38 protein-coding genes and 1 pseudogene (2 of these 39 only partly in view) are annotated in these 57671 nt (G+C 71.9%); 28 read left to right on the top strand and 11 right to left on the bottom strand.

Annotated elements, in window-relative coordinates:
* The 5 genes from NQZ70_RS16365 to NQZ70_RS16345 form a co-directional block, all read left to right on the top strand.
* Positions 1-146: the 3' portion of a hypothetical protein gene (locus NQZ70_RS16365; RefSeq protein WP_129575038.1), read on the top strand. The gene continues 418 nt to the left of window position 1, outside the view; only the last 146 of its 564 coding nucleotides appear in the window; its start codon lies off the left edge, out of view; its stop codon occupies positions 144-146.
* Between the two features lie 23 nt (positions 147-169).
* Positions 170-2278 (top strand): hypothetical protein, encoded by a 2109-nt coding sequence (locus NQZ70_RS16360; protein ID WP_129575037.1) that lies wholly within the window; start codon positions 170-172, stop codon positions 2276-2278.
* Between the two features lie 270 nt (positions 2279-2548).
* Positions 2549-4183: an FAD-dependent oxidoreductase gene (locus NQZ70_RS16355; protein WP_129575036.1), complete on the top strand. Its 1635-nt coding sequence runs from the start codon at positions 2549-2551 to the stop codon at positions 4181-4183.
* Positions 4180-4515 carry a ferredoxin family protein gene (locus NQZ70_RS16350; protein WP_129575035.1) on the top strand — a complete coding sequence of 112 codons (336 nt, stop codon included), beginning with the start codon at positions 4180-4182 and terminating at the stop codon, positions 4513-4515. Before NQZ70_RS16355 ends, NQZ70_RS16350 begins: the two co-directional genes overlap by 4 nt.
* Positions 4516-4733: 218 nt before the next feature.
* Positions 4734-6497 carry an ABC transporter ATP-binding protein gene (locus tag NQZ70_RS16345; protein ID WP_408022432.1) on the top strand — a complete coding sequence of 588 codons (1764 nt, stop codon included), beginning with the start codon at positions 4734-4736 and terminating at the stop codon, positions 6495-6497.
* A gap of 45 nt (positions 6498-6542) precedes the next feature.
* On the opposite strand, the gene NQZ70_RS16340 is transcribed toward NQZ70_RS16345, so the two are convergent.
* Positions 6543-7568, bottom strand: coding sequence for a phosphatase PAP2 family protein (locus tag NQZ70_RS16340; protein WP_129575033.1), 1026 nt, complete (start codon positions 7566-7568; stop codon positions 6543-6545).
* Positions 7569-8823: 1255 nt separating this feature from the next.
* On the opposite strand from NQZ70_RS16340, the gene NQZ70_RS16335 reads away from it, so the two are divergent.
* Positions 8824-9225, top strand: a complete 402-nt coding sequence (locus tag NQZ70_RS16335) for a KGG domain-containing protein (RefSeq protein ID WP_129575032.1) — start codon at positions 8824-8826, stop codon at positions 9223-9225.
* 124 nt (positions 9226-9349) lie between these two features.
* On the opposite strand, the gene NQZ70_RS16330 is transcribed toward NQZ70_RS16335, so the two are convergent.
* Positions 9350-11248: a PE-PGRS family protein gene (locus NQZ70_RS16330; protein ID WP_237245350.1), complete on the bottom strand. Its 1899-nt coding sequence runs from the start codon at positions 11246-11248 to the stop codon at positions 9350-9352.
* A gap of 508 nt (positions 11249-11756) precedes the next feature.
* On the opposite strand from NQZ70_RS16330, the gene NQZ70_RS16325 reads away from it, so the two are divergent.
* The 7 genes from NQZ70_RS16325 to NQZ70_RS16295 all read left to right on the top strand — a co-directional run bounded on the left by NQZ70_RS16325 (position 11757) and on the right by NQZ70_RS16295 (position 22319).
* Positions 11757-13058 (top strand): endonuclease/exonuclease/phosphatase family protein, encoded by a 1302-nt coding sequence (locus NQZ70_RS16325; protein WP_272828490.1) that lies wholly within the window; start codon positions 11757-11759, stop codon positions 13056-13058.
* 145 nt (positions 13059-13203) lie between these two features.
* Complete coding sequence (locus tag NQZ70_RS16320) at positions 13204-14856, top strand: FAD-dependent oxidoreductase (RefSeq protein ID WP_129575029.1); 1653 nt, start codon at positions 13204-13206, stop codon at positions 14854-14856.
* A gap of 215 nt (positions 14857-15071) precedes the next feature.
* The gene (locus NQZ70_RS16315; RefSeq protein WP_129575028.1) at positions 15072-16109 is read left to right on the top strand and encodes a hypothetical protein; all 1038 of its coding nucleotides are present in this window, start codon (positions 15072-15074) and stop codon (positions 16107-16109) included.
* Positions 16110-16126: 17 nt separating this feature from the next.
* Positions 16127-17566: a hypothetical protein gene (locus tag NQZ70_RS16310; RefSeq protein ID WP_129581386.1), complete on the top strand. Its 1440-nt coding sequence runs from the start codon at positions 16127-16129 to the stop codon at positions 17564-17566.
* A gap of 31 nt (positions 17567-17597) precedes the next feature.
* Positions 17598-19151: a thrombospondin type 3 repeat-containing protein gene (locus NQZ70_RS16305; RefSeq protein ID WP_129575027.1), complete on the top strand. Its 1554-nt coding sequence runs from the start codon at positions 17598-17600 to the stop codon at positions 19149-19151.
* A 476-nt stretch (positions 19152-19627) separates the two neighbouring features.
* Positions 19628-20725, top strand: a complete 1098-nt coding sequence (locus tag NQZ70_RS16300; protein WP_165373992.1) for a hypothetical protein — start codon at positions 19628-19630, stop codon at positions 20723-20725.
* A 247-nt stretch (positions 20726-20972) separates the two neighbouring features.
* Complete coding sequence (locus NQZ70_RS16295) at positions 20973-22319, top strand: carboxypeptidase-like regulatory domain-containing protein (RefSeq protein WP_237245349.1); 1347 nt, start codon at positions 20973-20975, stop codon at positions 22317-22319.
* Here the strand turns inward: NQZ70_RS16295 and NQZ70_RS16290 are convergent.
* Both NQZ70_RS16290 and NQZ70_RS16285 read right to left on the bottom strand, forming a co-directional pair.
* Positions 22243-26652 (bottom strand): hypothetical protein, encoded by a 4410-nt coding sequence (locus tag NQZ70_RS16290; RefSeq protein WP_272828485.1) that lies wholly within the window; start codon positions 26650-26652, stop codon positions 22243-22245. The genes NQZ70_RS16295 and NQZ70_RS16290 overlap by 77 nt on opposite strands.
* 303 nt (positions 26653-26955) lie before the next feature.
* Positions 26956-27582, bottom strand: a complete 627-nt coding sequence (locus tag NQZ70_RS16285) for a TetR-like C-terminal domain-containing protein (protein WP_165373991.1) — start codon at positions 27580-27582, stop codon at positions 26956-26958.
* A 76-nt stretch (positions 27583-27658) separates the two neighbouring features.
* Here NQZ70_RS16285 and NQZ70_RS16280 point away from each other — a divergent pair, with 76 nt between their 5' ends.
* The 8 genes and pseudogenes from NQZ70_RS16280 to NQZ70_RS16255 all read left to right on the top strand — a co-directional run bounded on the left by NQZ70_RS16280 (position 27659) and on the right by NQZ70_RS16255 (position 38660).
* The gene (locus NQZ70_RS16280) at positions 27659-28135 is read left to right on the top strand and encodes a hypothetical protein (protein WP_272828483.1); all 477 of its coding nucleotides are present in this window, start codon (positions 27659-27661) and stop codon (positions 28133-28135) included.
* Positions 28132-28731 (top strand): SMP-30/gluconolactonase/LRE family protein, encoded by a 600-nt coding sequence (locus NQZ70_RS16275; protein ID WP_129575023.1) that lies wholly within the window; start codon positions 28132-28134, stop codon positions 28729-28731. The genes NQZ70_RS16280 and NQZ70_RS16275 overlap by 4 nt, the downstream gene beginning before the upstream one ends.
* Entirely contained in the window at positions 28728-29600 is an 873-nt protein-coding gene (locus NQZ70_RS16270) for a hypothetical protein (RefSeq protein ID WP_129575022.1), read from the top strand. The genes NQZ70_RS16275 and NQZ70_RS16270 overlap by 4 nt, the downstream gene beginning before the upstream one ends.
* A 288-nt stretch (positions 29601-29888) precedes the next feature.
* Positions 29889-30182 (top strand): annotated as a pseudogene (locus NQZ70_RS53375) (carotenoid oxygenase family protein); the annotation flags it as partial.
* On the top strand, positions 30166-30951 hold the full coding sequence (locus NQZ70_RS53370) for a carotenoid oxygenase family protein (protein ID WP_408022419.1): 786 nt from the start codon (positions 30166-30168) through the stop codon (positions 30949-30951). The pseudogene NQZ70_RS53375 and the gene NQZ70_RS53370, both read left to right, overlap by 17 nt.
* Before the next feature lie 302 nt (positions 30952-31253).
* Complete coding sequence (locus NQZ70_RS53365; RefSeq protein WP_129581384.1) at positions 31254-32177, top strand: transposase; 924 nt, start codon at positions 31254-31256, stop codon at positions 32175-32177.
* 764 nt (positions 32178-32941) lie between these two features.
* Complete coding sequence (mfd, locus tag NQZ70_RS16260) at positions 32942-36748, top strand: transcription-repair coupling factor (protein WP_165373989.1); 3807 nt, start codon at positions 32942-32944, stop codon at positions 36746-36748.
* Positions 36749-36890: 142 nt separating this feature from the next.
* Positions 36891-38660, top strand: a complete 1770-nt coding sequence (locus tag NQZ70_RS16255; protein ID WP_129575020.1) for a metallophosphoesterase — start codon at positions 36891-36893, stop codon at positions 38658-38660.
* A gap of 82 nt (positions 38661-38742) precedes the next feature.
* Here NQZ70_RS16255 and NQZ70_RS16250 read toward each other — a convergent pair whose 3' ends face one another.
* Complete coding sequence (locus tag NQZ70_RS16250; RefSeq protein ID WP_129575019.1) at positions 38743-39009, bottom strand: hypothetical protein; 267 nt, start codon at positions 39007-39009, stop codon at positions 38743-38745.
* 300 nt (positions 39010-39309) lie between these two features.
* Here NQZ70_RS16250 and NQZ70_RS16245 point away from each other — a divergent pair, with 300 nt between their 5' ends.
* Together NQZ70_RS16245 and NQZ70_RS16240 are read left to right on the top strand one after the other, a co-directional pair.
* Positions 39310-39753, top strand: coding sequence for a PA2169 family four-helix-bundle protein (locus tag NQZ70_RS16245; protein WP_129575018.1), 444 nt, complete (start codon positions 39310-39312; stop codon positions 39751-39753).
* Positions 39754-39820: 67 nt separating this feature from the next.
* Complete coding sequence (locus NQZ70_RS16240; RefSeq protein WP_129575017.1) at positions 39821-40795, top strand: hypothetical protein; 975 nt, start codon at positions 39821-39823, stop codon at positions 40793-40795.
* A gap of 134 nt (positions 40796-40929) precedes the next feature.
* Here NQZ70_RS16240 and NQZ70_RS16235 read toward each other — a convergent pair whose 3' ends face one another.
* Positions 40930-41658 (bottom strand): hypothetical protein, encoded by a 729-nt coding sequence (locus NQZ70_RS16235; protein ID WP_129575016.1) that lies wholly within the window; start codon positions 41656-41658, stop codon positions 40930-40932.
* Positions 41659-42265: 607 nt separating this feature from the next.
* On the opposite strand from NQZ70_RS16235, the gene NQZ70_RS16230 reads away from it, so the two are divergent.
* The 3 genes from NQZ70_RS16230 (at position 42266) to NQZ70_RS16220 (ending at position 44872) form a co-directional block, all read left to right on the top strand.
* A complete protein-coding gene (locus NQZ70_RS16230; protein WP_129575015.1) occupies positions 42266-43684 on the top strand; it encodes a sigma 54-interacting transcriptional regulator in 1419 nt (472 codons plus the stop codon).
* A 435-nt stretch (positions 43685-44119) separates the two neighbouring features.
* A complete protein-coding gene (locus NQZ70_RS16225) occupies positions 44120-44437 on the top strand; it encodes a hypothetical protein (protein WP_129575014.1) in 318 nt (105 codons plus the stop codon).
* A 78-nt stretch (positions 44438-44515) separates the two neighbouring features.
* Complete coding sequence (locus NQZ70_RS16220) at positions 44516-44872, top strand: hypothetical protein (protein WP_129575013.1); 357 nt, start codon at positions 44516-44518, stop codon at positions 44870-44872.
* A gap of 155 nt (positions 44873-45027) precedes the next feature.
* On the opposite strand, the gene NQZ70_RS16215 is transcribed toward NQZ70_RS16220, so the two are convergent.
* Positions 45028-49836 (bottom strand): protein kinase domain-containing protein, encoded by a 4809-nt coding sequence (locus tag NQZ70_RS16215; RefSeq protein ID WP_129575012.1) that lies wholly within the window; start codon positions 49834-49836, stop codon positions 45028-45030.
* A 309-nt stretch (positions 49837-50145) separates the two neighbouring features.
* Entirely contained in the window at positions 50146-50958 is an 813-nt protein-coding gene (locus NQZ70_RS16210; RefSeq protein WP_129575011.1) for a PEGA domain-containing protein, read from the bottom strand.
* Between the two features lie 524 nt (positions 50959-51482).
* Here NQZ70_RS16210 and NQZ70_RS16205 point away from each other — a divergent pair.
* The gene (locus NQZ70_RS16205; RefSeq protein WP_129575010.1) at positions 51483-53033 is read left to right on the top strand and encodes a serine/threonine-protein kinase; all 1551 of its coding nucleotides are present in this window, start codon (positions 51483-51485) and stop codon (positions 53031-53033) included.
* Between the two features lie 194 nt (positions 53034-53227).
* On the opposite strand, the gene NQZ70_RS16200 is transcribed toward NQZ70_RS16205, so the two are convergent.
* The 3 genes from NQZ70_RS16200 to NQZ70_RS16190 form a co-directional block, all read right to left on the bottom strand.
* On the bottom strand, positions 53228-53692 hold the full coding sequence (locus tag NQZ70_RS16200) for a single-stranded DNA-binding protein (protein ID WP_237245348.1): 465 nt from the start codon (positions 53690-53692) through the stop codon (positions 53228-53230).
* 260 nt (positions 53693-53952) lie between these two features.
* On the bottom strand, positions 53953-54981 hold the full coding sequence (recA, locus tag NQZ70_RS16195) for a recombinase RecA (RefSeq protein ID WP_129575008.1): 1029 nt from the start codon (positions 54979-54981) through the stop codon (positions 53953-53955).
* A 156-nt stretch (positions 54982-55137) separates the two neighbouring features.
* Positions 55138-56742, bottom strand: a complete 1605-nt coding sequence (locus NQZ70_RS16190; protein WP_129575007.1) for a YifB family Mg chelatase-like AAA ATPase — start codon at positions 56740-56742, stop codon at positions 55138-55140.
* Positions 56743-57267: 525 nt separating this feature from the next.
* Here NQZ70_RS16190 and NQZ70_RS16185 point away from each other — a divergent pair.
* Positions 57268-57671, top strand: the 5' portion of a protein-coding gene (locus NQZ70_RS16185; RefSeq protein WP_237245346.1) for a hypothetical protein. Its footprint extends 64 nt past the window's final position; only the first 404 of its 468 coding nucleotides appear in the window; its start codon is at positions 57268-57270; its stop codon lies off the right edge, out of view.

Genomic DNA, 57671 nt, shown 5'->3' with positions numbered 1-57671 from the left:
GAGAGGGGGAGAAGAACAACTCCGGCGTGGCGATGTACGTGTGTGTCGACGACAACCCGGCCGCGGCGGCGGCCGTCCTCGGCGCCGCGGCGGCGCCGGCCGCCAACGCGGCGGGGGTCGCGGGCTGGGGGGATGCGGGCCGCTGACCGTCGCCAACGCGGCCGCCACGATGCTCGAGGGCACCCTGCGGGTGACGGGTGTGGAGGCCGCGCTCAAGAACGCCGAGATGAAGGCGGCCATCGCCGCGGTCGCGCGCGCGGCCGCGGCGCAGGCCCAGGCGCTGGGCGCCGGCGCGACGGCGATCGCGATCGCCGCCGCTGCGGCCACCAGGACGGCGGAGTTCGCGTCCAAGAAGACCCGGGGGAAGCGGGCCGTCAAGCTCGCCAGGGTGCGGCACCTCGCGGCCAATCCGGCGCGGGACGCGATCGTGGCCGCCGCGATCGCGGCGGACGCCTCCGTGGCTGCCGGGGCCCCGGTCGCGGCGACCGCGACCGCGGCCACGGCGGCCGCCGCGGTGCCCGCCGACGCGATCACGGTGCATACGGCGGCCAGCTTCGTCGTGACCAACCACGCGAGGGGCGCGGTCGCCCTCACGGGCATGGCGCAGTGGGAGCTCGACGCCGTCTCGGCCGCCGTGATCGCCGCCGCGGCGGGCGTGCCGGCGGTCGGGATCACCCGCGCCGCGGCGCCGCTCGTCTTCGAGACGGTCACCGACGCCGTCGCCATCGAGGACAACGCCCTGACCCCGATCGTCGCCGCAGCCGTGCTGGCCGCCCCCCTCCTGGCGCGTCCAGCCCTCCGGCCCGTCCTCGATCATGCCGTCTCCCACGGAGCGGCGGAGAAGTACGTGCTGCTCACCGGCGACGCGGATTTCAGCAACGTCCGCTCGCAAGCGCTCAACCCGCCGCCGCTCGTCGTCGCGCTCACGGCGGTTCACCACGGAGCGATCACCGAGCTGGGCGGGAACCACGAGCACATCCCGTGGGCCCCCGGCTCGGACGCCGTCAAGGCGGCGACCGCGGCCATCCAGTGCACGGCCGACGGCGGCAGCGTGGTCGCCGTGGCCCTCGCCGCCGCCGTGGCCCTCGACCCCGCGGCGGTGGCCGCCGGTCCCACGGCTGCCCAGATCTCCCTGGCCGCCCGGAGCGCGGTGGCAGGCAACAACACCGCGCAGGTCACCACCGCGCTGGGCAACGCCGCCCTCGGCCCGCTCGCGACCTCGGCTTGCAACGCCGTTGCCACGGCGCAGCTCCGCGCCGGACAGGCGGCGGCCACCATGAGGAGCGCGGTGGCCGCCGGCGCGGTCGTCGCAGGCTCGGAGGCCGCCATGGCCGGCGCGTGCGTCGCCGCCGTGCAGGCGCAGGTGGCCGGGGCGGGCGGCTCGGCGGCCGAGCGCCGGCTCGCCGTGGCGGCGGCCGCGCTGCTGGGAACGTACCTCGGACCGACGCTGCCGGCGAGCCTCTGCGGCGCAACGGCGTTCGCGGCCGCGCAGGCGGCGCTCGCGGCTCCGCTCGGTCCGGCGGCGCTCGCGGGTCTGATCGCGCCGCTCCCCGACCAGAAGCTCGCCACGCTCGTGCCGGTGCTCCCTCCGGCCGTCACCGCGGCGACCGCACCGGCCGCGACCCTGGACGCCGAGCTCGCCGCGGCCATCGTGGTCGGCGGCGCGGTCGGCGGGACCGGCAGCATGGAGGACGCCGTCCTCGCGATGCTGCGGGAGTGGAACAGCACCACCGGCGCCGCGGTCGCGGGCGCGCTCCGGAAGATCATGATCGCCGCGCCGGGCGGCGTCGCGAACCCGCTCTCGGCGGGGGCCGCGCCGCTCGGGGTGCCCGGCGCCGCCTGGACGGCGAGGAACTGGGCAGCGAGCGCAGGCGCCGCGAGCGGGGCCGCCGAGGCGCTGAACGTGAGCGCGCCCCTCGTCGACGCGGCCGTGAACGCGGCCCGGTCCGGCGCCGCTGTCCCCAATTTCGGCGCCATGCCCGCCAGCGGGAAGATCGCCTATTCCTACGGTGTCGCGCGCGCCGACGGACACCACTACTACCTCGCGGCGCCCGGCGCAAAAGGGCATCCCCACCCGGCCGCCGTGGCCCTCTACGAGTCCCACGGCTGGACCGAGCGGCGCAACACCGCGCAGCTCGCGCACGCGTCCCAGCAGCCCGACGCCGCGAGCCCCCACGGCCACGTCGCCCTCGGCTGGGATCAAGGGATCCCCGGCCCGCTGGCCGCCCCGCTCCAAGCGGGGTGTCCGAACTGCCAGCCTCATGCCTTCCTGGTCTGAACGACCGTCGGCGCCCTTCCCGAGGACCCCGGCCCGACCTTCCCGAGCGCGGTCCGCTGGCGAGGGGGCGCGCCGAGCGGTCGCCCATCTCGCGAGCGCAACGCGGCCGCGCCGCGAGGCGCTGGCGACACCGATCCCGCCCTGCGCGCGCCGCAGCAGCCGATCACCACCCGGCTGCTGCTGAGGCAGCAGCGGAGCCCCCCGCCGCACGTCCGCGCCGGCCACAGCGCTGGCCCGATCGATGCTTGGGCCCGCCGCCGCGGATCCCCGATGAGCACCCCTGCGACGCCGTCCCCACCCCGCGCCTCCGAGATCGACGACGTCGCCGACGTCCTGGTGATCGGCGGCGGCCCCGCCGGCGCGTGGGCCGCGCTCGGGGCCGTCGCGAGCGGCGCGCGCAGCGTGGCGCTCGTCGACAAGGGATATTGCGGCACCTCCGGCGCCACGGCCCCCGCGAACACCGGCGCCTGGTACGTGACGCCCGAGGGCGACGCGCGCGAGCGCGCCATCGAGGCGAGGTTCGCGCGGAGCGGCGGGCTCGCGCACCGCGACTGGATGGCGCGCGTCCTCGACGCGACCTGGGAGCAGATCAACCTCCTCGCCGCGTGGGGCTATCCCTTTCCGCTGGACGACAGCGGCCTTCAATACCGCGCCAACCTGCGGGGCCCCGATTACATGTACTTCCTGCGCCGCCAGCTCCGGCGCGCGGGCGTCCGCATCCTCGACCACGCCCCTGCCCTCGAGCTCCTCGTCAGCGACGGCGCGGTCGCCGGCGCGGCCGGCCACGCCCGCCAGCAGGACGCGGCGTGGCGCATCCGCGCCGGGGCCGTGGTCCTCGCGAGCGGCGGCTGCGCGTTCCTGAGCAAGGCGCTCGGCTGCGACGTCAACACGGGAGACGGCACCCTGATGGCCGCCGAGGTCGGCGCCGAGCTCTCCGGGATGGAGTTCTCGGCGCAATACGGGATCAGCCCCGCCTACGCCTCGGTCACCAAGGGGCTGCCCTATTTCTGGGCGACCTTCACCACCGAGTCGGGCGAGGTCATCGACAGCCGGGGCAATCGCATGCTCGCGCTGGCTAGGGCGCTCCGCCACGGGCCGGTGTACGCGGTGCTCGACCGCGCCGGCCCCGAGATCCAGCGCTGGCTGCGCGACGGACAGCCGAACTGCTTCTTGCCCCACGACCGGCTCGGGATCGACCCGTTCAAGCAGCGGTTCCCCGTCACCCTCCGCTCGGAGGGCACGGTGCGCGGCAGCGGCGGCATCCGCATCGTCGACGACGCGTGCGCGACGGGCGTCCCGGGGCTCTACGCCGCGGGCGACGCGGCCTCGCGCGAGCTCATCGTCGGCGCTTCGAGCGGCGGCGGGAGCCCCAACGCGGCCTGGGCCATCTCGAGCGGCACCTGGGCGGGCCGCGCCGCGGCCCAGTTCGCGCAGCGCCTCGGCGACCGCGCCGCCGCGAGGGCCGTGCGCCCTGCCGGGACCGTCGGCCTCCGGCCCGGCGGGGCGGCGGGCGGGCCCTCCGCCAAAGAGATCATCGACGTCGTCCAGCAGGAGGTGCTGCCGCTCGACAAGAACCTCTTCCGCCGCGGCGATCGGCTGGCGGCCTCGGTCGAGCGGCTCGAGGGCGCGTGGCGCGACGCCGAGGCGCACCTCCACGCCGCCGGCGCCGCCCGGGTCCGGGCGCGCGAGGCCGCCGCGCTGCTGGCCACCGCGCGGTTCTGCTACGGGAGCGCCCTCGCGCGCGCCGAGTCCCGGGGGCTGCACCAGCGCACCGACCTGCCGCACACCGACCCGGACCAGGCCCATTGCCTCGCGACCGGCGGGCTCTCGTCCATCTGGGTCGAGCCTCGCCGGCCCCCGCATGGGTCCGGCCCGCCCGCCCCCGACCAAGGAGACCTCGCATGATCGAGCTCTTGAGCGACGCCCGCTGCATCGACTGCAACCTCTGCGTCAAGGTCTGCCCCACGAACGTCTTCGAGGCCCGGCCGGGCGAGGCGCCCGTCATCGCGCGCCAGGAAGACTGCCAGACCTGCTTCATGTGCGAGCTCTACTGCCCGACCGACGCGCTCTATGTGAGCCCGCTCGCCGAGGGCCGCGATCCCGTCGCCGAGGAGCGGCTCGCGCAGGACGGCCGCCTCGGGAGCTACGCGCATCACCTCGGGTGGCGCGCCGCGCGGCCCGGCGGTACGGATCGCGACCCCACGTTCCGGTTCCGCGCCGTGACGGCCGGGCAGTGAACACAGCGTGACGCTCCCCGCGCCGGCGCCCTCCCCTGCGGGGCGAGCGCCGCCGGGAGAGCAGACCGTCGGCCCATGAGGGCGCGCGAGGCGCCCAGGACAATGCGGTGGAATCCAAGACCTCTCTGCAGCGCGCGCCCGGCGCTCCGGCGCTCCCGGACACGCCCTTTCGGTTCATCCTCCACTTCATCCGCCGTTACCGCGCCTGGTATCTGGCGATGTTCGTGTTCGAGTCGGCCCACGCCTCGTTCGGGATCATGATCCCTTATGCCATCGGGCAGGTGATCAAGGGCGTGACGCAGGCGCCGGACGGCGACCGGGCCGCGATGAGCGGCCAGCTGCGCAGCCCGCTGACGCTGTTCGTCGCGCTCATCGCCGGCGAGTTCCTGTTCAGCCGCGTCGCGGGCCTCTGCCAGATCCTCGTCGGGCCGTGGCAGCGCCAGAACGTGACCCGCAACCTCTACGCCTACCTCCAGCACCACTCCCACCGGTACTTCAGCAACAACTTCGCCGGGGCGCTCGCCCACCGCATCAGCGAGACGTCGATGGGCGTCTCGCAGACGCTGTGGGCCATCCTGTTCGACTTCTGGCCGATCGCCATCGTCTTCTCCGTCTCGATCGGCCTGCTCTACCGCGCTCACCCGGAGCTCGCGGCGTTCGTCTCGGCGTGGGCGGTGCTGTTCGTCGGCATCTCCTACTGGCTCGCGACCCGCTGCCAGCCGCACGCGGTGCGGGCCGCGGCCGCGCGGAGCGAGACGACGGGCAAGCTCGTCGACTCGGTCACGAACCTCACGAGCGCGCGGCTCTTCGCCCGGCTCGGCTTCGAGCGCGAGTACCTCGACGAGCAGCTCGTCAGGGAGCTCCGGGCGGTGCGCCGGTCGAACTGGTACTCCGAGCGCGTGCGCTGGTTCCAGTTCGCGTCGGCCGCGCTGCTCAAGGTGGGGACGCTCTACTACGCGCTCTCGCTCTGGCAGCGCGGCGCCATCGGCGTCGCCGAGTTCGTGATGGCGACCAGCCTGTCGCTCCTCATCATCAACGAGGCGCGCAACCTGAGCCGCCGCTTCCTCGAGTTCTTCGAGTTCGTCGGCAACGTCGCGAACGGGGTGAACACAATCGTCCGCTCCCATGAGCTCGTCGACCAGCCCGGGGCCGTCGCGCCGCGGATCGAGCGCGGCCGGATCGAGCTCCGGAACGTCACCTTCGGCTACACGCCGGATCACCCGATCTTCGAGGGGCTCAGCGTGACGATCCCGCGCGGCCAGCGGGTCGGGCTCGTCGGCTTCTCCGGCTCCGGCAAATCGACCTTCGTCAACATCATCTTGCGCCTCTACGACATCGACTCCGGTCAGATCCTGATCGACGGCGTGGACATCCGCGACATGACGCAGGACGCGCTGCACGCGCAGCTCAGCCTGATCCCGCAGGACCCGAGCCTCTTCCACCGGACGCTCCTCGACAACATCCGCTACGGGCGCCTCACCGCGACCGACGAGGAGGTCGTCGAGGCGGCGCGCAAGGCGCGCGCGCACGAGTTCATCGCGCAGATGAAGGACCAGTATCGCTCCATGGTCGGCGAGCGCGGCGTCAAGCTCTCGGGCGGCCAGCGCCAGCGCATCGCCATCGCGCGGGTCATCCTGAAGGACGCGCCGATCCTCATCCTCGACGAGGCGACGTCGAGCCTCGACTCGATCACCGAGAAGGCCATCCAGGACACGCTCGACGGGGTCATGAAGGGCAAGACGGTGCTCGTCGTGGCGCATCGCCTCTCGACCATCGTCCACCTCGATCGCATCCTCGTGTTCGAGGACGGCCGGATCATCGAGGACGGCACCCACGCCGAGCTGCTGGCGCGGAACGGGGCCTACAAGCGGCTCTGGAGCAAGCAGTCGGACGGCTTCCTGCCCGACGGGGCCGCCGAGGAGCGCCGGGGCGCCCCGAGGGCCCAGGCGGCCCCGGCGCAGAGCGCGGTCTCGGTCACGTGAGGCGCGGCGCGCGGGCGGCTCAGGCGGGCGGCGGAGGCGCCGCGGCTACCGGAAGCTCCACGGCTGCGGCTGGTCCAGGCGGGCGCGGAGGCCCTCCTCCCAGCGGACGAGCCGCGGCGTGAGCCACGCCGCCCCCGTGGCCAGCGCGACGCCGGCGACCACGTCGACCGCGTAGTGCCAGCGGAGGAGCATGGTGGAGATGATGATGTTGAAGGAGAAGAACGCGGCCACCACGGCCAGCCAGAAGAGGCGCCGGTCCGTGCGCGCGCGGTGGAACGTGTAGAGGGCGAACCAGAGCGGCGCGGCCGTGTGCAGGGAGGGAAAGACGTCCTTCATGGCGCCGCCGGCCTGCACGATGCTGCTCACGCACCCCCAGAAGAAGCCGCCGTCGAGCGGCCCCTGATAGAGGTGCTTCAGCGCCTGGACCGGGCCGTACGCGGGGACCGCCATGTAGCCGAGCTGGCCAACGCAGTAGACGATCGACGTGCCGACCGCGTACTCGGTCGTGCCGCGGCCGGGGCGGGCCACCCAGACCGCCAGCACCATCGAGGTGAAGCAGATGAAGAAGTAGCTGAAGTAGAAGAAGGAGAACCACTCGACGACGGGGCGCGAGTTGAAGCGCTCCATCCAGAGCGCCGGCTCGAACCGGAAGAGGAGGTGGTCGAGATGGAGGAGCTCCGCGTCGAGGCTGTCGCTCCGGACCGTCGGCAGGATGGTCCGGAGCGAGAGGTAGTTGAGGAGGAAGGTGCCGACGAGCGAGAGCCGGTAAACCACGCTCCGCAGCAGGCGAGGCACGAACGTCGCGCGGCGCACGAACACGCAGAGGGACACGAGCGCGGCGATGGCGGCCAGATTGCGGTGCACGCACTGCGCTTGCACCTCGGTCGGCGGCGCGCCGAGCAGGCAGATCGTCGTCACGACGAGGTAGCCGATGAGGATCGCGTCCTGGAGGGCGAACACGGCGACAAAGCCGCGCAGCGCGTCCTTCAGGAGCGCGCCGGAGCGCTCGATGTCGACCAGGCCGCGGGAGCCGGCGACTTTATCACAGTCCGTTGTCAGCCTCTCTTGCATACGGGAATGTTCCAGGGATGGCGTGATGCGCGCATGGGTCGCCTACGTCGGTTGCGTCCGTTGCGTCAGATCGCTCTGTATCACGTGTGGCGTCGCCGTGACATCCGTGACGAGCGCGCACCTGGGGAGCAACTCGGAGGCCACGCGGACGTCGAGTTTTTGACGGGCTGCTCCGCGTTGCGCGACAGCCGCGGGCGCCGCGCCGCGCGCCGGAGCGACGCGCTCCGGGCGCAGCCGCCGCCGCGCCGCGGGCCGCGCGCGCAGTCGCACGCGCAGGGCGCCGCTCCGCGCGTGCGAACGCGGCGACGCAGCGGCGCAGCTCCTACGCGTCCCACCGTGCGCTTTCGCTTTCTGATGCGCACTGCCGAGCTCCGGAGCGCGCAGAATCTGCGCGACCGCAGCTCCGCAGGATCTGCGCGCTTGCCGTACCCACCGCGCCTGTCGGAGGCCGGTGGTGCGGTGATGACGATCGCGAGCAGCGCAATGTCAACCTGCCGACGGCGCGCCCGGGCCGATCGTCAAGGCCCACACGCGCTGGCCGCAGCGCCGGCAGTCCTCACGGCGGCGCGGCGCCGTGACGGCGGCGCGGTGCGGTGTCGCTCGGTGGAGCGTGGCGGCAGGTAAGGCACGGTGAGGCGACGCAGATGATTTTCCTGACTTCCCACCTTCTCGTCTTCTTCTGCGGCCTCTCCGGGCGAACGGCGGCGCACCGCCCGCCGCGCGGCGCCGACGTGAGCGCCTGGCCGTGCTCGTCAGCGCGACGGCGAGCGCTGAGGGCCAGACGAAACGCGCTGAGCTCGTGAGCTCGGGCGCGTCCGCTCGCCGCGGATCTCGGCGGCGCGCGGCCGCGGACGAGGCGCGATGGCCCGCGCGCCCACGGCCGGTGGGGCAGTCTGCCGCGAGGCGGATCCCCTTCTGAAAGCCTGGATCGGCCAGGCTGAGCAGCGCGCGTCGCGAGCTGAGCGGCGCAGAAGCCCGCGATCTGCGTCGCGACGCGTTTGCGCCGGGCGCGCACCGTTGTCGTTCGCCCTGGTCGAGACGCGCCCGGGACCACCGCGAGCTCGCGCCGCGATCCCGGGGCGCTCTCGCTGGATTCGCGCTGGAGAAGCCCAGTTTCCATGGGTTCTTCTCCATGGCATCCACGTTGCAGTCACCCCTCCTGCCGACATCGTTCAGCGAAGATCGGGCGGGGTGCCGCACCAGCGTTGTCCCGCGCCGGCGCCGAGCGATGCGCCAGACACCAAGGAGACCTATCATGGCACAGCAACAAGGGCAGAGCAGCAGTCGTGGTTTCGCGGCCATGGACCAGAAGCAGCAGCGCGCGATCGCGAGCATGGGTGGCAAGGCCGCGCACGAGAAGGGCACAGCCCACGAGTTCAGCTCCGAGGAGGCCCGCGCCGCGGGCCGCAAGGGCGGCGCGGCCGTGAGCCGGAACCGCGAGCACATGGCCGCGATCGGCCGCAAGGGCGGCGCGGCCGTGAGCCAGAACCGCGGGCACATGGCCCAGATCGGCCGCAAGGGCGGCGAGGCGCGCGGCGACGGCTCGAGCGGCGCCAGCGCCGCGCAGGCCGAGGGCGAGCAGGGCGGCAGCCACGAGCAGGGCGGCAGCCACGAGCAGCACGTCAACGCCGGCCAGCAGAGCCACGAGGCCCACTGATCGGCGCTGCTGCCGGCGGCCGCCGGCGAGCGGGTACGCGCGGCAGCTGGACGCGCCAGCTGCTCGCGCGCACCGCCCGGGCGCCGCGGAGCTCGACGAAGCCCCGCGCGTCCGTTCGGGGACGTCAGGGCGACAGGGTGACGAGGAAGACGTCGCCGTTGTTGCGATCGCGCGCGGGCGCGCTGTGCTCGAGGGCGGGGAGGACTCCGCCGAGCTCGAGGCGCTCGCCGAAGAAGAGGCCGGCCACCGCCGTGTTTCCGCCGCCGGTGACCGCCTGCGCGGTGGCGTACGAGAAGAACTGATCCCGGTAGACATCGGACCAGAGCTCCTCGGAGAAATCCGGGCTGAGCTTCGCGACGAACGCGTCGCCCGACGAGGGCGCGCCGACCGAGACGGGCTCTCCGCCGAGCGAGAGCGAGCGCGTGAAGTAGCCGCTCAGCACGTGGTTGCCCCAGGGATCCTGCGAGAAGCCCCAGACGAACTCGTCGCCGTCGGACACGAACGCGCGCGCGGCGAGCGGCTCCCCCGCATCGGCGTCGAGCCGGGCGACGTAGAGGTCGTATCCCGCCGCCTCGGTGTGCTCGACGTCGATGGAGCCGACCTGGAACGGCGCCCGGTGGTTGCCGAGGACCACGGGATGGCCGTCGACGCCGACGCTGACGTACTTCGCGTACTGCTCGCCGGCGGCGCCCAGCGGGCGCGCCCAGACCAGGCTGCCCGACGCCAGATCGAACCGGGCGACGAGCCCGTCGATGCTGTAGATCGGCTCGCCGCCGCCCCCGGCGCCCCCGGCGCCCGACGTCACGCCGCTGACGGCGCTCTCCAGGAGCCGGTCGTCGATCGCGAGCCTGCCGCCGAACGCGCCGGCCACGTAGAGGGCCGAGCCGCTGGCCGCGAGGCTGGCGAGGCGCTGCCAGCTCTCGAGGGACCCGAACCGCTTGCTCCAGAGGTGGCCGCCGGCGGCGTCGAGCTTCGCGACGACGGCGTTGTCGCTGCCGGTGCCCGTGAGCTCGGCCCCGGGATCCTCGCTGAAGTTGATGGCGCCGTCGGCGACGCCGAGGACCACGATGTCGTCCTCCGCGGTGACGGCCACGGCCGAGGCGTACTGGTCGAGCGCGTCGCCGAAGCGCTTGCTGAAGAGGTGGTTGCCGTCGGGGTCGAGCTTGGCGACGAAGATGTCCCGCTCGCCGGCGCTCACGAGCGCCGTGCTCGGGTCCGCGCCGAAGTTGAGGGTCCCCTCGAACTCGCCGGCGATAACGATGTTGCCGCTCGAATCCGTGGCCACGGCGATCGCGTACTGATCGGACGTGTCGCCGAAGCGCTTGCTCCAGACGTGGCCCCCGGCCGGGTCGAGCTTCACCACGAAGATGTCGTGTTGGCCCGCGCTCACGAGGCGGTCGGCGTCGCCGCCGAAGTTGATCGCGGTCTGGAAGCCGCCGACCAGGACGACGTTCTCGTCCTGATCCGCCGCGATCGCCTCGACGCGCTCGCCCCTCTCCTCGCCGGCGCTGGCGCCCCAGAGCGCGTCTCCGAGGAACTCGGGAGGTTCGCCGCCGCCGCTGCCGCCTTCGCCGCTGCCGCCCGCGCCGCCGAAGCCGCCGACGCCGCCCGGCCCGCCGATGCCGCCCGCGCCCCCGTCGCCCCCGAAGCCGCCTTGCCCGCCGGCGCCGCCGGATCCGCCAAAGCCGCCGGCGCCGCCTTGCCCGCCCGCGCCGCCTTGCCCGCCGGCGCCGCCTTGCCCGCCCGCGCCGCCTTGCCCGCCCGCGCCGCCCGCGCCGCCTTGCCCGCCCGCGCCGCCTTGCCCGCCCGCGCCGCCCTCGCCGCCGAAGCCGCCGCTTCCGCCCGCGCCACCGTCGCCGCCGCTTCCGCCCGCGCCGCCCTCGCCGCCGATGCCGCCTTGCCCGCCGACACCGCCTTCGCCGCCGCCGCTCGATGAAGCGGTGGTGCCGTCGCCAGGCTCCGAGTCGCAGCCGTCGCAGCCCAGGGGGAGCCCCATGCTCGTCAGCAGAGCAATCTGGGCCACTCTCGTCACGAAGCGCTCTCTCATCATTCCTCCATGTCTCGACGAAGAACCCTCGCCGCGGGGCGTTCGGTGGAGCCAAGGATGGTCCGGTACCCATCGCTGTGGGGTGTCGAACGTCCTATCCGCTGTGTCGTGAAGCTGGAGTACGCGTGCCCGCCGTTCGAATCAACAGCTGTCTCGGCGAAATCCGGGGCGACAACCTGCTACTCCCGGTTCCGCCTCCACGGCACATCCCGAATCCACAGCGCGCCCCTCACGAGCGCGCCCGCGCGTCGTTCCCTCACAGCGACGCGCGCCGGCGCTCGACGCGCGCGCGCCCCACGCGTCGCTCCCCACAGCGACGCGCGCCGGCGCTCGACGCGCGCGCGCCCCGCCCGGTGCAGCTTTGTCCCATTGTGGCGGAATGCCTCACCGCGCGCACGCGCGAAGGCGTCGCGTCCTCGGCCGAAGCGTGCCGTGCGGGGCGGCGGGCGGCCGCGGTACGCGATCTGCATCGTCCAGCAGCCTGATGCAGACGGCTTGGCTTCGGAGCGCGACGATCCTCGGTGCGCTCGCGCTCTCCGCGTGCAGCGGCGACAAGAGCCGCGCGCGGGAGAGCGCCGGCGCGCCCGAGGGCGGCGTCGCGCCGCCGGCCGCCGCGCCTCAGGCGGGCGCGCCGGAGGACACGGCGCGCGGCAGCGCCGGGCCGAAGCAGGCATCGCCGTTTCGCGTGGCCACCTACAACGGCGGGCTCGCGATGGGCGTGCTCAAATACGTCGACGAGCGGGCGGAGCCGCTCATCCGCGCGCTCGCCGAGCAGCCCGTGGACCTGCTCTGCGTGCAGGAGTTCTGGCTCGAGGAGCACTGGCAGCAGCTCGTCTCCGCCACGTCCAGCGCCCTGCCGAATACCTTCCGGCTGCCCGCGGGCCACGAGGACGGCGGCTGCACGCAGCAGGAGACCGACCCGCTCGTCGCGTGCGCCGCGGAGAGCTGCGCCGGCCTGACCCAGCACGCCTTGCTCCCGTGCCTCCTCCAGAGCTGCTCGGCGAGGCTCACCAGCCTGTCGCCCGACTGCTTCAACTGCCTCTCCGCGAACCCGCGGCAGGGCCCTGACGAGCTTGCTCGAGCGTGCCTTCGCGCGCGCCCGAACAGCGCCGCCGGCGCGCGTCCCCCCGCGCGCGCCGGCGGCGCGACGGCCGTGGAGGCCTACGCCGGGGCCTCCGGCACCGCCATCCTGACGAACGCCGAGATCCTCGAGCGCGACGCGCTGGTGCTCCCGTCCGCGATCGATCGGCGCGCCGTGCTCTATGCCCGGATCTCGCCCCCTTCCCTCGGCGAGCTCCACGTCTTCTGCACCCACCTCACGGCGAGCCTGGAGGGCGTCCCGCACCCCCGCAACACGGCGTGGCAAAAGGACCAGTCCGCGCAGATCGACGCGCTCCTCGATTACATCGATCGCAAGACGGGCGGCCGCGGCGCGACCGCGCTCCTCGGCGATCTCAACACCGGCCCTGCCAAGGCGCCCTCGATCTCGGCGCGCCTGCCCGCCCATTACGACCGGCTGCTCGCGCGCGGCTTCGTGAACCCCTACGCGTCCCAGGAGGACGCGAAGTGCACGTATTGCTTCGACAACCCCCTCGACGGGGGGAAGGGCACCCGCGGGCTGCTCATCGATCACGTGCTGCTCCGCGGCTTCGAGGGCGACGCGCACGGGGCCCAGATCATGCGATCGAGCCTCACGATCGAGGCGGGCAAGAAGAAGAAGAAGGTGAAGAGCGGCTTCTCCGACCATTACGGGCTGCTCGTCACCCTGTCGAGGCGCGACACATGACGCGCCCGGGCGCCCTTCTTCACCAGGCCCCCGGGGGCAGGGCGACACCGCGCCTCGCGCGAGGCGGGCGAGACGATCGATTGACGACGGATGACCGAGACCGAGCGCCGGGATGCAGCCCTCGGCGTCCACACGAGGAGCGTTTATGACGGAGCGAGCCTACGATAAGAACACCGTCTGGACCCACGCCGTCCTTCCTCCCATGGCCCCCCTCGCGACCGATCACACGGCGGACGTGTGCGTGGTGGGCGCAGGGATCGCCGGGCTGACGACGGCGTATCTCCTCGCCAAGGCGGGCAAGCGCGTCATCGTCCTCGACAACGGCGCGGTCGGCGGGGGCGAGTCGGGCTTCACCACCGCGCACATCACCCACGCGCTCGACCGGCGCTGGGCCTCGCTCGCGAAGCTCCACAACGTGAGCCACCTGCGCCTCGCCGCGCGCAGCCACACGGCGGCCATCGACACGATCGAGCGCATCGTCAAGGAAGAGGAGATCGACTGCGACTTCCGGCGCGTCCACGGCTATCTCTTCGCGGCCCCGGGGTCGCCCCCGATGACGCTCCGCGACGAGATCCAGGCCGCGCACCGCGCCGGGCTGGGCTCGGTCCATTACGTCGACCGGGCGCCGCTCGTCGATTTCGACACGGGGCCCGCGGTCTGTTTCCCCGACCAGGCGCAATTTCACATTCGCAGGTACCTCGCGGGGCTATCGCGGGCGATCGAGCGCGACGGCGGCAAGCTCTACACGCTGGCGCACGTGGTCGACGTCGACGAGGACGCGGCGCCGCACCAGGTCGTCGTCAAGACCGCGCGGGGCCTCCAGGTGGTCGCGAGCGAGGCCGTGCTCGCCACGAACTCCCCGTTCATCCCGCGCATCAGCGTGCACATGAAGCAGGCCGGATACCGGACCTACGCCATCGGCCTGCGCGTGCCCCGGGACGCTGTCGCGCCGGGCCTCTACTGGGACACGGCCGATCCGTTCCATTACGTCCGCGTGGCGAACGTCGACGGCGCGGACGGCCCGGACCAGGTGCTCATCGTGGGCGGAGAGGACCACAAGGCGGGCCAGGCCAGCGACGCAGACCAGCGGTACGCGCGCCTCGAGGCGTGGGCGAGAGAGCGCTTCGCGGAGGCCGGCGAGGTGCTGCACCGCTGGTCCGGCGAGGTGATGGAGACGGTCGACGGGCTCGCGTACATCGGCCGCGTCAAGCGGGGCTCGAGGATCCTGATCTCCACGGGCGACTGCGGCAACGGCATGACGCACGGGACCATCGCCGGGCTCCTGATCTCGGATCTGGTGCAGGGCCGGGAGAACCGGATGGCGTCGCTCTTCGATCCCGCGCGCGTCAACCTGAGCGCGGCCGCCGTCTCGGAGTACGTGAAGGAGAACGTCAATGTCGCCTGCCAGTACGCCTCGTGGCTCGGCAAGGGCGATGTCGGCGACGTGGCGCAGATCGCGCCGGGCAGCGGCGCGGTCGCGCGCAGGGGTCTCAAGAAGCTCGCCGTCTACCGCGATCCGCAGGGGCAGATCCACGAGATGTCGGCCATGTGCACCCATCTCGGCGGCATCGTGGCGTGGAACCCGGCGGAGCGCAGCTGGGACTGCCGCTGTCACGGCGCCCGGTACGACGCCATGGGCCGCGTCCTCCGGGGGCCGGCGACGGCCGATCTCGCGCCGGCCGCGCCGAGCGAGGCGCCCGCCGGCGCCGGAGAATCGGTGACGCCGAAGGGCGCGCCCGAGGTCGTCGCCGTCCCGGTGTCGGCCGTGAACCTGCCCCAGAGTCGCCCGGCCACCTGATCGGCGGGCGCCGCGAGCGCGCGAGATGCCATGAGCGCCATGCGCGCTCCACGGCGGATCGAGCGCTCCACGACGGCTCGAGCATGCCATCGCCGCGTGAGCGCCATGATCGCTTGCGCGCGACGCGCCGCGTGAGGGCGCAGTTGACCCCCGCGCGAGCCGCGTGCGATCATGGCCGGGTGGTCCGGGAGGGTTCCCGGCGGCTTGGTGATGAGATGAACTTCCTGCGCCCTCGTGCCCCCCGCGCCGCGGGCATCGCCTTGGCCGTCCTCGCGGTCGCCGTGGCGCTCCCGGCGCGGGCCGAGCCCTCGGCGGCCGATCGACAGACCGCGCGGACGCTCCTCATCGAGGGGCGCAAGAAGCGCGACGCGGGGGACGTGGCGGCCGCCCGCGCGGATTTCCAGGCCGCCCACGCGCTCGTCCGCGCCCCCACGACGGGGCTCGATCTGGCGCGCGCCGACGAGGCGCTCGGCCACCTGCTCGAGGCCCGGGAGACGGCGTACGAGGTCGTCCACCTGCCGCTCGGGAAGGACGAGCCTGCGGCGTTCACGCAGGCGCGGGCGGCGGCCGCGGCGCTCGTCGAGCAGCTCGACGCGCGCATCCCGTCGCTCGTGCTGCGCGTCGAGGGCGCATCGCTGGACGAGATCGAGGCGCGGGTGGACGGCCAGCCGATCCCCCGCGCGGCGCTCCCCTACCCCCGCAAGCTCAACCCCGGTCGCCACGAGGTGGTGGTGACGGCGCCCGGCTTCCAGACCGAGCGGCGCGAGGTCGCGCTCAAGGAGGCGGAGCGCGCGCCGGTGGAGGTCCGCGTCGCCCTCGTCCCGGGGCGCGGGCCCGCGGCCACGGCCGGCGGCGCAGGTCACCCGCCGCCCGAGAGCGCGCCCGCCGAGGCTCGCGCGCCCGTGCCGCTGTGGGCGTGGGCGGCGGGCGGCGTGGGGCTCGCGGCGCTCGCGGGGAGCGTGGCGTTCGCGGTCGACCACGCGGCCGCGCGCGATCGGGTCGAGCAGGACTGCCCCGGGTCCGTGTGCGATCGTCGCGCGTACGACCTCGAGAGCATGGAGGCGCTCCGGGCGCGCTGGAACCGGAGCCTCGGGCTGTCGGTGACGCTCGGCGCGATCGGCCTCGCCGGCGTCGGCGCGGCGCTCGGCGGCATCCTCCTGCGGCCCAGGACGGGTGACGAGCGGGCGGCGGGGTCGCTCGTGCCGCTCGTGACCCCGACGGCGCGGGGCGTGGTGTGGCAGGGGGCGTTCTGATGATGGCGCAGAATTTCATGGCAGCTTCGGCCGCGGTGGTGCTCGGCTGCGCGGCGCTCGGCGGCGCGGCGCTCGGCTGCGCGCCGGAGCTCAGCCTCTCGGCCGCGACGACGGGCTCGGGCGGCGCCGGGGGCGCGGGCGGCGAGGGCGGCGGCGCGCCGCCGGCGGGCGGCGAGGTGCAGTGGGCGCGCGCGCTCGGGGGCGACGGGGAGCAGGCCGGGGCGAGCGTGGCCGTCGCGGACGACCGCAGCGCGGCGCTCCTCGGCCGGCTCACGGCGGCGGAGGGCGTGGCCCTCGACGACGAGCGCGTAACGCCGATCGGCGTGGAGAACGTCTTCTGGGCGCGGCTCTCGGCGAGCGACGGGGCGGGGCTCGGGCTGAAGCGCTTCGGGGCGTTCGACCCGCAGATCGTGAACGCGGTCGCGACCGACGGGAACGAGGGCCTCCTCTTGGCGGGGGAGTTCTCGGGCAAGCTGGAGTTCGGCGGCGCGCCGCGGACGAGCGCCGGCGGGCGGGACGGTTATGTCGCGCGGCTCGACGCCGAGGGGCGGGAGCTGTGGCTGCAGCCGCTCGGGGGCATCGGCTTCCAGGCGGCGACGGGCGTGGCGGCGATCGCGGCGGGGCGCCTCGTCGTGGCCGGCCGCTTCTCGGGCGCGCTGAGCGTCGGCAAGGATCGGCTCCAGAGCGCGGGCGGCAACGACGTGTTCGTGGCGAGCTTCGACGCCGACGGGACGCCGCTCTGGAGCGAGCGGTTCGGCGACGGCTTCGATCAGCAGGCCCGCGCCGTGGCGATGGACGAGCGCGGCAACGCGATCGTGGTCGGGGACTTCGCCGGGACGCTCGAGCTCGGCGGCGATCCGCTGGTGAGCGCCGGGGATCTCGACGTGTTCGTGGCGAGCTTCGACGCGCTCGGCAAGCACCGCTGGAGCAAGCGCTTCGGCGACGCGGGGCTGCAGCGGGCCAGGGCCGTGGCGGTGGACGGCGCGGGCAACGTGATCGTGGGCGGGGAGTTCAGCGGGGCGATCGACCTCGGCGGGGGGCCGCGGGTGGCCGGCGAGCGGCCGGCGGTGTTCGTGGCCAAGCTCGATTCGAAGGGCGGGCACCTCTACAGCCGGGTCATCGGCGAGCAGGGCGCGACGCTGGGGCAGCTGCTCGTCGACGGGACGGGGGACGTGCTCGTGGCGGGGGGGTTCCGGGGCGAGGCGTCGCTCGCGGCGGGGCCCGTGAGGAGCGCGGGCGGCGACGACGTGTTCGTGGCCAAGCTCGATCCGGAGGGCGGCTACCGGTGGAGCCACCGCTTCGGCGGGGCGGGCGCGGACCGGGCGACGGGCGTGGCCATCGACCGGGAGCGGCAGGTGTTCGTCACGGGGGCGTTCACCGGGACGGTGGAGTTCGGGGAGAAGCAGCTCGAGGGCGGCGAGGGCACGGACGTGTTCGTGACCAAGCTGTCGCCGTGAAGCGGCGATCGCCAGGAAGGATGGAGGCGCGATGAAGCGTGCGGGGACGAGGGGCGTGCGGTCGCGCGGGCGACGGCTGGCGATGGGGCTCGCGGCGGGGGTGATCGGGGTGATGCTGCCGGTCGCGGGGTGGGCGCAGCCGCCGGACTCCGATGCCGATGGGATCCCCGATGACGTCGATAACTGTGCTTTCAGCGCGAACGAGGACCAGCGGGACGTGGACTCCGACGGCGTCGGCGATCCCTGCGACAACTGCCCCACCATCGACAACACGGGGCAGGAGGACCTCGACGGCGACGCGACCGGAGACGCCTGCGACGACGATTTCGATGGCGACGGCGTCCTCAACGACGACGACAACTGCGAGAGCCTGAAGAACCCAGATCAGACGGACTCCGATGGAGACGGCATCGGAGATCCCTGTGACGACAATACCAGCGCGCCAGACGGAGATGGCGACGGTGTCGCCGACGAGGTCGACAACTGTCCCTTCGTGGCGAACCCGCTCCAGGAGGACCGGGACGACGACAAGCTCGGCGACGTCTGCGACAACTGCCCCGTGACGCAGAATCCGAACCAGGAGGACAGCGACGGCGACGGCGTGGGCGACTTCTGCGAGCCCGACGTCGACGCCGACGGCGACGGGCTCGTCAACGCCGAGGACAACTGCCCTACGGAGCGGAACCCGGACCAGACCAACACGGACGGCGACAGCCTCGGGGACGCCTGCGATCCGGACAGCGACGACGACGGCGTGCTCGACGGGGAGGACAACTGCCCCCTCGCGTCGAACATCTTCCAGGAAGATACGGACCGCGACGGCACCGGCGACGCCTGCGAGGACGACGACGACGACGACGGCATCGTGGACGAGCGCGACAACTGCCCCTTCGTGTCGAACCAGGATCAGGCCGACGGCGACGCCGACGGCCGCGGCGACGCCTGCGACCTCGGCGCGGACGCCGACGGCGACGGCGACGGCATCCCGAACGAGGCCGACAACTGCCCGGAGGTCCCGAACCCCGATCAGACGGACGCCGATGATGACGGCACGGGCAACGCCTGCCAGGACACCGACGGCGACGGCCTGACCGACGCGGCGGACAACTGCGACGAGGAGCCGAACCCCGATCAGGCCGACAGCGACGGCGACGGGCAGGGCGACGCCTGCGACGGCGACGACGACGGCGACGGCGTGCCCGACGAGGCGGACAACTGCGACGCCGTCCCGAACCCCGATCAGGCCGACAGCGACGGCGACGGGCAGGGCGACGCCTGCGATGTCGACGACGATGACGACGACGATGACGGCGTCCAGGACGGCGACGACAACTGCCCGCTGGCGGCGAACCCGGATCAAGCGGACGCCGACGCCGACGGGATCGGCGATGCGTGCGACGGAAACGGCGGCGGTGCGGGCGGCGGCGGGACGGGCGGCGGGCAGACCCCGGAGCCGGAGGTCTCGTCGGGCCTGGTCTGCGCGATGCAGCGAGGCGAGGGCGGCGGCGCGCTCGTCGGACTCGCGGCGTTCCTCGCGGGCGCGCTCGGCCTGGGCTCCCGCCGGCGTCGCGGCCGCGCGGCGTGATCGCCGCCACGCGCGGCGCTGCGGCGCAGCGGCCACAGCCGCCCTGAAGGGCGGCCGGCGCGCGGCACCGCGGTGGGGTCAGCCGAGCGTGAGGGCGGTAAGGTGGGAAATGCGCCGCTCTATCCTGTCTTTGGATGGATGAGAGAAGGAATCACAGAGGCGCAGAGGGCTCAGAGGAGAGAGCCATGACGCTCGGTGTCCGCTGTGCCTCGGTGGCTCTCATTCCTCCCATCCCACGACCAGGAAGAGGGAATCGACGCGAGCGCTCGCTCGGTGGCTACCTGGAAATTGCTGCAAGCACGGGGTGGGTCATGACCCCACGCCGCTTCCGGGCGGGCTCGGCCGCTTGCCCGATCTGAGCATTTTTCTGAGCCGTGGCTGCGCGGCGGTGTAACTGCTCCGACTGAACGCGCCGGCACCCTCGCTCCGCAGCCCGCGCTGCGGGTGGGTCGTCTGGAGCCACCTTTGGAGACACCATGCGCCTAGCTCTCCCGCTCTCTCTTTCGTTGCTGACCACCCTGTTCGGGCTCACGTTCGGCGCCGGCTGTAGCGATGGCGTCGTCGATGGCGCCGCGCCGTCCGGCGGCGCGGGCGCGGGCGACAGCGGCGGCGGCGCCGCGAGCGGCGGCGGCAGCGCAAGCGGCGGCGGCAGCGCAAGCGGCGGCGGCAGCGCAAGCGGCGGCGGCAGCGCAAGCGGCGGCGGTGGGGCCGGGGCCGGCACCGGCGCCGCGGGCGGCGGCGGCATCCCGACCCCGACGGCCACCGTCATGTGCCAGGGCAAGATATACCAGTGCGGGGATCTCATCGACAACGACGGGGACGGGCTCCTCGACGCGCAGGACCCGGACTGCCTCGGCCCGTGCGACAACACCGAGGACAGCTACTACGGCGGGATCCCAGGGCAGGCAGGGCCGGCTTGCACCGTCGATTGCTACTTCGACCAGGACTCCGGGTCCGGCAACGACGATTGCCACTGGAACCATCAGTGCGATCCGAACGAGGTCGCGCCCGACTATCACCCCGAGTCGAACAACGGGTCGATGTGCGCGTACAACCCTGCGGCCTCGACGCCGGGCGCCCAGGGCAGGAGCTGCAGCCAGCTCAAGATGGAGCAGTCCGATGCCTGCCACGATTTCTGCGGTCCGCTCACGCCGAACGGCTGCGACTGCTTCGGCTGCTGCGAGCTGCCCGCGGGCAGCGGCCTCTACGTCTGGCTCGGCTCCGACGCCGACGGCACCGGCCAAGGCTCGTGCTCGCGCGACGGCATCTCCGACCCGAGCCGCTGCGAGCCGTGTACGCCCGTGGACGCCTGCCTCAACGAGTGCGGCCACTGCGAGCTGTGCCTCGGCAAGGAGACGCTGCCCGCCGACTGCTTCGAGACCGGCACCGGCGCCGGCGGCGGCGCGGCCGCCGGCGGCGGTGACGGGGTCGGCGGCGGCGCCGCAGGGAGCGGCGGCGGCGCCCCGGGAGGCCAGTGCGCGCCGGGAGTCCAGCCGTGCGGGCTCGCCGGCCAGGAGCCTTGCGCCGCCGATCACTACTGCATCACGGGCTGCTGCCAGCCCGTCGTGAACTAGCACCGAGAAGAGCGACTTCTCCCTGGATTCCAGGCCAGGGATGGGCCCCTGAAAAGCGCTGAAGACACGGAGGTTGGTTACGACTCTCCTCTGTGCCCGCAGCGCCTCCGTGGTGTATTGCCTCCGTGCGAGCCGGAGACGAGCTTGGGGCGGACGCAGCGCTGACCGCCCACGAGCTGAGACATCGTGTCTGCGGTGATGACAAAATAATCGTTCAAAAGGAGACGAGTCGATGAGGATGCGCTCGATGGCCGTTGGGATGCTCTGCGCCTCGCTGGGGATGGGGTGTGGCGGCGACGACGAGGAGCAGCCGAAGAGCTGCTCGGTGGCCGAGCAGACGGGGTGCACCGCGCGGCAGGTGTGCGAGGAGGTCGAGGGCGCCGAGCCCGCCTGCTTCGATCCGGTGACCCTGAAGGGCCGCGTCTACAACTCGCTCGACGACAAGGGCATCGCCGGCGCGCGCGTGCTGGCCCGGGACGCCAACGACGCCGTGATCTCCCGGGTGGCGCTCACCGGCGCCGACGGCAGCTACGAGCTCGCCGTGCCCGCGCGGCGCGACGCCAGCGGGGCGCCGGTCGAGACCGATGTCACGCTGCGCGCCGACGCGCTCGCTTACGAGACCTTCCCGAAGGCGCCGCGGGTCGCGCTTCCGATCGACCTCTCGACCGCGTCGGGCAAGCCGCTCGGGATCGCGTCGGCGGCCACCGAGATCGCGCTGTTGCCGCTGCCGGACAGCGACGGGCTCGGCTCCATCTCCGGGGTCGTCCGCGCCGACCAGCCTGGCGGGACGCTGCTCGTCGCGGGCGGCGTCACCGGCGCGGCCGATCTCGACGGCAGCTACACGATCTTCAACGTGCCCGCGGGCGAGGTCACGGTGAAAGGCTATGGCGCCGGTCTCGCGCTCGACACGGCGAGCGCGACCGTGAGCGCGGGCAAGGAGACGGCCGGCGTGGATCTGCACGCGACCGGAGAGGCCACGGCGGTCGTGAGCGGCAAGGTCGAGATCGTGAACGCGCCCGGCGGGAGCGCGACCTCGGTCATCCTGGTCGTGGCCGATACGTTCGACGAGATGACCGCCCGCGGCGAGGCGCCGCGAGGGCTCCGGCAGGGCAACGTGACCGGCGAGTTCTCGATCGCCGGGGTGCCCGACGGCGACTACGTCATCCTCGCCGCCTTCGAGAACGACGCGCTCGTGCGGGATCCCGACACGTCGATCGGCGGGACCGAGATCGTGCGCATCAAGGTCTCCGGCGAGGATCTGCCGGTGCAGGAGTCGTTCAAGGTGACGGGCGCGCTCGCCGTCGCCTCGCCCGGCGCGAGCTCGCTCGAGGAGGTGAGCGGGACACCGACGTTCGTCTTCGAGGACGACTCCAGCGAAGATCGCTACGAGGTGATGCTGTTCGACGCGCTCGGGGCGAAGATCTGGGAGAACGTCGATGTGCCCAGGGTGTCGGGGAGCGAGAACGTTTCTGTCGAGTACGACGGTCCAGCGCTTGTGCCGGGGATGATCTACCAGTTCAGGGCCACCTCGAAGAAGGGCGGCACGCCCATCTCGCAGACCGAGGACCTGAAGGGGGTCTTCCTCTACCGGTGATCGGACCTTCGTGTTCGGGCGGACGCGCGCCGACGCCGCCGTCAGCGGTGGCGGGCACGGCGCGCGCTGCCGAGCGCGAGGAGGAGACCAAAGAGCACGAGAGCGCGGGACGGACCCGGCGCGCGCCCGGCGGCGCCGCCCACGGCGGCGACCGCGCAGTTGATGTTGACGTTGAAGCAGCAACTGCATGCGCCCGGCGGCGCTCCTCCGCCGGCGTGATCCCCTCCCCCTGCTCCGCCGGCCGCATCCCGGCCGCCGCCGGCGCCGCCGGCGCCCGCTCCGCTCGCCCCGGCGCCCCCTCCCCGGCAGCGCCCTCACCCCCGGCTGCGGCCGTGCCGCCGCCCCCCTCTCCTGCGCTGCCGCCGCCGCCGCTCGCGCCTCCGCCGCTCGCATCGCCCCCCTGGGCTGCGCCGCCGCCCGATTCTGCGCTACCGCCCTCGCCTGCGCTACCGCCCTCGCCTGCGCCGCCGCCCTCGCCTGCGCCACCGCCGCCGCTCGCTCCTGCGCCGCCGCCCTCGCCTGCGCCACCGCCGCCGCTCCCTCCCGCGCCGCCGCCGCTCCCTCCCGCGCCGCCGCCGCTCCCTCCTGCGCCGCCGCCGCTGGCACCGCCCCCCTCGCCTGCGCCGCCGCCCGCCGCGTCGCGCCCACCACCGACATTGCCGCCGCCCCCGGTGCCCTCGCCGGAGGTGCCCGGATCCGAGATCGGTAGATTGCGGCAGCCGATGAAAGGATGGCACTCGTCCGTGGTCGTTGGATCCCCATCGTCGCAGTCGAGGGGCACGTCGCTCACGCAAGCCCCCTGGAAGCACCGCTCGATGCCATTGCAGACGTCGAAGTCGTCGCAGAGGTCCCCGTCCGGCAAGATCGCGTCCGCCGAGCAGTGCCCTGCGCCGTCGCAGTACTCCCCGGGATCGCAGGGAGAGGTCGACACGCGGCAGAGCACCGCGATGGGCTCGGCGGTGCACTGCGCCGAGCAGCAGTCCCCGTCGAGCCGGTTGCCGTCGTCGCATTGCTCGCCCCGCCCGAGCACGCCGTCTCCGCAGATCGCGGGCCGCACCGTGAAGACCGTCGGATCGGCCGCGCCGGCGAACAGGGGCTCGTCGGTCAGCGCGCTCGACTCGTTGACCCCGTCCGAGTCGGCGTCGAACGAGACGGTCCCCTGGTTCGTCACGACGAGCCCCTCGGTGAGCGGCCGGAGCGTCGCTTCTATCGTGATGAACATCCACTCTCCGGGCTCGATGACGCCGTCCCAGCCGATCGTGTTGGTGGTGGGATCGGACGAGATCACGCCCTCCTCCGCGACCGCGCCCTCGAGCAGGAGCTCCGGCGGGAGCACATCCACGAACTCGAACCCCGGGTTGTCGGGCTGCGCGCGACCGCCCTTGTTGTTGATGAGCAACGTGTAGGAGACGTCGTCGCCGGCTTTGCGCTCGCTGAGCACGGTCAGGTAGGCGATGAGGCGCGTCGGCACGGAGACGTTCGTCTTCGCCTCGCCCTGGTTGTTCTCCGGCGCCGGGTCGTGCTCTCGCGCGGTGACCTTCGCCGTGCTGCCGATATCGAGGGCGACCGCGGGCGGCGTGAGCGCGGGCGCGGTCAGGGTGACCGCGATCGACGAGCTCTCCTGCGCGGCGAGCGACGCGCGCCGGCACACGAGCCCCTCGGCGGCCAGCCTGCACGTCCAATCGGCCCCGGAGGCGCCGACGAAGCTCGCCCCGGGCGGCAGGACGTACGTCACGACGAGGTCGCTCGCGTCGCCCGGCCCCTGGTTGGCGACGCCGATCGTCGCGACGAACTGCGCGCCGGGCGACACGGGATCCGGCGCGTCCGTCAGCGTCAGCGCCAGATCCGCCCCGCAAGCCCCGGTCGCGACCGGCACCGCCGCGAGCACGACGTTGTCGATGGCGACGCCGCACGGCCCGGGGCGCCCGATGTCCGTGCAGACCAGGCTGTCGTCCTGCGTGTAGTCGAACCGGAGCTGGACGGTCCGCCCGCGCAGCCCCGCGCCAGGGAAGCGGATCGACACGCGCTTGGTCCCGCCGGAGCTCCCCGACCAGACCGACTGATCGCCGAAGTATCCCGGGTCGTCCCGAGCAGGGAGGTGCTTGGGGAAATGGTGGCTCGCGCCCGTCAAGATCTCCTCGGCGAACGCCTCGGCCAGGACCGCGCGCGGCGCGGCGCCGGCCGTGAGATCCTCCACGCGCAAGGTCAGTCCGTCGAACGCCTCGACGAGCCGTTGCGGATCGTCCTCCAGCTCGTAGGTGAGATCGAAGTCGAGCGTGACGTGCGATTCTTCGGAGCTCTCCGGGATCGTCACGGCGGGAGACAGCAGCGCGACGTGCGACGTCTCCGGCTCCTCGTCGTGAAACGCGGCGTTGTCGCCGGGCGTCAGCGTCTGCGCGACGATCCACGGCGACGCGGAGGCCGCTCCGCCCTCGCGCACCGACCGCCAGCCGGAGGGGAGCGCGGGCGGGCTCGCGTCGTCGAAATCCTCCTCGAGGAGGACCTCCGCGTCGCCCGGCACGCCCGTCTCGAGCTGGATGGGCAGCTCGATCGTGCCCTGGGCGGAGCTCACCGTGAGCGTCAGATCGATCGGCGCACCGGGGGTGAAGTCCCGCGCCGTGGTGAGGAGGAACGGCGCGTCGCTCGCGACGACGCGGCGCGGCTCGATGTCGGGGTAGGTCGCGCTCGCCCTCGTGACCGTCACGGTGGGCGTCTCCGTCTCGAGCGTGGCCGTGATCCCGGAGACGGTGGTGCTGCCCGAGACCGGGTTCGCGACGTAGTTCTCGAGGTAGACGCCGACCTCGATGAGCTCCCCCGGATCGATGCGCTCGTTCGCGAGCGCGCCGCACGCCGTGTCGGCGACCCGGGTGCCCGCGGCGCGCAGCGGCGGGACGCGCGCGAACTCGTCGAGGGCGTCGAGGTGGATGTTCGGCGCGATCAGGGAGGTCGACGTCGGCTGTCCCTCGTCGAACCGCGGCTGGGCGGCCGTCATGCCGAAGACGCTGTAGAGCTCACCGGCGAGCGCCACGCCGCCGATGCGATCGCCGAGGTTCGGCCGGGAGGCGTCGTTGCCGTGGCCCGCGTGAAAGGGGTGGTCCGAGATCGGCGCAGGTGGGCTGAAGGAGGCGCCTTGATCGCTCGACGCGGTGTGCATGAGCTCGGTCAGATCGCCCGTGCCGGCGACATCCTGGTCGTAGTAGACGACGTGCGCGGTGCCCGTCGTTCGATCGACGGCGACGAAGGGGAAGATCTGGGCCCGATCGCGCCCTGGATCGCTGTTGAGGAGGACGGCGTTGCCGGCGGCGCACTCCTCCGTGAAGGAGCGCAGGGCGATGTCCCCCGTCCCCCGGTCGCCGCTCCGCTGATAGACCACGTAGACGCGCCCCGTGGCCTGATCGACGTCGATCGACGGGGAGCTCCTCGCGTGGTCGACGCCGAGGACCTGGTCTTCCGGCGGGTAGCCGTCGGCGTCGAGGAGGACGAGCGGTTCCCAGGTGGCGCCTCCGTCGGTCGAGCGGCGGCATCCGATGTTGCGCAGCGAGGTCCCCGGCTCGATGGAGCGGAAGACGGCATAGACGATCGACTCCCGGTCCGTGGTCCCGGGGAGGACGCGCGCGCTCGGCCCGTCGAGGTCGCCGCCGGCCGGCGCCTGCGCGAGCACGTCCGCGGGCGACCAGGTCTGGCCGAGATCGTCGGAGTGGCTGTAGAGGATCCTGGGCGACGCGCCGCCGCGCTGGACCCAGGTGACGGACAGGCGCCCGGTCGACGCGTCGACGTCGATGGAGGCCTGCTCGGCGCTCTCCCCCGCGACGAACGCCGGAGCGACCTCGACCGGCGCGGACCACGAGGTCCCGGCCGCGCCGCCGGGGCTCGATCCGTGGATGCAGAGGCCCTGGACGCCGTCGGCGGGGCGAACGTAGGTGGAGGCGCTGATGAACACGTCGCGGCTCGGATCGTGGACGACGCGGGGGTCGCCGAGCACCTGTCCGCCGGGGGCCGAGGGCAGCGCGCCCTCGCCGTTCGGGCCGAGCACCTCGGCGAAGGACCTCCCCCCATCGTCGGAGCGCGCGACGCCGGACAGGCTCATCGGGCTCGCGAGCGCGCCGCGCGGATCGGTGTAGGTCACGACGAGGATGCTCGCGTCCGCGTTCGCGGCGATCGCCGGCTGGCTCTGGGCGCCGAGCGCGTCGGGCGCGTGCACGTCGCGGTCCTCGCCCGCGGCGATCCCGAGCCGAGCTGCGCCGGGCGCCTCCGGTTCGTCGCTGCCGCAACCCGCGCCGGCGACGAGCAATCCCCCGCCGATCCACAAAGCGATCCCGCGTCGCGCGCGCATAAGCACCTCCGAACGGAGATCGATGCCGCGAGCTCGCAGGACGTGCCGATTTCCCCCACATGGCACGGCCCATCCAGCGGAACGGCCCGATGCGCTGCGGTCGTTCTCGGGCAACGCCGACGCACGCCGCCCGTCGGCGGGGCCGGTGCGCCCGGCGCGAAGGCCTGCCTCGACGCTCTTTCCTGTTCTTCCCGTGCGGCGGGCCGGGCGCGCCGCCCGTGCGGCGGGCCGGGCGCGCCGCGCGTCGCACGCGGGGACGGCGCGGGCCCTCGGCGGCCGGCGGGCGCCTGGGGGTGGACCGGATCAGGCGCTGCGCCGCGGGCCGCGGTCGCCGATCGCCGGCAGAGCGGGCGGCTCGGGGGGGCGGGCGGGGAGCACGAGATCCGCGAGCCGGCGCGCCGCGGCGAACGCCACCTCCTGGTCCGGAGCGGGATCCTCACCGAGGTTGGCGCGCCCGCTCAGCGCGAGCATCGCGATGCCGTGGAGGCCCGCGAAGAGCACGTGGGTGTCCTCCGCCGGCCGGGCGCTGCCGTACCGGCGCAGGAGCTCGACGAAGCCGCTCCACAGCGGGCGCGCGAGCCGCAGGCGCCCCTCATCGCGCAGGCGGGCGCGGTCGAAGCGGCGCTCGGCCATCAGCCAGTAGAGGTCCGGGTGGCGCAGCGCGAACTCGACATACGCGACGGCGAGCGACCGCGCGTCGGCGCCGGCGCGCGCCCGCGCCTCGAGGAGCCCCGCGAGCCGCCGCCAGCCGGCGCCGTCGACGCGGATGAGGAACCCATCGAGCGAGCCGAAGTGGTGGTACAGCACCATCGTCGTCTGGCCGAGGAACGCGGCAATCTTGCGGGCGGTGAGATCATCGCGCGCCAGCCGGCCCTCGCAGAGCGCCTGGAACACGCGCTCCACCGGCTCATCGGCGTCCGTCACACCCATGCCCGCGATCCTGCCACGTCCGTGCTTCACCCGTTGACGTGCCAGCATAACACTGTTATCCCGGACGGATATGGGATTGTTTTGCGAAGAGGCTGCGGCTTCGGGGGCGCGCCGCGGGGGGCGCGCGCTCGCGGCGGGGCTCGCGCTCGCGGCGGGCGCGCTCTCTGGGGCGTGCACGTCGCGGCCGCCGGCGGCGGACGACGCGCCGGTGGGGCCGTACGCGGTGGTGGACGGGTGGCCGCGCGTCCCCGAGGGGATGGTGTTCGGGCCGACGCTCGACGTGGCGGTGGACGGGCGCGGGCGCGTGCTGGTGAGCCATGCGGCCGGGCGCACGTCGGGCAACGACGCGCCGATCGGGGAGGCGACCATCCTGGTCTTCGATCCGGAGACGGGGGAGCTGCTCGACGCGTGGGGTGAGGGGTTGTTCGTCTATCCGCACGGGATCGAGGTCGACCGGAATGGCTTCGTGTGGGTCACGGACTCCGAGCAGAACCGGGTGTTCAAGCTGACGGCGGAGGGGGAGGTGGTCATGACCCTCGGCGAGGTGCCGTGAAGAGGCGCGGGGTGTGGCTCTTCGCGTCGCTCGCGGTGCTCGGGTGCGCGGCGAGCCCGGAGCAGCTCGATCGGCCGACGAACGTCGCCTTCGGCCTGGACGGCGACGTCTATGTGGCGGACGGCTACAACCACGCTCGCATCGCGCGCTTCTCCGCGGGCGGCGAGCTCCTGTCGGAGTGGGGGGAGAAGGGCTTCGGGCGGGGGCAGTTCGATACGCCGCACGGGATCGCCACGGACGACGAGGGGCGGGTCTATGTGGCGGACCGGGAGAACGCGCGCGTGCAGGTCTTCAGCGCGGACGGCGGCTACCTCGCGCAGTGGAAGAGCGCCGCGCTGGGGCGGCCATGGGCGATCGCCTTCGGGCCCGATCGGCATGTCTATGTGGTCGACGGTGGCGACCAGGATCCGGAGCGGCCGCGGGGGCATGTGCTGCGGATCGACCTCGATGGGGAGATCGTGGACCGGTGGGGAACCTCGGGGGACGGCCCCGGGGAGATCGACTGGGGGCACGGGATCGCGGTGGGTCAGGACGGGAGCGTCTACGTGACCAGCCTGAGGGGTCGCGGCGTGCAGAAGTTCCGGAGGACGAAGTGAGGGGGCGAGGGCGCGCGCTCGCGCTCGCCGCGGTCGCGGCCGGCGCGCTGGTCGCGGCGCCTGCTCGGGCGCAGGGCGTGGGCGACATGCCGATGCGGCCGGAGGACCGCGGGTATGTCGCGCTTTATGGAGTCTTTTCGGCCTCGCCGCAGGACGGCGAGCAGGCGACGGCGCACGTCGCCCCGCAGGTGGCGGCGGGCGCTCGCCTGAACGGGTGGCTGAGCGCGACCGCGGATGTGACCGCGGCCTGGACCACGTTCGAGGTGGAGGGCGAAGCGCGGCGCTCGTCGTTCCGGTTCGGGAATCCGTTCGTGACCCTGCAGGCGGCGCTGGTCGAGGGGCGAGGGCGAGCGATCCATGCCGGGCTCGGGGCTGCGCCGCCGCTCACGACGTTCCCGGGGACGATCCCGGCGAACACGGAGGTCGAGTACAACTACGCGGTCGCGAGCGCGGCGCGCGGGTTCGCGGATCCCTGGATGTGGGCGCCGAACGCGATCCCGGTCGTGCTCCTGCTCCGCAGCCGGGCGGAGCTCTTGGCGCGCGTGGTGCTCGGCGCCGAGCTGGATCCTGCGGTGCTCGTCTCGGTGAACTCCAATCCATCGCGCCTCGCGATCGTGGCCGCCGCGCACGCCGGCTTGCGGCTCGGGCCGCTGACGCCGGGGCTGCGGGTGCAGATGTTCGCGCAGTCGGCGCCCCTCGCGGGGCGCAATTTCTCGCAGTGGTCGGCGGCCCTGTACGCGCACGCGGAGCTCGAGGCGGTCTTTGTGCGCGCGCAGGGCGTGGTCAACGTGGATGCGCCGTTCGGCCTCGCCGGGCAGCGAGGGGCCACCGTGTGGGGGGCGTCGCTGGGCGGCGGGCTCCGCCTGTAGCGGAGAGCACGGGGCGGCCCTGCGCGAGGCGCGAGGCGCCATCGCACCTCGCTTCCCTCCTCCGGCGCTGCGCACCATCCGGCTCACGCGTTCCCGGCGGGGTCACGACCGGTCGAGCTCGAGGTCGCTGGCGCACCTGGAGCGCCGCGGAGGCGCTTGCCGCGGTGGTGGCCTGAGCGCCGACGCTGCTGCGGGGCAGCGCCCGCGGGCGGTTGAGGGGGGCCGAAAGAACAAGCCTATCAAGAAAAATGTCGGGGCTACACGTCGGTTGCTCACAGCGAAAAGCGAGTGCGCTCATGGCCACCGCATCAGGCGTCGATCCGCTCATTCACCTGCTGGGCAACAACGCGCCGGTCTCCGAGGAGCGATCATCGGGTCTCGACGGCGAACACGCACGTGGTCGTGCATGGAGGCCGGCTGCTCGCGCTGGAGGACGGCGGCTTCCCGTACGAGCTGACCCCGGATCTCGACACGATCGGACCGTTCACGTTCGGCGGTGCGCTGGAGACCCCGATGACCGCTCATCCGAAGATCTGTCCGATCACGGGAGAGCTGCTGTTCTTCGGTGCGTCCGTACGGCCTCCGCACCTCACGGGTGCCGGCTTTGTGGCGGCAGGGCCTGGACGACGTGAGCGGCGGGCTCCCGAGCCTGCACCGGTTGAACCTCCACCTGCCGACCGGCACCGTCACCGAGGCGCGCCTGGACGACCTGCCGAGCGAATATCCGCGCATCGCCGATGCGGAGGTCGGGCGACCGAGCCGCTACGGGTATGCCACCGACGTGTCTTGGGAACGAGAGGCCAACCACGGTGAGATCTACGAGTACGACCTGCGTTGCGGAGCAGCGCGGACGGTCCACCGTTTCCCGGCGGGATACACCGGCGGCGAGCCGATCTTCGTGCCTGGGGCTCGCCGAGGCGCTGCGGACACCGGGGACGAGGGGTACCTGATGACGTTCGCGCACGATCGCGGTCGCGGCACGAGCTATCTCGCGATCCTGGACGCGGCGAACGTCGAGGCCGACGCGATAGCCGAGGTCCACCTCCCCGGTCCGCGTCCCCGCGGGGTTCCACGGCAGCTGAGTGCCAGGCTTGTAGGGGCCCGGCGGACTCATCATCCGGCGGGGCGGCGGGGCGCCGGGGCGGGACGGGCGCAACCACGGTCGGCTTGGGTGGGCGGGGCGGTCGGTCGGGGCGGGACGGGCGCAGGACGGGCGCAACCACGGTCGGCTTGGGCGGGGCGGTCGGTCGGGGCGGGACGGGCGCAACCACGGTCGGCTTGGGCGGGGCGGTCGGTCGGGGCGGGACGGGCGCAACCACGGTCGGTTTGGGTGGGGGATGAGGCGGGCTGAATCGCAACCACGGTACGTTCGGGCCCGGGCCCGCGCGGGCCCGGGCCCGCGGGCCCGGGCCGGGCGGGCCGGGCGGGCGGATCTTCAGACCTTTTGGACCTTTGGACCTTCGATCAACGCAATATTCCCCACATTTCATCACAGCTTAGAATTTTTTAGAATGCTCACATCGATCGGCGAGATCGTCGGTCGAGTGGCGAGATGTGGCGGAGCGGGTGGCGGCCGCCACCCGCCCGAGCGCCATCGTCGTCCTCATCAGCCGCTTTCACCGCGTGGCACGACTCTTGGTATCGCCCACGAACATGAGTCAGCCCCGCGCGATCGTCCCTGGCGCTACCTACCTTCTCACGCGCCGTGTCCTGCGAAGGCACTTCCTCCTCCGCCCCGATTCCGCCATCACACGAATCGTGATCTATAGCCTGGCGGTCTCGGCACAACGCTATGGGATCCTCGTACACGCGCTCTGTGTAATGTCCACCCACCTTCATCTTGTTGTTACAGATACACGTGGTGAGCTCCCACGCTTCCTTCAGCGGTTCCACCGCATTGTCGCGCTCGGAGCGAAAATTCTGCGAGCCTGGGAAGGCCCAATATGGGACCATGCCACAACGAGCGCAGTACACCTATCAACAAGGGATGCATTAGTGGAGAAAATCGCCTACACACTGGCCAACCCGGTAATTGCCGGCATCGTGGAGCATGCGCACGAATGGCCGGGTGCGAAGGTACTCGTCCGCGAACTCGGCTGCGGCGCACTGCGCGCCCGACGCCCTGAGATTTACTTCAATCCGAAGAACCCAGAGTGGACCGAGGAAGCCACCATGCAAATCACACTTCCACCCATGATTGCGAACAGCGACGCCGAGCGGTTTCGGAGTGATATCACAGCACAACTCGATCTACACGAGAAGCGAGCTCGTGCTACCCTGAAGCGACAAAGACGTGGCTTTCTCGGCCCTGCACGTGCAAGCAAAATTTCCCCTTACAAACGCGCGACAACCATCGAACCGATCCGCAACATCAACCCAACATTCGCGGTTGGCCGCGGACAACCAGATGCGCGAAACAACGCCATCGCCGCGATACATGCCTTTCGCACCTCGTATCGTAAATCACTCGAGCAATGGCGCGCTGGCGTACGCAATACAATGTTCCCCATCGGGACATGGTGGATGCGTGTGTTCCACGGGGTCAGCGTTGGTAACGGCGAGCTCGCCGAAGCATAGGCAGGGCGAGCGTATCCTGAATCTCAACGACGAGGGAGCGCCTGCCGCGAGCGTTACCTCTCCCGTCGTACGACCATAAGCTGGAGCGTGCTGACCTAATCTATGGATGGTGCGCAGGCTCGCGAGGTGCACGCTCACTCGGCGTGCTCATAGGCTCACCATGTCCAGTTCGGCGTCTTGGCTACCGCGGCGCGGGGCAGCTCTCTGCTCGCCTGACTCGGGCGGACCGCCGCGATTGTCGAGTTGGGTGGAAACCCGGTCGCGTTCGGATCCGGCTTCGACATGATGATGTGCCGGGCCTCAGGCTGCGCTCAGCCGCTCCGCGCTACCTCCACGCACCGATCATAATCGACCTCTAGTTCCGGTCGCGAGCGCCGTAGGTTGTGGTTGAGGGTGCGCCGCGACCTGCGGCGGCGGCGCGCTCCAATGACGGTCGGGTCCGAGGACCGGCGCAACCACGAGGACCGGCGCAACCACGGTCGCGGAGGACGCGAGGACTGCGCAACCACGGTCGGGTCGGTCTGGACCCGGCGCCGGAACGGAGTTCACAATTTCACAATTTCGCAACCACGGTCGGGTCCGCGCGCCGCGCCGGCAACCACGGTGAGGTCCGCGTGCGCTGCTGCCGCAACCACGGTCGGGTCCGCGCGGGTCCGCGCGCGCGGGGTCCTCGGGTGCCGTCGGGGTCTGCGCGGAGGTGGTCCGCGGAGCCGGTCCGGGGCGGGTGGATGGATAGCGCCCGGTCGGGTCGGATGGTGCCGCCCATGCTAGACCGCGCTGCGCCGATGCCCTCCGAGCGCTCCCTCCTCTCCTCCGCAAGCTCCCCACTCACCGCTACCCTCAGCGAGCTCTCAGGCGACCTCGACGACGCCGCCTCGAACGACACCTCCGCCAGCGGCCCCCCCGGCTCCACGCCGGCCGACCACGAGCCGCTCCCGTCGTTCGACCTCCCCTCGGACCGCCGGATCGTCACCCCCCGCGATCTCGCCGCGGAGCTCGCCGCAGCGCTGCCTGGCACATTCCACGTGACGGGCTCAGCCGGCTCGGCCGGCGCGCTCGTCATCCGTCGCCTCGTGGCCGCCGCCGCCGGCCGCCGCATCCTCGCCCTCACCCCTGACGTCGACAGCGCCCGCGCCCTGGCAGCCGACGCCTCGTTCCTGCTCGCCGACCGAAACGCCGACGACGCCGAGGCCACCGGCTCCATGGCCTCCGGTCGCGTCCTTCTCTACGTGCCGAACGAGGCCAGCCCCTACGCGGACGTCAACCCGGACCGCCGCGGCGCCCAGACCCGCCTCGCCACGCTCTTCCACCTCGGCATGGACCTGCCGTGGTCGGTCCTCGTCTGCCCCGTCGCCGCGCTCGCCCGTAAGGTCGTTCCCAAGGACGAGGTCACCGAGCACGCCGAGCTCGTCATCGCCGAACAGGAGATGGATCGCGACGCGCTCTCCGCCCGCCTCGGCGCCGCTGGCTACGTTCGCAGCCCCCTCGTGGAAGACCCTGGCTCCTTCGCCGTCCGCGGTGCCCTCCTCGATGTCTGGGCGCCCTCGGCCGAGCTGCCGGTGCGCATCGATTTTTACGGCGACGTCATCGCGTCGATCAAGACCTTCAACCCCGACGATCAGCGCACGATCGCCGACGTGAAGGAGGTCTGGCTGCCGCCGGCCCGCGAGGCGATCCTCACGCCAGGCAATGTCGAGCGCGCCCGCCAGCGCGTCCGTGCCGCCTGCGACGCCATCGACTTCCCCTCGACCAAGGCGCGCGCCCTGGTCGACGACGTTGCCAGCGGCCGTGCCTTCTTCGGGGCCGAGGGCTATTTGCCGGCGTACATCGACCTCGCTGCCTTCACCTCGTACCTGCCCGGCGACGCCCTCGTCGTTCTCGAGGATCCGGCCTCCCTCACCGCCGCCCTGCGCGACGAGCTCGGCCGCGCCGCCGCCGACCGGAGCCACAAGGATCGCGAGCCGCACTTCCCGCTCGGCGCCTTCTACGAGGACGAGGCGCACGTCGCGTCGTGGCTCGGGCACCGCACCGTGGTTGCGCTGCATCGCACCGGGGTTGAGGGTGCCGTGGAAAGTCAGGACTCGCTGGAACGCTTCGAGGTCGCCCCCGAGGATGCCCCCTCGATCGCCGCGCGGGACCAGTCGGACCTCGAGCGCGCCATCAAGGCGGCCCGCGCTTCACGAGGCAAGCACGGCGCTCTGGACCCGCTCGTCCGCCGCGTCGTCGCATGGCAAGAAGCGGGCCTGCGGGTGCTGATCGCCGCGCGCGCACAGACCCAGGTTGAGCGCCTGGTTGCGCTGCTCCGCCACCGAGACGTGCGGGTGAAGGCCAACCTCGGTCCGTTCGACCCGGCGTTCCTCGACGGCAACAGCTCGACCGCTCCACGCGACACCGCCCTCGTCGTCACAGGCTCCCTTGCGCGTGGCGTCATCGCTCCGGCGGAGGGGCTAGCGCTGGTCACGGAAGAGGAAATCTTCGGGGCCCGCGCCCACCGCCGCGCCGCTCGCGCCTCCGCCTCCGCCACAAAACCCGCGCAGGCCTTCCTCGAGGACCTCCGCAACCTGGGCGTCGGCGACTACGTCGTCCATGTAGAGCACGGCATCGGCCGGTACCTCGGCCTCGTCCACAAGCAGGTCGGCGCAACCACGGTCGACCTCATCGCCGTGGAGTACGCCGGCGGCGACAAGCTCTACCTGCCGGTCTACCGCCTCAACCAGATCCAGAAATTCAGCGGCGGCGAAGGTGCCCCCAAGCTCGATCGGCTCGGCGGGCAGACCTTTGCCAAGACGAAGGCGCGGGTCGAGAAGAGCGTCCGTAAGATGGCCGACGAGCTCCTGCGCCTCTACGCCGAGCGCCGCGCCGCCACGGCCACGCCCATTCCGCTCCCGGACGACGATTACCGTGCCTTCGAAGCGACTTTCCCCTTCGACGAGACGCCCGACCAGGCGCGGGCCATCACCGAGGTTGCGGCCGACCTCGAGTCCGGCCGTCCCATGGACCGCCTCGTCTGCGGCGACGTCGGCTTCGGCAAGACCGAGGTTGCCATCCGCGCCGCCTTCCGCGCCGCCAACGCCGGCAGGCAGGTGGCCGTCCTCTGCCCAACCACGGTGCTCGCCCAGCAGCACTACCTCAGCTTCAAGTCCCGCATGGCCTCCTACCCCATCGAGGTCCGCGCCATGTCCCGCTTCCAGACCAAGCAGGAGCAGGACGAGGTCTCCCGCGGCCTCCGCGACGGCAGCGTCGACGTCGTCATCGGCACGCACCGCCTCCTCTCCAAGGACATCCACTTCAAGCGGCTCGGCCTGCTCGTCGTCGACGAGGAGCAGCGCTTCGGCGTCACCCACAAGGAGCGCATCAAGGCCCTCAAGACCAACGTCGACGTCCTCACGCTCTCGGCCACCCCCATCCCCCGCACCCTCCAGATGGCGGTCTCCGGCCTCCGCGACATGTCGATCATCACCACCCCCCCGGTCGACCGCCGCGCCATCCGCACCGTGGTTACCCGCCACGACGAGGCCGTCCTCCGCGAGGCCGTCCTCCGCGAGCTCGGCCGCGGCGGCCAGGTCTTCTACGTCTACAACCGCGTCGAGGGCCTCTACGAGCGCGCCGCCCGCCTCGCCGAGCTCGTCCCGAGCGCCCGCATCTGCGTCGCGCACGGCCAGATGAGCGAGCACAACCTCGAGCAGGCCATGCTCGACTTCGTCGAGGGCCGCTACGACGTCCTCTGCGCCACCGCCATCATCGAGAGCGGCCTCGACATCCCCCGCGCCAACACCATCCTCATCGACCGCGCCGACATGTTCGGCCTCTCGCAGCTCTACCAGCTGCGCGGCCGCGTCGGCCGCTCCAAGGAGCGGGCCTACTGCTACCTCATCGTCCCGCCCCCGAACGCCATGACCGACGAGGCCCGCGCCCGCATCGAGGCCCTCGAGCGCCACACCGAGCTCGGCTCCGGCTTCCAGATCGCCTCGCTCGATCTCGAGCTGCGCGGCGCCGGCGATCTCCTCGGCGCCGAGCAGAGCGGCACCGTCGCCCAGGTCGGCTTCGAGCTCTTCTGCCAGATGCTCGACGAGGCCGTCCACGAGCTCCGCGGCGAGCCCGTGGTCCACGACGTCGACCCCGAGCTCTCCTTCGACGCCGATGCGCTTCTGCCAGAGGAGTATATTTCCGACGTGGGCGTACGCCTCTCCCTCTACAAGCGCTTCGCCGGCGCCAGCTCGGCCGAGGACGTGCAGGACCTCGCGGTCGAGATGGAGGATCGCTTCGGCCCGCCGCCGATCGAGGCGCGCCGGTTCGTGCACCTCATGCGGCTCAAGACCGAGCTGCGCCGGCTGAAGGCGCTCGCGTGCGAGGCGAGCGCCAAGGGGGTCACGCTGCACCTGCGCGAGGACACCCCGCTCGACCACGCCAAGGTGCTCCGTCTTGTCCAGCCGAAGGGCTCGCCCTACCGGCTCTCTCCCGACATGCGGCTCTCCCGTCGGCCCAGGGACGGCGAGGTCTTCACGAGCGGGCTGGAGGCGACCGACAAGCTCCTCAGCGAGCTCGCCAACTGCCTCAAGGACGGCGCCTGATCGCGCGCCGCCGCGCGGCCTCCCGGGTCGTCCGGCTTACCCGGGTGAGCTCGCGACGCGGGATTGACCACGATCCGGCGCGCGGCGCGGAGGCGACGCCGCGCTCCGGCGGTGATACCGTTGGCAGGACGGGAGGGAATGGATGACCGATCGCCGGGATCGCGAGCGGCTCGAGGCGCTCCAGCGGATCACCATGACGAGCTGGTACAGCCCGTTCCAGCTGGCCCGCTCCGCGCTCGACCTGACCGTCTCCCGCCTGATCGGCGCGCGCGGCGATTTCCGGCTCATCGAGGCGATCGCGGGGCCGCAGCCGCCCTTCGACTATGCGGTCCGAAACGGCGTCGCGCGCGGCGAGATCTGGATCGACTACGTGGCGGACACGGGCGACGGCTTCAACTCCACCTATGCGATCGCGAGCCTGCTCGCCCGGCCGACGCTCTCGCTCGGCGGCCGGGAGACGCGGCGCGGAGAGGTGCTGATCATGGGCGGGGACCAGGTGTATCCCTCGGCCACGCGGCAGGCGTACTGGACGCGCCTCGTCGAGCCCTACGCGGCCGCGCTCCCGAAGGCCGACGTGAAGGAGCCGCCGCACCTGTTCGCGATCCCGGGCAATCACGACTGGTACGACGGGCTGATGAGCTTCATGCGCCTCTTCGGCCAGAAGCGCACGCTCGGCGCGTGGAAGACGCTCCAGTCGCGGAGCTACTTCGCGCTGAGGCTCCCCCGCGGCTTCTGGCTGCTCGGCGTGGACATCCAGCTGGAGTCCGACATCGACCAGCCGCAGATCGAGTATTTCTGCAAGCTGGCGAGGCACGACATGCGCGACGGGGATCGCGTGGTCCTCTGCACCGCCGAGCCCGACTGGGTGAAGGGCGCCATCTACAACCCCGATCTCCAGAGCAACCTCGCCTTCTTCGAGAAGCAGCTCGCCGACGCGCGGCCCGGGATCGAGGTCGTCGCGCGCATCGCCGGAGATCTGCACCACTATCGACGCCACGAGTCCGCGGACGGCCGGCAGAACATCATCGCCGGCGGCGGCGGCGCGTTCCTCCACCCGACCCACGGCGAGCCGGTCGCCGTGGTCCGCTCCGGCGCGGGCGCGGACCAGCGCCCCTACACCTTGAAGGCGTCATTTCCGTCAGAGTCGGAGTCGCGCCGCCTCACCTGGCGCAACCTCTTGTTCGCCCGGTACAACCTCGGCTTCTGGCCCGTCGCGGCGTTCGTCTACATGCTCTCTTCGCTGACGCTGCCCCGGCCCGGCCCTGGCGCCGTCGCGTGGGTCCTCGTCGTCCTGCTCGTGTTCATCGTCTTCACCGACACGCACAAGACCTGGTATCGCCGCCTCGCCGGCTCGCTCCACGGGCTCGCGCACCTCGGGGCCGCGCTGGGGCTCGCTTATGCCGGCGGCGCGCTGCTCGGCGTCGACGTCCGGAGCCTCCAGTCGATGTGGAGCATCGTCGGCGTGACGCTCTTCGTCGGCGTGACCGGCGCCGTGGTCGGGTCGACGCTGATGGGCATCTACCTCCTGATCTCGCTCAACGTCGCGCGGCGCCATGGCAACGAGGCGTTCTCGGCGCTCCAGATCGAGGACTACAAGAACTTCTTGCGGATTCACGTCCACCGAGAGGGCCTCACCATCTACCCCGTCGGTCTGCGGAGGGTGCCGCGCGCGTGGAAGGTGGCCGAGGATCGCAGGCCCGGCGAGCCGCGCCTCGTCCCCGAGGGCGGCGCGCTCGCGCCGGAGCTCATCGAGGAGCCCATCACGATCCCGATCGCGCCGCAGCATCGCCGGGCCGACCGGTCCAGCCTCGCCTCGGCGGACGCCGGGCTCCGCGAGTGCGCCGCCGGCGAGCCGCGGAGCCGCCCCCCCGCGGCCGGTTCCGCGGCGGAGGACGGCGCGCCAGAGCCGTAGGATCGTTCCTGCGGGTTGAGGCAGTTCGCCTCAGCCGGGACATTCTGCCGTCCTCGTGGCGAGCACGGCCTCGATCGGGCCGTCAGGGCGTGGCGGCGAGGTTGGGCAGCGTCGGCGGAGCGACCTTGGGACAGATCTCGCGTTGCTCCCCGGGGGGCGCGAGCGGATCCTGGCCTTCCCTCGGGCACGAGCGCGGGCCGTTCGCGATGGCGTCCTGCTCGCGGTCGTCCGGGGTCCATTCGCGGTTGATGCTCGGCGCGTTCGCGAGCCCCTCGGCGCACGCCGCGGAGGCGGCGACGAGGAGCAGCGCGAGCGCGGCGCGGATCGAGGAGCCAAGAGAGCGTTTCATAGGCACATCCCATCTCCCCGCGTGGCCGGCGCTGACCGCGCCGGTCCGCGGAAGTCCTCAGGGTTTCCCGACGGAGTTCACGGTCCGTGCCAGGTCGAGGTCGCCGGGCTGGACGGGGTGCCAGGCAGCCCCTCGCGGCCGCCGCCGCCCGCGGATCGTCGCGGGCCGTCGAGCCGAGCGCGGCCGCGGCGGCGCCAGGCTCGGCGCACGACCCGCGCGCGGCTTGCGTCCCCGCGCAAATGCCCAAGGTGGTCGGCGGGGGGGTCCGTGCGGAGCGCGACCCCGGAAGGAGTGTCGATCATGGCGAGAGACGTCATCGAGGTGCTCAACGACCTCATCCAGCTCGATCGCGACGCGATCGCCGCTTACGAGCAGGCCATCAAGGCGTGCGAGCACGCTCAGACCAGGGAGATGCTCGCGAGGTTCAGGGACGATCACGGGCGCCACGTGGTGGATCTGAGCGCACACGTGACGTCGCTCGGCGGCGCCCCGGCAGCGAGCCGCGACCTCAAGGGCAAGCTCATCGAAGGGTTCACGGCGATCACGAGCATGGGAGACCAGAGCGCGCTGATCGCGATGCGCGGCAACGAGGAGCTGACGAACCGGCAATACCAGGCGGCGCTGAACGAGTCGCTCACGACCGAAGCGCGGGCCATCGTCGAGCGCAATTACGCCGACGAGCAGCGGCACCTCGCGTGGATCAAGGACGCGCTGTCGCGGAAGGTCTGGGAGCGGGCCGCCTAGGTGGGCGGTCGGCCTGAGACGGTGGCGAAGACGATCGGAAGCAGGTTCTACGTTGTTGGGGGGTATTATGAAGTCGAATCGGTCCATCCATCTCGCGCTCGCCATGGGCGCCCTCGCGGTCGCGCCGGCGCTCTCCGCCGCTCAGACGGGCAGCACGAGCCCGCCGCAGCAGCGCGAATCGGGCACGCCGGGAGCAGCCCACGGCGGCGCGCAGCAGCAGGGCGGCGCCCGCGGGACGGCGCAGGGTGGCGCGCACCAGGGCGGCGCGCAGCAGCAGGGCGACCAGCACGGCGCGAGCAGTGGGCAACGCGCGCAACAGCAACAGCAGCAGCAACAGGGGCAACGCCACAAGGCGATGACGCTCAAGGAGCAGATCTCATTTAAAGTCGAGGAAGGGTGCACCTACACGGCTTCCGTGAACGGCCGGATCGAGCCCGCCGCGGCGGGCAAGTCGCAGCAGCCGTCGGGGGCCCAGCCAGGCGGCGGCCCTCAGGGGCGAGGCGGCGCGGGCGCGCAGGGCCAGACCGGCGGTGCGGCGCAAGGCCCTGCCGGCGGCAGCCAGGCTCAGGCCGGCGGCGCTCAGGATCGCAGCCGTGACACCGGCGGCAGCCAGGCCCCGGCGGGCGGTGCTCCCGGCGGCAGCCAGGCCGGCGGTGCTCAGGGCGGCAGCCAGGCCCATGCAGGTGCTCAGGCCGGCGGCGCTCAAGGCGGCCAGGCGGGCAGCGCGCAGGGCGGGGGTCAAGCAGGGGCAGGGGCTGGCGCCCAGGAGAAGGTGAAGCCCAACCTCACCGTCTCCGCCTCGATGAGCTGCCCGAACGCGCCCGAGCTCCGGGTCACGGACACGCTCAAGACGGACACGGCCGTCACGCGCTCGGAGCTCGAGGGCATGATCTCGCGCCGGGCGAGCATCGCGACCGAGAAGAGCGGGCGCTTCTGCATGTATGTGCCGCAGTTCGAGCTGACGGGCGAGAAGCTGAGCGGCCGCGGCATCGCGCAGCTCTGCCGTGTGCCCGCGGCTGATCAGAAGCAGGGAATGCGGTGATCCAGAGGTCCTCCGCGCCCGCGAGAGGCGAGGGCGCCCGAGCTCGCGAGGCGCGGAGCGACGAGAGCGCCCGTTGATCTCAGGCGCGCGCCGGCGCTCGGCAGGCGCGCGCCGGCGCGGCGCTCAGAGGCGGATCAGAGCAGGGGGCACGATTGCTGCCTGGCGATCACGAAGGAGCGCACGGGGTAAGTCGTCCCGCTCTGCGCGTAGAAGGTGCCGCCCGAGGTGACGCTCCAGGTGTGTCCGGTCAGGGCTCCCGTCGTCGCATCGGCATAGATACGCATGAAGGCCGTGCCCACCCCGCCCCTGAACGTCCCGGTGCACGAGCCTGGCGCCGAGGCGGTGAAGCGGTCGTCGGCGAAGATGGTGCTGCACCCATGCACCGAGGTGGTGGAGTCGACGATCGGCAACGCCCATTGCGTGTCGGTGCCGATCTTCGGGTTGAGCGCGTTGATCTGCTGCGGCGCACCCGTGACGATGGCGGTGTGCCCGCTGTAGGTGCCGGTCGCGTCGATCACCAGGACGTCGCCCGCGGCGATGTTCGCGATGTTCGTGATCGGCGTGAAGTCATCGCCAGCGGCAGTGCCAATGACGTCGATGAGATCGACGGCGTTGTCGTAGTAGACAGCGGAGCTCGGGCTGGGCGACCCCCAGAGCACGCCGAGGTCCGAGGACGAATAACCCCAGACATTCTTCTGGATGAGCGTGAAGAGCGCGGCGCCGCTGGCGAGCGGCGTCTGAGCCGCGGCGAGATCGAGCGCCTCATCGGCGATCTCCTGGCACGCCTCGGCGGGCGCGGAGCCGAGCGCGACGAGAGAAGCAGCAGCAGAGACCATCAGGAAACGAGCAGCATTGCTGAGCATGAAGTACCTCGGTTGACGGTTACCACGTTGCCGTTCCGCAGGCCGAGCAGATTCGGTTGAGGAGGTCGATCGTGTACAGCAAGAGAATCGCACCTGGTCGGGTCGAGCCTAGCATCCACTGTTTACTGTCAATACACGGCATCCGTCAACATACTTCGAACGTTTCCCAACGCATTGATTCATTTTCATGTGCTCATGTAGGACACAAGAGCTCTTCAGCCGGCACCGCCGGATAGTGTCCACCGGTTGATGGCGACCCCGAGTCATCGACTCAGCGATCGCGCGGCTGACGCTGCGCGCCAGCGACCGCGACGGACGGCGTTGTGAGGCATCGGTCTTGGACGCTCGTCCCGCTGGAATCCAGCAACACTCGATTCGCTGAGCGCTGGGGCTCAATGCGTCTGCGATGGGGTGGGTCCCAGGGTGCGATGCCAGCTCCCATGAAGTTCGCCCCCCCGACGTGCGACAGGGCCGCCGTAGCGCTCGCCTCGGCGATGCCAGACGAGGCTCGCCGGTGCGCGTGGAGGCCAGGTCTCCCGCGCACCGGCCCCGGCACACGCCCCCGCGCGTATTGACCGCGTGAGCGCGACTGGGTAGGCAGTGGTTCGTGTCCGGCGCTCCCGATACAAGCACCACGCTCTCGTCGTCGTCCGAGTCACGTGAGCTCTCGGAGCGCCCGAGCAGCCCGCATCTCTACCTCGTGCTCGAGAGCCATCGCCCGCTCGCACCGCCAGCGCGCATGTCTCTCCACGGCTTCGACGAGGTGGTCGTCAGCCGGGGCCGGCCGCGAGCCTTCTTGCGCCGAGACGAGGGCGCGCGCCGCATCCTCGAGGTTCGCTCCGAGGATCAACGGATGTCGTCGAGGCACGCTGTCCTCCGGCGGCTCACGAAGCAATGGGAGCTCGAGGACCTCGGCTCCAGGAACGGTTGTATCGTCAACGGCGTCCAGCGGACGCGCGCCGAGCTCGTCGACGGCGATGTGATCGAGATCGGCTACACCTTCTTCATCTACCGCGAGGCGGTGTCCCTCGAAGAGGGGGAGCCCTCGCTGCTCGACGGCGCCAGCCTGCTGCCGTCCGTCCCGGGGCTGTCGACCATGGTGCCGTCTCTCGGCCGGACCTTCGCGCGGCTCTCGCTGATCGCGCAGTCGACCGTCCCGGTGCTCGTCGAGGGAGAGAACGGGACCGGCAAAGAGCTCCTGGCACGGGCGATCCACGAGCTCTCGGGCCGCACAGGCGAGTTTGTCCCGGTCAACAGCGCGGCGCTGCCGCGCGAGCTCATCGAGGACGAGCTCTTCGGGCATCGCAAGGGAGCCTTCACCAGCGCTGTGGCGGACACCCCCGGCCTCGTGCGCGCCTCCGATCGCGGGACGCTCTTCCTTGACGAGATCGGCGATATGCCAGCGCAGGCGCAGGCCGTCCTGCTCCGGGTGCTCCAGGAGCGCGAGGTGCGCCCGGTGGGGGCCACGCGCGCGCTCCCCGTGGATCTGCGGGTGGTCGCGGCGACGCACCAGCCGCTCGACCGGATGGTCGAGGACGGCAGGTTCCGGGCGGATCTGCTGAATCGGCTCACCGGGCACCGCGTCGAGCTGCCGCCGCTGCGCGCCCGACGGGAGGACCTCGGCCATCTGCTCGCGGCGCTCCTGCGCCGCGCCGATCCAGAGCTCGCCGGGCAGCTCCGGATCCGCCCTCGCGCGGTGCGGGCGCTCCTTCAGCACCGGTGGCCTGGAAACGTCCGCGAGCTGGACAAGGCGGTATCCTCGGCGCTCCTGCTCGCCAGGGCCGAGGGAGAGATCGGGCTCGATCACCTGCCGTCGAAGGTGCAGGAGGCCCTCGGCGGCGCCGCCGCTGCCCGGAGGAGCGAGGACGACGCCAGGCGCGAGGCGCTCTTGGGTCTCCTGCGGCAGCACGAGGGCAACGTCGCGGCCGTGGCGCGCGCGATGGGCAAGGAGCGAATGCAGATCCACCGCTGGCTGAAGCGGTACGGGATCGACCCGGACAGCTTCCGGGCGAGCGACGATCGCTGAGCTGACGCGACGTGTCCGGCGGAACAGACGGTGTACCGCTCAGCCCCCTGCCGTGACCGGGAGCTCAGCGCTTGCCCCCGCGGCCCCCGTCGCGCCTGTTACGCCCGTTGCGCCTGAGTTACGGGGACGAGCTGGCTGGGCGACGTCGATCTGTGGGAAAGTCGTCGGACGCGCCGCCGCGAAGCTGCTGCGAGAGCCAGCTTCCCATGGCGGGCCCGTGCTCCACATCCAGGCGTATTCCTCGATGATCTGAGCGATACGAGCCGCTGGCAGCTGGCCCAACGCCGCGTGTAGCCGCGTGGCTCGGCGATTGCTCACCCCGCGAGCGCTGGCGATCGCGCGCTCGCCCTGCCGGGCAAGTCGGCCCAAGGCTCGCCCCTGGCCGCGCCGCGCGACGCCGCGAGAACCACGCACCTCAGCCGGAGGAATCGTCACGTGAAGCCGCTGCTTTCCGAGCGATCGCGCCTGCAGTCCCGCCTTGCCCTGCTCGCGCTCATCTTGATGGGATGTGAATCTCCATCCGAGTCGCCCATCGTCGGGTCGGCCCCCGTACCGAGCCATGTCCTTTGGGCGCGGGATCTGGTGGATAACATAGAGCCCGAGCGCAACGAGTACGGAAGCAACCCGACCCGCGTCCAATGGGCGGGCGTCGACGGAGCCGACGAGTACGAAAACCGCAGCGTGTGCGGGACCTTCGTCACGCACACGCTGCGACGCGCCCATGGCCTCTCGGACTCGGACATCGACACGTGATTCGGGAGCACGAGCCCGAACGCTGCTAGATACCACGACACCATCGCGGCGGAGATCGGGTTTCGAGCGATACAGGACGTGCGCCGGATCGCGGCCGGCGACATCCTCGCGGTGAAATACCCGGGCGAGAGCACGCCTTCAGGGCATGTCGGCATCCTCGCGGGCCCGGCCGAGGAGCGCGCCCCGACGGCGCCGCTCGTGCCGGGAACAGCACAATATGCGGTCGAGATCCTCGACTCGAGCAGCTCTGGACACGGGGAGACCGATACCAGGCGAAATCCGGACGGATCGTGGCATGACGGCGCAGGCGCGGGCGTCATGCGCCTCTACGCAGACGAGGATGGGCAGATCGCGGGATACACCTGGAGCGAGGACCCGTCGTCCGTGTACTATCCAACCTCGGATCACGCGCTCATCGTCGGCAGAATGCGGTGAACCACCCCCGCGCCTCCACCGCGACGCCACGGCGCGCGTGACCGGATATTCCCAGCGAGACGCCGGCTCGCGCGCTTCGGACGCTCCCCGCCGCGCTCGCCCCCTGGGAGGGAGCGGGCTCGTAACCAGGTGAAGAGCCCGCCGAGCGCGCGCCCTCAAGGATTCGTCGGAGGCGCGAAGTCCGCCCCACGAGCTTGTTCGACACGGCGCAGGCATGCGTCCTGTTGAGCATGCGCGGTGGCCTCGGGGACGTTCAGGATCTTGATCCTGCGCTCGACGGGCATGCAGTAGGTGGTCACGGTCCACAGCCTGGGATCATCGACGCCGCGAAGCGGGTCGAGGTCGGCCCATATCCATACGCTATTGTCATCCGAGGCGGCGGCGATGCTCTTCCCATCCGGGCTGAACACCGCGTGGTTGTACGCCATACCGGCGCCGCGGAGGACCATGGGGTCACCCGTACCGTCAGCGTTCCACACCCGCACGGTCTTGTCCTGAGATGCGGTGACGATATGCTTGCCGTCGGCGCTGAACGCAGCCGAGATGACCCAGTGGTCGTGGCCACGCAGCACCACCGGCTCACCCGTGCCGTCGGCGCTCCATACGCGCGCCGTCTTGTCCCACGACGCCGTGACGACCCGCTTGCCGTCAGGGCTGAACGCAGCCGAGTTGACCCGCTCCTCATGACCGCGCAGCACCACCGGCTCACCCGTACCGTCGGCGCTCCACACGCGCGCCGTCTTGTCCCAAGCCGCCGTGACGACCCGCTTGCCGTCAGGGCTGAACGCAGCCGAGTTGACCCGTTCCTCATGACCGCGCAGCACCACCGGCTCGCCCATGCCGTCGGCGCTCCACACGCGCGCCGTCTTGTCCCACGACGCCGTGACGACCCGCTCGCCGTCAGGGCTGAATCCTGCGGAATAGACGCCATCCGCATGACCGCGGAGCACCAGCGGCTCGCCCGTACCGTCGGCGCTCCAGATACGCGCCGTCTTGTCCCATGACCCGGTGATGATCCGCTTGCCGTCAGGGCTGAACGCCGCCGAATAGATCCGATCGTCGTGACCACGAAGAACCAGAGGAGCACGCATATCGCCCGTACGCCACACGCGCGCCGTCTTGTCCGCCGAGGCGCTGGCGATGCTCTTGCCGTCGGCGCTGAACGCCACCGCATAGACCCCGGCCTCGTGACCGCGGAGCACGAGGAGATCGCCTGTGCCATCGACACTCCACACGCGTGCCGTCTTGTCCCATGATGCGCTGACGATGCTCGTCCCATCAGGGCTGAATGTCGCTGAATAGATACCATCCTCGTGCCCTCGGAGCACCAGGAGATCGCCTTTGCCGTCAGCGCTCCACAACTGCACCGTCTTGTCCCATGACGTCGTGACGATACGCTTACCATCCGGGCTGAACGACGCAGAGTAGACCCCTGCCTCGTGGCCGCGAAGTACCAGCGGCTCGCCCGTGCCGTCGGCGCTCCACACCCGCGCCGTCTTGTCCCACGATGCGGTGACGATACGCTTACCATCCGGGCTGAACGCCGCAGAGTAGACCGCGCCGGCGTGGCCGCGAAGCACCAGCGGCTCGCCCGCACCATCAGCGCTCCACACGCGCGCCGTCTTGTCATGCGATGAGGAGACGATGCGCTTGCCATCCGGGCTGAACGCCGCAGAGTAGACTCCAGCCGCGTGACCGCGGAGCACCAGCGGCTCGCCCGCACCATCAGCGCTCCATACACGCACGGTGTGGTCGAAGGACGCGGTAACGATGCGCTCGCCGTCGGCGCTGAACGCCGCGGAATGGATCCGATCGGCGTGACCACGGAGCACCAGCGGCTCGCCCGTGCCGTCGGCGCTCCACACGCGCGCCGTCTTGTCGAAAGACGCCGTGACGATGCGTTTGCCGTCTGGGCTGAACGCCGCCGACCAGACCCGATCCTCGTGGCCGCGGAGCGCCAGGGGCTCGCCCGTGCCGTCGGCGTTCCACACGCGCGCGATATTGTCGAAGCACGCGGAGACGATGCGCTTCCCATCGGGGCTGAACGCCGTTCCCAGGACGGCCTCCGGATGCGTGAGCACCACCCGGGCGACCCCGGCCTGCAGGGCTCCGCGCGAGAGCTCGGACCACCCTCGCGGCACCTCCGGCGGCTCCACCTCGCGCAGCAGCGCGAGCGCCGTCGTCGGATCCGCCTGCTGCTCGCGCGCCGCCGCGATGCGCGTCGCGTTGCGCGCCTGCCGCGCCTCGGCCTGCGCGCGCTCCGCCTCCTGGTCCGCGCGCGCAGCCTGCCGCGCGGCCATCGCGGCCTCCTCGCGCGCCCATGCCGCCGCGCGATCGGCGCGCACCGCCAGGTACGACACCGCCACGGCGGCCGTCGCGAGCCCTCCTATCGCGCCCATCGCGATCCTCCAGCGCCGGCGCCGCGCGCGCTCCGCCAGCGCGATCACCGCCTTCAGGTAGCGCTCCTCTCCGAGCGCGAGCTCGCCGGAGTACCGCGCGCGCCAGTGCTTCGCGTCCGCCGCGGCCTGCGCGCGCCAGAGCAGACCCTCGGACCGGCCGCTCGCCTCCCACTGCGCGGCCGCGCTGCGGAGCCGCGACCGGAACGCCGCGTCCTCCTGGCTCTCGGCCACCCACCGCGCCAGCGTCGGCCAGGCCTCGATCAGCGACTCGTGCACGATCTCCACCGTCGCCTCGGCCGCGCCGCCGCCCTCGACCGTCAGCAGCCGAGCGTCGATGAGTCGGCTCAGGACCCGATCCCGGTCCGACGGCACCGCGGAGAGCTCGCACAGCTCGCCCAGCGTGCACAGGGCCCGTGTCCGCTCGGGGGTCACGAGCCGGAGCAGCGCCGCCCGCGCCAGCATCCGCTCGCCGGACGACATGGCGTCGAGCACCGCGTCGGCATGGCCGGCGAGCGTCCCGGCGACGCCGCCCATCCGCCGGTAGCTCGCCTCGGTCAAGACGCGCGGCGCCCGATCGCGCTGCTCCCACAGCTTGGCCGCGGTGAACGAGAGCAGCGGCAGCGCCCCCGCGGTGTGCTCCAGCTGGTCGAGCATCTCCTCGACCAGCTCCGGCGGCTCGAACCGATGCTCCACCGCCTCGAGCGGCCGCAGCAGTGCCTCGCGCAGCCCCTCGCGGTCCATGGGCGACAGCAGCATGAGCCCGCGGTTCAACCCGGTCGTGGCGGCGTGCGCCTCGGCGACGAGGTCGAGGAAGTCCGAGCGCAGCGTGAGCAGCACGCGGAGCGGCGAGCCCGGATCGTCGGCCACGCCAGCGAGGCACGCATAGAACGCGGCGCGCTCTCGCTCGCCGCCGCGCGCCAGCGTGTAAAGCTCCTCGAACTGATCGACGAAGAGCACGGCGCGCTTGAGCTTGCGTCGAGCCCGCGCGCGGAGCTGCGCGCCCAGGAACCCCGGCTCCGCGCACAGCTTCGCGATGAGCCCCTCGCGGTCCTCGCCTCCCGCGGCGGACGCGTCGCGCGCGGGGCGGGCGGCGTCCTGCGTGGATGTCTCGAACTCGTGGGCGAGCAGCAGCTCGGCCAGCGCGGCCAGGGGGTGAGCGCCCGGGCGGATGGTGAAGGACTCCCACGCCTCGCCCGCGCGGCCCAGCGCGGGGATCACGCCGGCGCGCACGAACGACGACTTCCCTGCCCCCGAAGGCCCCACCACGGCGATGAGCGGCTGCTCGGCGAGCCGCGCGACCACCTCGGCGATCGACCGGGCGCGGCCGAAGAAGCGCGACGCGTCGCTCTCCTGGAACGCGGCCAGACCCGCGTAGGGATTTTGGTCCTCGCCCGCGGCGGGCCGCGAGCACGCTGGCGCGAGCGCTTCGAGCTCGGCGAGCAGCTCGCGGGCGCTGCCGAGCCGGTCCTCTCGCCGCTTGATCAGGCAACGATCGATGATCGAGGCCAGCTTGCCGAGGTCCGGGCGCATCTCACGGAGGCTCGGCATGGGGACGTTGAGGCGGGCGATCGTGGACAGCTCGTAGAGCGACAGCGGCGAGAGCGGGTGCCGGCCGAGCACGAGCTTCGCCAGCAGAATGCCGACGGCCCAGAGGTCGGTGCGGTGATCGACGGGGCCCGCGCCCCATTGCTCCGGCGACATGTACGGCGCGGTTCCGAGCCGGACGCCGGCGCCGGTCAGCACGAGGCCATTGACGTCATCATCGAGCAGGGTCTCTGCGAGCGCGACGTCGGCGATGCCGTCGCGCTCTCCGTCGCGGCCGCCCAGCAGCTTGGCGAGGCCGAAATCGAGCACCTTCACCGTGCCCGTATCGCTGATCATGATGTTGGACGGCTTCAGATCGCGGTGCACGATGCCGCGCTCGTGAGCGCAGACCAGCGCGCGAACGACCGGGATCATCAGCTCGACGGCGCGACCCGGCGGCAGGCCGGCGGCCGTCGGAGCCGAGGGCGGCGCCTCGGCGTCCTCCTCGTCCCTCTCGCCGTCCAGGCCATCGCGCTGTTTGCTGAGCAGCTCGCTCAGCGTCTTACCCTTGATGTACTCGAGCACCATGTAGGGCCGGCCGTCGTGCTCGCCGAGCTCGTGGATTACGACGATGTTCTCATGGCTGATGTGCGCGGTGGCGCGCGCCTCGATCGGAAAACGCTGCGCGCGCTCGCCGCTGTGCTTGAGGAGGACCTTGATGGCCACCAGGCGGCCGAGGCGCGTGTCACGGGCAAGGAAGACGGTTCCCATGCCGCCGCTGCCGAGAGCGCGGATGAGCTCGTAATGGCGGATGACGGAGCCCGCCGCGATCGTGCTGCTGGCTTGCGGAGCGCCGGCTGGATCCGCTGCGGCAGCGGTGGTGACCGGTGCGGAGGGGGGCTCGGGAGGCGCGTCCGGCGCGCGCGGTGCTGGGTTGTCCTGCGGGGCCGGTCCGTGCCCTCCCCCTGCGAGCAGCGCCGCGTGCGCGATGTCGAGGTGCAACTCATCGCGAGCGCTGGGCGCGTGAGGGTGCTTTGCCATGTTCCCGACGATACCTACGAAGACCCGTCGTGATCCAGCCCAACAGGCACATCAACGCCGCGTCGCTGCGAGCCTGCGTCGCAGAGATGAGCTCCCGAGCCGTCGCCGGCCGTGGTGGAGGGACAGCGGGTTGCCCAGCTTGGCAGCGGCGGTGAGGGACCAACCCCGAGGGACAGAAACATTCCCGTATTCCTGTAGAATTGTCCTCACAAGGGGAATCGCAGCAGTCCCCATCGACACAGAAGCCCGGCTCTGGACAGTCCGCAGCATCGGCACAGAGGACCACACCACGCGGCGCGAGCGGCAGGCTCACATCTCCACTTGGAAACTCGCCGCACACAAGCCTCTCAGGGTTCGAACACAAGCCTGTACTCGGCTCACGAACACCTGCGATATGACAAACATCGAGCGCGCCGCAAACCACCCCATCTCCCACGCATGAACCATCAACACATCGATCGTTACGCGTACATCCGCTCCCATCGTCGTGTGTCCACCAGCCACCGATGCGGCCGTCTCGAACGGCTCGAACCCTTCCTTGTCAATGCGGACCACGTGGGTACCCGCAACGACGCGCAGCGGCGCGGCGGCCGGATGTTCCCCGCGAGCGCGGCCGTCGATCGCGACGGCTGCGCCCGGCTCAGCCTTGACGAGCGCGATCGTCCCGACCCGGTCACGGAGCGCGATCACCTCCTTTTGTGCTGCGGTCTTGACAGCGGCCGGGAGGGCATCCTCGTACGTCGCCAGCAACCCCTCGAGCACCTCGAGCGCATCATCGAAGCGCCCGAGGTTCATCAGGCAGGCACCGGCGCTCGAGGTCGCGCTCCAGGTCGGGTAGAGCCGCCTCGACTCGAGAAACTCTGCGAGCGCGGCGTCCCACGCGCCCTCCAGGAAGAGTCGGCGCCCCCGTCGAAAACGCCCCTCCGCCTCCTCCCTCGCGCCGGCCTCCTCTGGCGCAGGCACCGGCGCGCTCGGCGCCGCGACCGCGACACCGCCGCCTGCTGGCGGCACCGTCGGCGGTGCCATGCGACGCGCGGAAGGCTGGACGGCGAGCGGCGCCGATACGATCTCCAGCGTCGAGAGGGCCGCGCAGGTGCAGGCGAAAAGGGAGCGGCGGAGCATCGTTCGGAACCGTCGTGAAGCGCAAAGCGATAATGCAGCGGCAGTACCGGATCAATCACGGCGCTTGCGAAACGATGCTACATCGATGCGACCGGACCCATCCGCGCAAGGAAGCTCCTTACGCCTTTAGGATACCTCCTTGATCTCCTCGGGTGCATCTTCGGGGTGCACGCGCAGCCCCGCGGAGCGCTCGTCGCGCCTTGCCGCCGCGCCTGCGCGCTGGCCGGCGAGCGGTCCAGTGGCCGTTTCCGGCTCGCTCTCAGGCACCACGGGAGCAGACGCCCTCCGCTGGGTACACGCGTCCAACTGACCGGCTAACCCGATGACTCTACGCGTTTTTTTCAGACGCCATGCGCGCCGGAGCGCCGGCGCACCGGCGCTCCACAACCGCGCGCGCCGCGTGAGAGGGCTCGTGAACGCGCCGAGCCCGTGGTATATAAGCTGCCTGGCGGGACGACTGCGGCCCGTACGCCGCAGAATGAGCGACCGCATCACGATAGAGCAACTTCGAGAACGCTGCGGTTATGAACGCCAGAACGCTCAACGGTAGGTACCTGCTGGGCTCGCTGCTCGGCGAGGGGGGGATGGGGGCGGTCTACGAGGCCGAGGACCTCGCCGAGAAGCGGCGCGTCGCCGTGAAGCTCATCAACCCGGAGCGCGCGGAGCGCAGCGGCTCCGCCATCGGGCGGTTCGAGCGCGAGGCGAGGGTCGCCGGCGGCATCGACACCGACCACATCGCGCGCGTGCTCGACAGCGGCAAGGACGCGGAGAGCGGCGCGCCCTTCATGGTGATCGAGCTGCTCCGCGGCGAAGACCTCGGCCAGCTCCTCGGCCGGCTCGGCCCGCTGCCGCCGCTCCTCGCCCTCCGCATCGTCGCGCAGACGTGCGTGGGCCTGCAGAAGGCGCACGAGGCCGGCGTCATGCACCGGGACATCAAGCCGGCCAACCTGTTCCTCGCGCGCCGCGAGGGAGACCCGACGATCACGGTCAAGCTGCTCGACTTCGGCATCGCCAAGATCAGGCGGCCCCACGGCTCCGAGGACCCGTCGACGGGCCTCACCCAGACAGGGACCATGCTCGGGACCCCGCGGTACATGTCGCCGGAGCAGGCGCGGGGGCGCAGGGAGATGGACCACAGGACCGACATCTGGTCGCTCGGGATCGTCCTCTACCGCGCCCTCGCGGGCCGCACGCCGCATGAACATATCGAGGCGTTCGTCGAGCTCATCGCCGCGCTCGTGCAGGAGGCGCCCCCGCCCGTGCAGGACTTCGCGCCGTGGGTCTCGCCCGAGATCTCCAGGATCGTGCACACCGCTCTCCAGCACGATCGGGAGCGGCGCTACCCGAGCGCCGCCGCGATGCTCAAGGCGATCCAGCCGCTGCTCGACGGGGATCTCACCATCGACGAGAGCATGCTCGTTCCCCTCACCGAGACCGAGCGCGCGATGGTGGCCGACCGACCCGACATCGCAACGACCATCGGTGTGACCGCCCGCGACGTGAGTACGACGACGCTCACGTCGAGCAACACCATCGCTGAGCCCCACGCCGCAGCCGCGGCGCCGCAACCGAACGGGCTGGCGTGGCGTCGCATCTGGCACGCAGCTGGAATCAGCGTGTTGCTCGCTGGGAGCCTCGGCGCCTACACCGTGGTTCGAGCTGTCAACGGTTTCGCGCAGGGTGGCGCCTCCCAGGCGCCACCGCAGCCGACAACCGAGCGGGCTGCGCCGAGACGCCGCGTCAACCTGGCGGTGTTGCCCGCCGACGCTTCGGTGGAGATCGACGGGCGCCCCGCGACGATGCGGGACGGCATCCTCGAGCTCGAGGGCGAGCTGGGCAGCACGCGCCGGGTTCGCATTTTCAAGGGCGAGGTGGAGGTCATCACGGATGTCGCGGTGACCGGGTCGGGCGCAATTCCGACCAAGATCGAGCTGCCACAAGCGCCTCGCAAGGATGGACCGGAAGGCACACCGCCGGAGTCACCGGCCCCTGCGAGCGCGACACCGCCGACCGGCTCCAGGGCACCGAGGCCTCCGCAGCCGCCGAACCCGCTCGTCCCGCACAACGTCGAGTAGTCGCTGACGACCCGCGCAGCGGTCAGGCTGCGACAGATGCGGGAACTGTCCCCGCTCTCGCGGGAAATTCCCCGCTCCAGCGGGGCGAGCTCATCGTCGCGCACCCACCGGGTGAGATGAGGCGGGCGGCGAGGCGTGCCGCAGCGCCGCGAGGCGACTCCGCCGACCCGCCTCGCTCATCGCGCCTCGTCCCCTCAGTACGGCAGCTCATCCAGCGCAGGCACCTCCGGCGGCCGCCCCCGCGCCCCGTTCTTCCCGGGCCGCGCGGTGGTCGGCATCGCGGCCCCGGGCTGCGTCGCCTCGCCGTCGTCCTCCAGCCCGGGCGGCGGCTGCGCCACGGACCGGCGTCCGGTGAAGCGGAGCTCCCGCGCGATCACCTCGGTGCGGTAGCGCCGGATCCCGTCCTTCTCGTAGCTCGACGTCCGCAGCCCGCCCTCGATGAGCACGCCGTCGCCCTTGGTCAGCACCTTCGCGAGCGCCTCGGCGCGCGGCCCCCAGAACACGATGTTGTGCCACTCGGTGCGCTCCTTGGGCTCCTTGTTCTTGTCGACGAACGACTCGTTCGTCGCCATGCGCAGCTGGAGCACCGGCGTGCCGTTGCCGGTGTAGCGCAGCTCCGGATCCGAGCCGAGATTGCCCATGAGAATCACCTTGTTCATTCCCTCGTTCATGATGCGCTCCAGATCGTGATGTTGTTGTCGTCGTCGTCGTTTGCTGTCGTTTGCTGTCGATTACGTCGTTTGCTGTCGTATTCCGCTGTCACCCGTCGCTCGATAGCGCTCGAGCGCCGTCCATCGAGATCTCCTGCTGCCTCGCTCCTCTCTCGACGAGGCGCGGTGTCTCCCGCGAGCAAACCGTCGTTCGAGCCGAGCGGGCGGCGCGCGGCAGCCCCGGGCCGCGGCGCGCCGCCCGCTCGGGCTCACGCATCCATCGCCGCGCTGACGCCGGGCCGCGCCGGCGCCGCCGCGTCGACGGCCGCGCGGAGCGACGTGGCGAGGGTCGGCTTGCCGATCAGCGCCTCGCGGGCGCGCTCCCTCCCCTGCCCGATGTGCTCGCCCGCGAACGACAGGTGTGCGCCGCTCTTCTCCACCACGCCGAGCTGGCACGCGAAGTCGATGAGGTCCGCCGCGCCGTCGATGCCAGCGCCCCAGCGGATGTCGAACTCGGCCTCTTTGAAGGGCGGTGCCATTTTGTTCTTTACCACCTTGACGCGTGTCCTCGATCCTATGGCCTCGTCGCTCACCTTCACCGGCCCCACCCGCCGCACGTCGAGCCGCACGCTCGCGTAGAACTTGAGCGCGTTGCCGCCGGTCGTCACCTCGGGGTTGCCGAAGACGACGCCGATCTTCTGCCGGAGCTGGTTGATGAAGATGAGCGTCGTGTCGGTCCGGTGGCATATCCCCGTGAGCTTCCGCAGCGCCTGGCTCATCAGCCGCGCCTGGAGGCCCATGTGCGACTCGCCCATGTCGCCCTCGATCTCGGCCTTGGGCGTGAGCGCAGCCACCGAGTCGACGACGATCACGTCGACCGCGCTCGAGCGCGCGAGCATCTCGACGATCTCGAGCGCCTGCTCGCCGTTGTCCGGCTGCGAGACGAGGAGCCGGTCGATGTCGACGCCGATCGAGCGCGCGTACGTGACGTCGAACGCGTGCTCGGCGTCGATGAACGCGGCGACCCCGCCCATCCGCTGCGCCTCCCGCATCGCGTGGAGCGTGAGGGTGGTCTTCCCCGACGACTCCGGGCCGTAGATCTCCACGATCCGCCCGCGCGGGTAGCCGCCGATCCCGAGCGCCGCGTCCAGCGACAGCGAGCCGGTCCGGATCAGGCCGATGTCCCTGGTCTCGTTCTCATCGTTCAACGACATGATCGCCCCCTTCCCGAACTGCTTCTCGATGGTGCCGACGACGGTCTTCACGGTGCGGAGCTTCTCAGCGATCTCGGTCATCATCTCGGTCTCTTCCTTTCAAACTGCCTTCGTTGCGTGTCGCGTGCTTCGCGTGCGCGCCCCCGAGCGCGCGAACAGCCGATTCGACGCGGCCGTCGGGGCGGCCGCGATCGCGCCTGCGTGGGTGCAGGCGCGATGGTCTTTTGTGGCGCGGCAGGCTCAGGCGCCGGCCGCGGCGGTGACGGGCGGAGGCCCGGAGGCGGCCTCGCGGTCGAACAGCCGCGCGCCGATCGCCTCGGCCACGTGCGCCGCGCGCACGGCAGCGCTCCCGTCCATGTCGGCGAGCGTCCGGGCGACCCGCAGCACCTTGGTGTACGCCCGCGCCGAGAGGCCGAGCCGCTCCACGGCCGACGCGAGCACGCGCGCCCCGGCGACGTCCGGCATGGCCACGCGCGCGAGATCGCGCGGGCCGAGCTCGGCGTTGTGCGTCGCCGCGACCTCCCCCGCCTCGAAGCGCGCGCGCTGCGCGGCCCGGGCCTCGACGACGCGCGCCCGCACCGCGGCCGAGCTCTCGGGCGCGTGCAAGGGCGCGCGGCCGTCGTCCTTCGCCGACCCGAGCGGCGCGCACAGGTGAGCGACGTCGACCGGCGGCAAGGCGATGTGCAGATCGATGCGATCGAGCAGCGGCCCGCTCAGCCGCGCGCGATAGGCGCGCACGCGGTCGAGGGAGCAGACGCAGCGATTCCCGCGATCCCCGTAGAAGCCGCACGGACAAGGGTTGATGGCGGCGACCAGGATCGGACGCGCAGGGAAGACGACGCGGGCGCGCGCGCGACAGAGGGCGACCGTGCCCTCCTCGAGGGGCTCGCGGAGGGCCTCGAGGACGCCGCGGCGGAACTCGAGGAGCTCGTCGAGGAACAGGCAACCATGGTGGGCCAGGGAGACCTCGCCCGGGCGGATCGGATCGCCGCCGCCGACGAGGCCCGCGGCGCTGACGGTGTGGTGCGGGGCGCGGAAGGGGCGCGCCGCGACGAGGCCCCGGTCAGGGGAGAGCAGCCCGGCGACCGAGTGGATCGCGGTGATGTCCAGCGCCTCCTCGTAGGACATGGGCGGCATGATCGTGGGCAGTCGGCGAGCCAACATGGTCTTTCCGCTGCCCGGCGGGCCCAGCATGATGAGGTTGTGTCCGCCGGCGGCCGCGATCTCGAGGGCGCGGCGCGCCCCGTGCTGGCCGCGGACCTCGGCGAGATCCACCGTCGCGGCGCCGGGCTCGGCGACGATCGCGGCCACGGAGCCGGCGCCGGGGAGGGCCTTGTTGCCGCGGAGGTGCGCGACGACCTGGCCGAGGTGCTCGGCGATGAAGACGTCGACGCCGGCCACGCTCGCCGCCTCGCGCGCGTTGCCGTGAGGCACGATCGCGCGCAGGATCCCCTGCTCCGCCGCGCCGCGCAGCGCCGGCAGGACGCCGCGCACCGGGCGCACGGCGCCGCTCAACGACAGCTCGCCGAGCAAGCCGATCTGGTCGAGCCCTTCGGCCGGGACCTTGCCGAGCGCGGCGAGCGCGGCGATGGCGATCGCGAGGTCGTACGCGCCGCCGCTCTTCTTGAGGTCTGCCGGGGCGAGGTTCACGGTGATGACATATTCGTCGAGCTCGATGCCGAGTTGCTGGAGCGCTGCGCGGACGCGCACGCGGCTCTCCCGGACGCTCGCCTCGGCGAGGCCCACCATCTGAAAGAACGAGGGGCCGCGGCCCGAGTCGACCTCCACGCGGATGGGGTGGGCGTCGAGCCCGAGCAGCGAGAACGTGAGCGCCGTGGCCTGCATGTCCGAGCCCTTTCGCGAACGGCGTGCCAGGCGGGGACGCACGCAATTTCAGGGACTTACGGGCAGCCAGGGGTGGCGGATGCGGCGGAGGGGGTGGCGGCCGCCAGGGGCGCCGGGACCGAGGCGCTCGCGGGACCTCCGGCGCACCCACGTTGGGTTCGCGGCAGGTCGACGCGGCCGCTCTCCGCTCCTCTGGCAGGTAGCCCTTGGCCCGTTCCGCACCTCCTTACGTGCGACAGGCGTGTTTGGTCAGGAATAGCAAGAAAGGTTCTCACGAATGCTCCGGCCGGTGGACGGGCCTCCTCGGACGAGCATCGATCTCGCGACTTGATGGCTCGCCAATTCTCCTCGCATCGAGTAGAGAGGAGCGGATGCCGGGAACACCGCACGAGGTGCTCATCGTCGCGCTGCGGGACCGTCCAGCGCTGCTCGCCGACCTCTTCCAGCGGCTCACCGGTATCCCGTTCGGCACGCCGGCGGAGGCGGTCGATGCCACCGTGCGTTTCACCAGGGCCATCGAGGTTCGTGGAGCTCACCGAGCAGCACCTCACCGACGAGCCGTTGCGAGACGCGCAAGCACGTGCGATCCTGGCCGTGCTGAGCGACGCCATGCTCGCCTCGCTCAGGGAGCTGGCCATGGATCCGAGCAAAGTCCCTGAAACCCAGGCGTCTCGACGTTTCCGGCTCTTCTTTGAGAAGCGCGGGAGAGCCGAGGGCAAAATCGAGGGCAAGCAGGAGGCCCTGCTCGCCGTGCTCGACGCGCGCGGCCTGTCGCTGACGGCGGAGGAGCGCGCTCACATCAAAGCCTGCACCGTCCCGGCGGAGCTCGATCGATGGATCGCCCGCGCCGCAACGGCCGCCTCCATGAGCGAGGTGTTCGCGCCGGAACCGGTCAGGGCGGCACAGCGCTCGACCCCGGGGAATCGCTC

Source organism: Sorangium sp. So ce836 (genome assembly GCF_028553905.1).
GTDB lineage: Bacteria > Myxococcota_A > Polyangia > Polyangiales > Polyangiaceae > Sorangium > Sorangium cellulosum_D.
This window is presented reverse-complemented; position numbering and strand designations above follow the sequence as displayed.

Excerpts from the sequence above, each read along its gene's own strand:
- NQZ70_RS16345 (WP_408022432.1), top strand. The coding sequence starts at position 4,734 with ATGTTCGTGTTCGAGTCGGCCCACGCCTCGTTCGGGATCATGATCCCT.
- NQZ70_RS16205 (WP_129575010.1), top strand. The coding sequence starts at position 51,483 with ATGAACGCCAGAACGCTCAACGGTAGGTACCTGCTGGGCTCGCTGCTC.
- NQZ70_RS16255 (WP_129575020.1), top strand. The coding sequence starts at position 36,891 with ATGACCGATCGCCGGGATCGCGAGCGGCTCGAGGCGCTCCAGCGGATC.
- NQZ70_RS16240 (WP_129575017.1), top strand. The coding sequence starts at position 39,821 with ATGAAGTCGAATCGGTCCATCCATCTCGCGCTCGCCATGGGCGCCCTC.
- NQZ70_RS16320 (WP_129575029.1), top strand. The coding sequence starts at position 13,204 with ATGACGGAGCGAGCCTACGATAAGAACACCGTCTGGACCCACGCCGTC.
- NQZ70_RS16250 (WP_129575019.1), bottom strand. The coding sequence starts at position 39,009 with ATGAAACGCTCTCTTGGCTCCTCGATCCGCGCCGCGCTCGCGCTGCTC.
- NQZ70_RS16310 (WP_129581386.1), top strand. The coding sequence starts at position 16,127 with ATGGCAGCTTCGGCCGCGGTGGTGCTCGGCTGCGCGGCGCTCGGCGGC.
- NQZ70_RS16210 (WP_129575011.1), bottom strand. The coding sequence starts at position 50,958 with ATGCTCCGCCGCTCCCTTTTCGCCTGCACCTGCGCGGCCCTCTCGACG.
- NQZ70_RS16290 (WP_272828485.1), bottom strand. The coding sequence starts at position 26,652 with ATGCGCGCGCGACGCGGGATCGCTTTGTGGATCGGCGGGGGATTGCTC.
- NQZ70_RS16285 (WP_165373991.1), bottom strand. The coding sequence starts at position 27,582 with ATGGGTGTGACGGACGCCGATGAGCCGGTGGAGCGCGTGTTCCAGGCG.
- NQZ70_RS16215 (WP_129575012.1), bottom strand. The coding sequence starts at position 49,836 with ATGGCAAAGCACCCTCACGCGCCCAGCGCTCGCGATGAGTTGCACCTC.
- NQZ70_RS16200 (WP_237245348.1), bottom strand. The coding sequence starts at position 53,692 with ATGAACAAGGTGATTCTCATGGGCAATCTCGGCTCGGATCCGGAGCTG.
- mfd (WP_165373989.1), top strand. The coding sequence starts at position 32,942 with ATGCTAGACCGCGCTGCGCCGATGCCCTCCGAGCGCTCCCTCCTCTCC.
- NQZ70_RS16350 (WP_129575035.1), top strand. The coding sequence starts at position 4,180 with ATGATCGAGCTCTTGAGCGACGCCCGCTGCATCGACTGCAACCTCTGC.
- NQZ70_RS16190 (WP_129575007.1), bottom strand. The coding sequence starts at position 56,742 with ATGCAGGCCACGGCGCTCACGTTCTCGCTGCTCGGGCTCGACGCCCAC.
- NQZ70_RS16325 (WP_272828490.1), top strand. The coding sequence starts at position 11,757 with ATGCAGACGGCTTGGCTTCGGAGCGCGACGATCCTCGGTGCGCTCGCG.
- NQZ70_RS16235 (WP_129575016.1), bottom strand. The coding sequence starts at position 41,658 with ATGCTCAGCAATGCTGCTCGTTTCCTGATGGTCTCTGCTGCTGCTTCT.
- recA (WP_129575008.1), bottom strand. The coding sequence starts at position 54,981 with ATGATGACCGAGATCGCTGAGAAGCTCCGCACCGTGAAGACCGTCGTC.
- NQZ70_RS16315 (WP_129575028.1), top strand. The coding sequence starts at position 15,072 with ATGAACTTCCTGCGCCCTCGTGCCCCCCGCGCCGCGGGCATCGCCTTG.
- NQZ70_RS16300 (WP_165373992.1), top strand. The coding sequence starts at position 19,628 with ATGCGCCTAGCTCTCCCGCTCTCTCTTTCGTTGCTGACCACCCTGTTC.
- NQZ70_RS16295 (WP_237245349.1), top strand. The coding sequence starts at position 20,973 with ATGGCCGTTGGGATGCTCTGCGCCTCGCTGGGGATGGGGTGTGGCGGC.
- NQZ70_RS16245 (WP_129575018.1), top strand. The coding sequence starts at position 39,310 with ATGGCGAGAGACGTCATCGAGGTGCTCAACGACCTCATCCAGCTCGAT.
- NQZ70_RS53365 (WP_129581384.1), top strand. The coding sequence starts at position 31,254 with ATGAGTCAGCCCCGCGCGATCGTCCCTGGCGCTACCTACCTTCTCACG.
- NQZ70_RS16305 (WP_129575027.1), top strand. The coding sequence starts at position 17,598 with ATGAAGCGTGCGGGGACGAGGGGCGTGCGGTCGCGCGGGCGACGGCTG.
- NQZ70_RS16335 (WP_129575032.1), top strand. The coding sequence starts at position 8,824 with ATGGCACAGCAACAAGGGCAGAGCAGCAGTCGTGGTTTCGCGGCCATG.
- NQZ70_RS16340 (WP_129575033.1), bottom strand. The coding sequence starts at position 7,568 with ATGCAAGAGAGGCTGACAACGGACTGTGATAAAGTCGCCGGCTCCCGC.
- NQZ70_RS16355 (WP_129575036.1), top strand. The coding sequence starts at position 2,549 with ATGAGCACCCCTGCGACGCCGTCCCCACCCCGCGCCTCCGAGATCGAC.
- NQZ70_RS16360 (WP_129575037.1), top strand. The coding sequence starts at position 170 with ATGCTCGAGGGCACCCTGCGGGTGACGGGTGTGGAGGCCGCGCTCAAG.